This window comes from Pseudoduganella buxea (assembly GCF_009720835.1).
Lineage (GTDB): Bacteria > Pseudomonadota > Gammaproteobacteria > Burkholderiales > Burkholderiaceae_D > Rugamonas > Rugamonas buxea.
Window position 1 is genome coordinate 115,343 of the sequence record NZ_WNKZ01000001.1, and the last position, 57,230, is coordinate 172,572.

Consider the following 57,230-nt stretch of genomic DNA (forward strand, 5'->3'; position numbering starts at 1 on the left):
GATATGGATCAGTCCGCCAACGACGCTTTCAGGGCGTCGAGGAAAGCGGCGTTTTCTTCCGGCGTGCTGACGGTGATACGCAGGCAGTTCGTCAGCACACTGTGCATTTTACTCAAATTTTTAATCAAAATTTTATGGGCCAGCAGTTTCGTATGGGTAGTGTCGGCATCCGCCACACGGATCAGGATGAAATTGGCGGCCGACGGGTACACCGTGACCCCCGGCAGCGCGGCCAGCGCCTGGCTCAGCTCGGTGCGCTGCTGCCGCAGCAGCGCGGCCTGCTCGTTCAGGATGTCGAGATGGTCGAGCGCGAACTCGGCCGCCGCCTGCGTCATCACGTTGACGTTGTAGGGCGGCCGCACCTTGTCGAACTCGGCCAGCAGCGCGGGCGCGGCCGACATATAGCCGAGCCGGATACCGGCCAGGCCCAGCTTCGACAAGGTGCGCATGACGATCAGGTTGTCGAACTCGGGCAGGCGCGGCATGAAGCTCTGCTGTGCGAACGGCTCGTAGGCCTCGTCCAGCACGGCCAGGCCCGTGTCGCCCAGGGCGGCCAGGATCTGTTCGACCGCGGCCGTGTCGAACAGGTTCCCCGTCGGGTTGTTCGGGTAGGCCAGGAACACCAGGGCCGGCTTGTGCTCGGCAATGGCGGCCAGCATGGCGGGCAGGTCCAGCGAAAAATCGTCGTTCAGCGGCACGCCGACGAAGTCCATGCCGGCGAACTGGGCCGAGCGCTGGAACATGACGAAGGCGGGCACGGGCGCCAGCAGCACGGCGCGGCGGTCCTGGCGGGCGCAGGCGGTGGCCATGATGGAGATGAGCTCGTCGGAACCATTGCCCAACAACACGTCGTAGCCGGCCGGCACGCCCAGGCTGGCGGCAATGCGCCGCCTCAGGCCGTCGTACGACGGCGGATAGCGGTTGATCGCCACGTCGGCCAGGCGCTGGCCCAGTTCCTGGCGCAGTGCCTGGTGCAGGTGGTAGGGGTTTTCCATGGCGTCGAGCTTGATGTAGCCGCTCGGGTCCTGCACATGGTAGCTCTTGACCTCGCGGACGTCGGGTCGGATGGTGTTGCCAATCAGGCTTTCCAGGGACATTCTTTACTCCAGGATAGTTTCGGTGGTGTCGGCTTTGCGGGCTTTGACTTTGCTTGCGGCCTTGGTCTTCGGCTTGGGCTCCGGCACGACACCGTGCGCCAGCGCCGCCAGCCGCTCGGCCGTCACGCGGCAGTACTCCGCATTGAGCTCGAAGCCGACGAAATGCCGGCCGCTGCGCCGCGCCGCCACGGCGGTGGTGCCGCTGCCCATGAACAGGTCCAGCACCACGCCGTCGGGCGGGCAGGACGCCTTGATCATGCGCTCGATGATTTCCAGGGGCTTCTGGGTCGGGTGATCGACCCGCTCGGAATGCTCCTTGTGCAGGCGCGATACGCTCCACAGATCCTTCGGGTTGTAACCCATTTCCAGCCACTTGGCGCCGACGAAGATCGAGCGCGAACGGGCCTTCTTGGTCGCGGCGTCGTACGGGATGCGCACGGCGTCGAGGTCGAAATAGTAGTCCTTGCGGCGCACGAAAAAACCGATCGTGTCGTGCACCGACGAGAAGCTGCGCACGCTGCCGCCCATCGACGGTACGCGGCGGTCCCAGATAATCTCGTTCATCATCGTCATGCGCTTTTTCAGCATCACGAAGATCTCCGGCGAGAAGCGCCACGTCAGGAAAATATACAGGCTGCCGTTGGCCTTGAGCTTGGGCAGCGCCGCATCGATCCACCGCTCGGTCCAGGCCAGGTACTCTTCCACCGACTGCTGGTCCGAAGCGTTGCCGTAATCCTTGCCCAGGTTGTAGGGCGGGTCCGTCAGGATCAGGTCGATGCTGCCATCCGGGATGCGGGACAGCCCCTGCAGGGCGTCTTCGCAGTGGACCTGGTCCAGCCAGGAGGCTGGACCGGCGGCGTCAGTCTTCATTCTTCAGCCGCAGCTCGGCGCTGCGCGCGTGCGCCTGCAGCCCCTCGCCATATGCCAGTTCGGCGGCGATCTTGCCCAGGGTCTGGGCCCCTGCTTCGCTGACCTGGATGATGGACGAGCGCTTCTGGAAGTCGTACACCCCCAGCGGCGACGAGAAGCGCGCCGTGCGCGACGTCGGCAGCACGTGGTTCGGGCCGCAGCAGTAGTCGCCCAGCGATTCGGACGAGAAGCGGCCCAGGAACATGGCGCCCGCGTGGCGGATCTGGTCGGCCCACTGCTGCGGGTTCTCCGCCGAGATTTCCAGGTGTTCGGCGGCGATGCTGTTGGCGATCGCGCAGGCCTCGGCCATGTCGCGTACCTTGATCAATGCGCCCCGGTCCGTCAGCGACGTCGTGATGGTTTCCTGGCGCGGCATCGTCGGCAGCAGCCTGGCGATCGATGCTTCCACCCGGGCGATATAGTCCGCGTCGGGGCACAGCAAGATGGCCTGGGCCAGTTCGTCGTGCTCGGCCTGCGAGAACAGGTCCATGGCGACCCAGTCCGGATCGGTGGTGCCGTCGCAGATGACGAGGATTTCCGACGGGCCGGCGATCATGTCGATGCCGACGGTGCCGAATACGCGGCGCTTGGCGGCGGCCACGTAGGCATTGCCGGGGCCGACGATCTTGTCGACAGGCTGGATCGTTTCGGTGCCGTAGGCCAGCGCCGCCACGGCCTGGGCGCCGCCGATGCCGATCACGCGGTCGACGCCGGCAATGGCGGCAGCGGCCAGCACCATCTGGTTGCGCACGCCGTCCGGCGTGGGCACGACCATGACGATCTCGCCGACGCCGGCCACCTTGGCCGGCACGGCGTTCATCAGCACCGACGACGGATATGCCGCCTTGCCGCCCGGGACGTAGATGCCGACCCGGTCCAGCGGCGTGATGCGCTGGCCCAGCACGGTGCCGTCAGCCTCGGTGTACGTGAAACCCTGCAGCTCCTGCTTCTGGCGCTCGTGGAAGACGCGGATGCGCTCGGCCGCCACCTGCAGGGCCGCGCGCCGCGCTTCGGGCAGCGCGGCCAGCGCCGCGTCCAGTTCCGCCTGGCCGATCTCGAAGGCCGCCATGTCCTGCGCGCCGCCGTTCGGGATGCGGTCGAACTTGTTCGTGTAGTCGAGCACCGCCTCGTCGCCCCGGCCGCGCACCTGCGCGATGATCTCCGTGACGGCGTGTTCGATGGCGGTATCGGTATCGGCTTCGAAGGCCAGCAGGTTGTCCAGCGTTTCCTGGAAATCGATGGCGGCGGAGTCGAGTTTGCGGATCTGGATCATGGTAATTGGTGATTTAGGCGGCTTGGGAGGCCCGTTCGAAGGCCTCGATAATCGGTTGCAGGCGGGCGCGCTTCAGTTTCAGCGCGGCCTGGTTGACGACGAGGCGCGACGAGATCTCCATGATCTCCTCGACCTCGACGAGGTTGTTGGCGCGCAGCGTGCTGCCGGTGCTGACCAGGTCGACAATGGCATCGGACAGGCCCACCAGCGGCGCCAGCTCCATCGAGCCGTACAGCTTGATCAGGTCGACGTGCACGCCCTTCTTGGCGAAGTGCTGGCGGGCCATCTCGGTGAACTTGGTGGCCACGCGCAGGCGCGCACCCTGGCGCACGGCCGTTTCGTAGTCGAAGCCGGCCTTGACCGCCACCGACATGCGGCACTTGGCGATGTTCAGGTCGACCGGCTGGTACAGCCCCTCGCCGCCATGCTCGAACAGCACGTCCTTGCCGGCGACGCCGAAGTCCGCCGCGCCGTACTGCACATAGGTCGGCACGTCGGTGGCGCGCACGATCAGCACGCGCACGTGCGGGTCGTTGGTGGGCAGGATCAGCTTGCGCGAGGTTTCCGGGTTTTCCGTGACGGTGATGCCGGCCGCGGCCAGCAGCGGCAAGGTGTCGTCGAAGATCCGGCCCTTCGACAGGGCCAGGATCAGCTGGGAAGAATCGGTGGCGGTGATGGGATTCATGGGGCGTTTACTTGATGCGGGTGATGTTGGCGCCGACGGCGGACAGTTTCACTTCCATGCGGTCGTAGCCGCGATCGAGGTGATAGATGCGGTCGATCAGCGTTTCGCCCTTGGCCGCCAGGCCGGCGATCACCAGCGAGGCCGAGGCGCGCAGGTCGGTGGCCATCACGGGCGCGCCGATCAGCTGCTGCACGCCGCGGATGGTGGCCGTATTGCCGTCGGTCTGGATGGCCGCGCCCAGGCGGTTCATCTCCTGCACGTGCATGAAGCGGTTCTCGAAGATGGTTTCCTGCACCGTGCTGCTGCCGTCGGCGATGGTGTTGACGGCCATGAACTGCGCCTGCATGTCGGTCGGGAAGCCTGGGTATTCGGTGGTGCTGAAGCTCACCGGCGTCGGGCGCGCATCCATCTGGGCGCGAATCCACGTGTCGCCCACGGTCAGGCGCAGGCCCATCTCGCGCAGCTTTTCCAGCGCCGCGTCCATGATGTCCACGCGCGTATTGCGGATCGTGATGTCGCCGCCGGCGGCCGCCACGGCGCACAGGAAGGTGGCTGCCTCGATGCGGTCGGAAATCACGGTATGGGCCGCGCCGTGCAGCGACGACACGCCCTGGATCACCAGGCGGTGGGTGCCGATGCCGTCGATCTTCGCGCCCATGGCCACCAGCAGGTTGGCCAGGTCCGTCACTTCCGGTTCGCAGGCGGCGTTGTCCAGCACCGTCTCGCCATCGGCCAGGGTGGCGGCCATCAGCAGGTTTTCCGTGCCGGTCACCGTGATCATGTCGGTGACGACGCGGGTGCCCTTCAGTTTTTTCGCCTTGGCGTAGATGTAGCCGGCGTCGATCGAGATGTCCGCACCCAGTGCCTGCAGGCCCTTGATGTGCTGGTCGACGGGGCGCGAGCCGATGGCGCAGCCGCCCGGCAGCGACACCTTCGCTTCGCCGAAGCGGGCCAGCAGGGGGCCCAGCACGAGGATCGACGCGCGCATCGTCTTGACCAGTTCATACGGCGCTTCCAGCTTGTTGATGGCCGAACCGTTCATGACGACCTTGTCGCCATTCTGTTCAATGGCCAGGCCGGTCTGGCGCAAGAGTTTCAACATCGTCGCCACGTCGTGCAGGTTCGGCACGTTCGACAGTTCCAGGTCGCCGGCCGTCAGCAGGCCAGCGCACAGGATCGGCAGCGCCGCGTTCTTGGCGCCGGAAATCTGGATGTCGCCGACCAGGCGCTTGCCGCCGGTAATGAGCAGTTTGTCCATGCAGGTCTCCTTAGCCTTGGTATTCTTCGGGGGTCAGCGTCTTCATCGACAGCGCGTGGATTTCCTCGCGCATGCGGTCGCCCAGGGCCGCGTACACCAGCTGGTGGCGCTGGATCGGGCGCTTGCCGGCAAACGCGGGCGAGACGATGATGGCCTGGAAGTGCTGGCCGTCGCCTTCCACTTGCAGGTGGGTGCATTCGAGGCCGGCGGCGATGTAGCCGTGGATTGCTTCTGGGGTCGTGGTCATGATGGTTCCTAGATTACTGGGTGCCTTAGTGGCGAAGACGATAGCCGCTGCGCAGCAGACGAATGGCCAGCAGCGCCAGTACCACCAGGAAGGCGGAGACGATGGCGAGGCTGGTCCAGGGATTGATGTCGGACTGGCCGAAGAAGCCGTAGCGGAAGCCGTCGATCATGTAGAAGAACGGGTTCAGGTGCGAGACGGTCAGCCAGAACGGTGGCAAGGAGTGAATCGAATAGAACACGCCGGACAGGAAGGTCAACGGCATGATCAGGAAGTTCTGGAAGGCGGCCAGCTGGTCGAATTTTTCGGCCCAGATGCCGGCGATCAGGCCCATGGTGCCGAGGATGGCGGCGCCCAGCAGCGCGAATGCGGCGATCCACAGGGGCCACTCGAAGCTCATGTTGGCGAACCACGCGGTGACGATGAACACGCCCGCGCCGACGGTGATGCCGCGTACCATGGCGGCGATCGTGTAGGCCGAGAAGATCTCCCAGTGCGACAGGGGCGTGAGCAGCACGAACACGAGGTTGCCCGTGATTTTCGACTGGATCAGCGATGAGCTGGAATTGGCGAAGGCATTTTGCAGCACGCTCATCATCACCAGGCCCGGAATCAGGAAGGCCGTGTAACTGACACCGGGATAAACCGTGACGCGCCCTTCCAGCACGTGGCCGAAGATCAGCAGGTACAGCATGGCCGTCAGGATGGGCGCGGCCACCGTCTGCGTCGCCACCTTGTAGAAGCGCAGCGTTTCCTTGTACACCAGGGTGCGAAAGCCCGTGGAACCGATCATCACAGTGCTCCCTTGTCCATGATTTGCAGGAAAATGTCTTCCAGGTCGGCCTGCTGCAGCTGCATCTCGTCGATGACGACGCCGGCCGCGCGCAGGCGCGCCAGGATCTGCTCCACCTCGGAATAATCGTTGATGCGCAGGCTGTACTTGCGGCCGGTCTCGGCGCTTTCCGGGTGCGTGACGAGGTGGCGCATGTCCTCCGGCAGGTCGCCCTGCTTCATGTGAACGATCAGCTGCGAGCCGGAGATGCGGCGGATCAGCGCGGACATCGTGTCCAGCGCGACCACCTTGCCCGACTTGAGCATGGCCACGCGCTTGCACATGGCCTGGGCTTCTTCCAGGTAGTGGGTGGTCAGCACCACCGTGTGGCCTTCGCAGTTCAGGCGCGAGATGAACTTCCACAAGGTCTGGCGCAGTTCGACGTCGACGCCGGCGGTGGGTTCGTCCAGCACGATCACGGGCGGCTTGTGCACCAGGGCCTGCGCCACCAGCACGCGGCGCTTCATGCCGCCGGACAGGGCGCGCATATTGGTGTCGGCCTTGTTGGTCAGGTCGAGGTTGTGCATCACCTCGTCGATCCACTTGTCGTTGTTGGGCAGCCCGAAGTAGCCCGATTGCAGGCGCAAGGTCTCGCGCACCGTGAAGAAGGGATCGAACACCAGCTCCTGCGGCACCACGCCCAGCTTCTTGCGGGCGGCGCGGAAGTCGCCCGTCACTTCGTGGCCGTGGATCTTCACCGTGCCGCTATCGGCCCGGATCAGGCCCGCGATGATGGAGATCAGGGTGGTCTTGCCGGCGCCGTTGGGCCCCAGCAGGCCGAAAAACTCGCCTTGCTCGATCGAGAGCGACACGCCGCCCAGTGCCTGGAGCGATTTGTAGCGCTTCTCGACATTGCTGATTTCGATTGCTGTCATGCCTGGTTTGTCTTTGATTGGACGGTCTGGATAGGACGTGGTTCGAACATGCGACCGTTGCCGTTGACGGCCAACAGGCCGGGGAAGCGGACACCGTGGCCCTGTTGGCAACGGTAACGGTCAATTATATTGGAATTTCGGTCAGACTATGACGGCCCCGGCAAAAGCACCGGCGCCGACGGGGGCGGGGGTTCAGGCGGGGGTCAATGATGGTGCAGTTCGGCCGGCGTCGAAACGTCGCGGGCCGTTTGGTCGCACAGCTCGGGCGAGACCAGTTCGCAGACACCATACAGCTTGGTGAGGCTGCGCAGCATCGCGGGCAGGTGCACCAGTTCCAGGCGGATGCCGGCGGCAGCAGCGGCGCGCTGCCAGGCCAGCATCACCGACACGGCTGCCGAATCGACCGCCACCACATTGCGCAGGTCGAACACGTTCTGGCCCGCGGCGATCGCGGCCAGGCCATGCTCCAGCGCGGCCGTGGCGTTATCCACGGTCAGTGCGGTCAGGGACAACATGTTGTTGGCGGAATCGGCCATGTCGGATCGGGGTTCGAAAAAACTTGGGCATGACAACAATGTCATGCCCCGAATTCTACAGCATTACGGAAATTACTTCTTGGCGGTGGCCAGCGGCTTGCTTGCCAGCTGCTTGTTCTTCGCGGCCAGGGTCTTGATCAGGCCATCGATGCCGCCCTTGCTGATTTCCGTGTTGAAGGTGCCCTTGTAGGTTTCCACCAGCCAGGCGCCCAGCACGTTGATGTCATAGATCTTCCAGCCGGCCGGAGTCTTGGCCACGCGGTAGTTCAGCAGCACCGGTTCGCCACGGGCCACGTTCACCTGCGAACGCACTTCCACTTCCGCATCGGCCGGATCGGCGCGCAGCGGCTTGAACTCGATGGTTTCGTTACGCACCTGCGACAGGGCGCCCGAGTACGTGAAGATGAGCAAGGTGCGGAATTCCGTCGACAGCTGGCGCTTCTGTTCCGGCGTCGCTTCGCGCCAGTAACGGCCGGCGGCCAGGGCCGTCATGCGTTCGAAATCGACGTACGGCAGGATCTTCGTCTCGACCAGGTCCATGACCTTCTTGGTGTTGCCGGCCTGGATATCCTTGTCGTTCTTGGCCGTGTCCAGCACTTCCGAGCTGATGCGCTTGACCAGGGCGTCCGGTGCCTCGTTGGCGGCCGGTGCGGCAATGGCGCTCGTGGCGAAGGCCACGGCGGCGACGGCGATGATTTGCTTGATGAATTTCATGTGTCGGTTTTACCTATCAATGGGGTTGGCGATGGGGTGCGATGCCGCTTACTGCTTGCCCGGCTCGTTGCCGGCCCCGGCAGGATTGACGGCCGGCTGGTCCGGCACGTTTTCTTCCTTGTCGGTCTGGCGCGGCACGTCGCCGTCGTAGACCTGGCTTTGGCGGCGCTGCAGGTAGCCGTCGCGGATGAATTCGTAGCGGTCCAGGGCGGCGTCTTCCAGCAGCGACGACGCATCCAGCAGCGCAGCACGCTGATCCACTACGCGGGTAACGGAACCGATGTTGCGCACGTTGACAGGATCTTTGTAACGCCATATGTCAGCCGACATGTCCAGCGGCAGGCCGACCGTGTCGCGCAGGGTCGACGGGCCCAGCAGCGGCAGCATCACGTAGGGGCCCGATTGCACGCCCCACTTGCCCATCGTCTGGCCGAAGTCTTCCTTGTGCTTGGGCAGGCCCGCTTCGGAAGCGATGTCCAGCACGCCCAACAGGCCGAACGTGGAGTTCAGCGCCACGCGCATGACGTCCGACATGCCTTCCGCACCCTTGCCTTGCAGCAGGTTGTTGGCGGCGGTCCAGACATCGCCCAGGTTACCGAAGAAGTTCGACACGCCCGTCTGCACGAAGCTCGGGGTGACGTTCTTGTAGCCGGTGGCGACCGGTTTCAATGCATATTGGTCGACGGTGTCGTTGAACTTGAACACGCCGCGGTTCCACGTTTCCATGGGGTCGCGTTTATCGGGACCGACGGCACAGCCGGACAGGGCGGCAGCGGCGGCCAGCGCCAGCAGAACGGAGGTATTGCGGCTCATCAGTTGGAGTCCTTTCCTTCAGCGGCTTTGCTGTAAATAAATTGGTTGATCAGGTCTTCCAGCACGGCGGCGGACTGGGTGCGGGCGATCTTGTCGCCGGCCACCAGGTTCTTCTCGTCGCCACCGGCTTCGATACCGATGTACTGCTCGCCCAGCAAGCCCGAGGTGAGGATCTTGGCCGAGCTATCTTTGGGAAACTTGTATGTCTCGTCCATCTCCAAGGTCACGGCAGCCTTGTACGATTTGTCGTCAAAGGCAATTTTCGCCACCCGGCCAACGACGACGCCGGAGGCCTTGACTGCCGCCTGCGGCCGCAGGCTGCCGACGTTGTCGAACTTCGCCGTCACTTCGTACGTCTTGGCCAGCGAGAACGAACTGCTGTTACCAGCCTTTAAAGCAAGGAACATCAGCGCGGCGACACCAATTACGATGAACAGACCGACCCAGACATCCAGAGATTTGCGTTGCATAAAACTTATCCTATAGGTTTTTACCGAACCGCGCTGAGCGGTAGCGCACACACTTATTGTATTTTTGAATGATTTTTCAGCGGCTGAACATTAGTGCCGTCAACATGAAGTCGAGCCACCAGATCATCAGCGAGGACACCACCACCGTGCGGGTGGTGGCGCCGGCTACGTCTTCCGGTGTCGGCCGCGCTTCATATCCCTGGTACAGGGCGATGAACATGATGGCGATACCAAAGACGACGCTCTTGACGAAGCCGTTGAAGACATCCTTCCACAGGTCGACGCCGGCCTGCATCTGCGACCAGAAGGCACCGGCGTCGACGCCGATCAGCTTGACGCCCACCAGGTAGCCGCCGAAGATGCCGACGGCACTGAAGATCGATGCCAGCAGTGGTACGGCGACAACACCGGCCCAGAAACGGGGCGCCAGCACGCGCTGGATGGGGTTCACCGCCATCATTTCCATGGCCGACAGCTGCTCGCCCGCCTTCATCAGGCCGATCTCGGCCGTCAGCGACGTGCCGGCACGGCCGGCGAACAGCAGCGCCGTGATGACCGGCCCCAGTTCGCGCGTCAGGCCCAGGGCCACGAGCAGGCCGAGCGACTCGGAGGCGCCGTACTTGGTCAGCGTGTAATACCCCTGCAGGCCCAGCACCATGCCCACGAACAGGCCGGACAGGGTGATGATGAGCAGCGAGTAGTTGCCGATGAAGTGCAGTTGCTCGACGACAAGGCGGGGGCGGCGCCACAGGCCGCCCGACAGGCCGATCATCGTGAAGAAAACGCGGGTGGCGTAGCCCAGGCTTTCGACGTAGTCGCGTACGGTATTGCCGATATCGGCCAGCAGGCGGCGGCCGATCATGCGCGCGCTCCCAGGCCCAGGTCTTCGGCCAGCGACTTGCCGGGATAGTGGAACGGCACGGGGCCGTCAGCCTCGGCGTGCACGAACTGTTTTACATAGGGGTCGGTCGATACCATCATGTCCGCTGGGGTGCCGTGGGCAACGATCTTGCCTTGCGACAGGAAATACACATAGTCGGCGATCGTGAAGGATTCCTTCACATCGTGCGACACGAGGATGCTGGTCGAGCCGAGCGCATCGTTCAGGTTGCGGATCAGGTTGGCGGTGACACCCATCGAGATGGGGTCCAGGCCGGCGAAGGGCTCGTCATACATGATCAGTTGCGGGTCCAGGGCGATGGAGCGGGCCAGCGCGACCCGACGCGCCATGCCGCCGGAAATCTCGCCCGGCTTCATGCGCGCGGCATTGCGCAGGCCGACGGCATGCAATTTCATCAGCACGAGGTCGCGGATCAGCTCTTCCGGTAAATCCGTATGCTCACGCAAGGGGAAGGCGACATTCTCGAATACGGTCAGGTCGGTAAACAGGGCGCCGTGCTGGAACAGCATGCCCATTTTGCGGCGCAGCAGGTACAGGTCAGAGGTCTTGAGCTGGTGGACCACCTGCCCATCGACGCTGACCTGCCCCGTTTTCGGGCGGATCTGGCCGCCGATCAGGCGCAGCACGGTCGTCTTGCCGCTGCCGGAGCCGCCCATGACGGCCACCACTTTCCCTTTGGGGAAATCCATATGGAGCCCGGCCAGGATGGCCCGCTTCCCATATGAAAAGTGCAAATCACGGATCTCTACGAGGTTCGGCACGGCATAAACTCTTTATTTTTAATGCCATATTCTAATGCAGAAAAGCAAAAGTCTGCTGAGCAGCCCCCGGAAGAGGCAGAAATGGCCAACGTGAAGAGGCGAATGATACAGTATTAATAACTATTAAGTCAGCAATTTACATTTAGCAAATCTTGTTAATTTGCTGCAAGGCAGCATTGCCAAGAAAATGGGGACAGACCCCATTTTCCAGGAAATGTTTCCCGAAAAAGGGGGTCTGTCCCCATTTTTGAAGCAATGTTGCGGGCCGTTAGCGCGGCAGGACCGATTCGCCCATCAGGAACTCATCGACGGCGCGGGCGCACTGGCGGCCTTCGCGGATGGCCCAGACCACCAGCGACTGGCCGCGGCGGATGTCGCCCGCAGCAAAGACGCCTGGCTGGTTGGTGTGGTAGCAGCCGTCGCCGTCCGTCGTGGCGCGGGCGTTGCCGCGGCCGTCCTTGTCGACACCGAAGGCGTCCAGCACCTGCTGCACGGGCGAGACGAAGCCCATGGCCAGCAGCACCAGGTCGGCCTTCATCTCGAATTCCGAGTTCGGCACTTCCTGCATCTTGCCGTCTTTCCACTCGACGCGGCAGGCCACCAGCTTCTCGACCTTGCCGTTCTTGCCTTCCAGGCGCTTGGTGGCGACGGCCCAGTCGCGCTCGCAGCCTTCCTCGTGCGAGGACGACGTGCGCAGCTTGGTCGGCCAGTATGGCCACACCATCGGCTTGTTTTCCTGCTCCGGCGGCATCGGCATCAGTTCGAACTGCGTGATGCTGGCCGCGCCGTGGCGGTTCGACGTGCCGACGCAGTCCGAGCCCGTGTCGCCGCCGCCGATGACGACGACGTGCTTGCCGGTGGCCTTGATCTGGTCCTTCACCTTGTCACCAGCGTTGACCTTGTTCTGCAGCGGCAGGAAGTCCATCGCGAAATGCACGCCCTTCAGCTCGCGGCCCGGCACGGGCAGGTCGCGCGGCTGCTCGGCACCGCCGGCAATCACGACGGCATCGAATTCCTTCCGCAGGTCCTCGGGGAAGATGGTTTCCTTCGCCCAGTTGTTGACGGTGGCGGGGAAATCCTTGCCGACCAGGGTCGACAGGCGGAACTTGACGCCTTCCGCTTCCATCTGCTCGATGCGGCGGTCGATATGGAACTTCTCCAGCTTGAAGTCGGGAATGCCGTAGCGCAGCAGGCCGCCGGCGCGGTCCGATTTCTCGAACACCGTCACGTCGTGGCCGGCACGGGCCAGCTGTTGCGCGGCCGCCAGGCCGGCAGGACCGGAGCCAACCACGGCCACGCTCTTGCCCGTCTTGCGTTCCGGCAGCTGCGGCTTGACCCAGCCGTGTTCCCAGCCTTCGTCGATGATCTTGTGCTCGATCGACTTGATGCCCACCGGCGCATCGCCGATGCCCAGGGTACAGGCGCTTTCGCACGGGGCCGGGCAGATGCGGCCCGTGAACTCGGGGAAGTTGTTGGTCGAATGCAGCACGTCCAGGGCGGCCCGGTAGTGCTGGCGGTAGACCAGGTCATTCCAGTCCGGAATGATGTTATTGACGGGGCAGCCCGTGTTGCAGAACGGGATGCCGCAGTCCATGCAGCGCGCGCCCTGGATCTTGGCCTGCTCGTCCGTCAGCTTCAGGACGAATTCCTTGTAATTCTTGACGCGGGACTCCGCTGGCAGGTAGCTCTCTTCCTGACGCTGGAATTCCATGAAACCGGTGATCTTGCCCATTATCTTTATCCTTCCTTACGCGGCGATGGCCTGGGTTTCCGCTTCGATGGCGGCGTTGTCGGCCAGTTCCACCAGTGCGCGCTTGTATTCGTTCGGGAACACCTTGACGAACTTGCCACGGCTCTCTCCCCACGTGTCCAGCAACAGGCGGGCGCGGGTGCTGCCCGTGTGCTTGAAGTGACGCTCGATCAGGCGCTTCAGGATCGCTTCGTCCGCTTCCGGCGTGCCGTTGCGGTGCTGGGCGTGCCAGGTCGACTTGTCGACATGCTGTTCGGCCGCCGGCAGCACTTCTTCCAGGCTGACCATCGACAGGTTGCAGCGCTTTTCGAAGTCGCCGTCCGGGTCGTACACGTAGGCGATGCCGCCCGACATGCCCGCCGCGAAGTTGCGGCCGGTGGCGCCCAGCACGACGACGGTGCCGCCCGTCATGTATTCGCAGCCATGGTCGCCCAGGCCTTCGACGACGGCCGTGGCGCCGGAGTTACGCACGGCGAAACGCTCGCCGGCCACGCCGTTGAAGAAGGCTTCGCCGGCAATCGCGCCGTACAGCACGGTGTTGCCGATAATGATGTTGTTGACGGCCCAGCCACGGAACTCCGTGTTCGGCCGCACGATGATGCGGCCACCGGACAGGCCCTTGCCGACGTAGTCGTTGCCTTCGCCGACCAGGTCGATCGTGATGCCGTGTGCCAGGAAGGCGCAGGCGGACTGGCCGGCCGTGCCCTGCAGCTGGATGTGGATGGTGTCGTCCGGCAGGCCGGCGTGACCGTAGCGCTTGGCCACTTCACCGGACAGCATGGCGCCCACGGTGCGGTTCAGGTTCTTCACCGGCGAGATGAACGACACGCGTTCGCCCTTCTCCAGCGCGGCCTTGGCCTGCGCGATCAGCTTGTGATCGAGCGCCTTTTCCAGGCCGTGTTCCTGTTCCTCGTTGTGGTACATGCACAGGCCTTCGTTGACCTTCGGCTGGTAGAAGATGGCCGAGAAGTCCAGGCCCTGCGCCTTCCAGTGCGTGACAGCCTTCGACTTGTCCAGCAGGTCGGCGCGGCCGATCAGCTCGTCGTACGTGCGGATGCCCAGCTGCGCCATCAGCTGGCGCGCTTCCTCGGCGACGAAGAAGAAGTAGTTGACGACATGTTCCGGCTTGCCCTGGAACTTGGCGCGCAGTTCCGGGTCCTGCGTGGCCACGCCCACCGGGCAGGTGTTCAGGTGGCACTTACGCATCATGATGCAGCCTTCCACCACCAGCGGTGCCGTCGCGAAGCCGATCTCGTCGGCGCCCAGCATGGCGGCGATGACGACGTCGCGGCCCGTACGCATCTGGCCGTCGGCCTGGACACGAATCCGGTTGCGCAGGCCGTTCAGCACCAGCGTCTGCTGCGTCTCGGCCAGGCCCAGCTCCCACGGCGTGCCGGCGTGCTTCACCGACGACAGCGGCGAGGCGCCCGTGCCGCCGTCATGGCCGGCGACAACGACGTGGTCCGCTTTCGCCTTCGACACACCGGCGGCGACGGTGCCGATACCCACTTCGGACACCAGCTTCACGGAAATCGAGGCGCGCGGGTTGACGTTCTTCAGGTCGTGGATCAGCTGCGCCAGATCCTCGATCGAGTAGATGTCATGGTGCGGCGGCGGCGAGATCAGGCCGACTCCGGGCACGGCAAAGCGCAAGGTGGCGATGTAGCCGGACACCTTATGGCCCGGCAGCTGGCCGCCCTCGCCCGGCTTGGCGCCCTGCGCCATCTTGATCTGGATCTGGTCGGCCGAGTTCAGGTACTCCGCCGTCACGCCGAAGCGGCCGGACGCCACCTGCTTGATGCGCGAACGCAGCGAATCGCCTTCCTGCAAGGGGATGTCGACCACCACCTGGTCCTTGCCGATGACGGAGGCCATCGTCGCGCCCTGCTTGATGGGGATGCCCTTCAGTTCGTTGACGAAGCGGTTCGGATCTTCGCCGCCCTCGCCCGTGTTCGACTTGCCGCCGATGCGGTTCATCGCAATGGCCAGGGTCGCGTGCGCTTCCGTGGAGATGGAGCCCATCGACATGGCGCCCGTGGCGAAGCGCTTGACGATTTCCTTGGCCGGTTCCACTTCGTCCAGCGGGATGGCTTTCGTCGGGTCGATCTTGAACTCGAACAGGCCGCGCAGCGTCAGGTGACGGCGGCTCTGGTCGTTGATGATCTGCGCGTATTCCTTATAGGTGCTGAAGTTGTTGGCGCGGGTCGAGTGCTGCAGCTTCGCAATGGCGTCCGGCGTCCACAGGTGGTCTTCGCCGCGCACGCGGTAGGCGTATTCGCCACCGGCGTCCAGGCTTTCGGCCAGCACGGGGTCCTTGCCGAAGGCCAGGTTATGCAGGCGCATGGCTTCTTCCGCCACTTCAAAGAGGCCAATGCCTTCCACGTTCGACGCCGTGCCCTTGAAGTACTTGTCGACCACCGACTTGTTCAGGCCGATCGCCTCGAAGATCTGGGCGCCGCAGTAGGACATGTACGTCGAAATGCCCATCTTCGACATCACCTTCAGCAGGCCCTTGCCGATGGCCTTCGTGAAGTTGTAGATGGCCTGTTCCGGCGTGACGTTGTTCGGCAGCGCGTGGGCCAGCTCGGCCAGGGTTTCCATGGCCAGGTACGGGTGCACGGCTTCGGCGCCGTAGCCGGCGAGCAGCGCGAAGTGGTGCGTCTCGCGGGCCGAACCCGTTTCCACGACGAGGCCGGTGGAGGCGCGCAGGCCCTTGCTGACCAGGTGCTGGTGGATGGCCGACGTGGCCAGCAGCGCGGGGATGGCGACGCGGTCGGCGCAGACGGCGCGGTCGGACACGATCAGGATGTTGTGGCCGGACTTGATGGCATCGACCGCTTCCGCGCACAGCGAGGCCAGCGACGCTTCCACGCCTTCCTTGCCCCAGGCCAGCGGGTAGCAGATCGACAGCTCGTAGGACTTGAACTTGCCGCCCGTGTGGCCGCTGATGTGGCGCAGGCGCTCCATGTCGTCGAACGACAGCACCGGCTGCGACACTTCCAGGCGCATCGGCGGGTTGACGTTGTTCGTGTCCAGGAGGTTCGGCTTCGGACCGATGAACGACACCAGCGACATCACCATCGCTTCGCGGATCGGGTCGATCGGCGGGTTCGTCACCTGGGCGAACAGCTGCTTGAAGTAGTTGTACAGGGGTTTCAACTTGTTGGACATGACGGCCAGCGGCGAGTCATTGCCCATCGAGCCGATGGCTTCCTCGCCGGCCGTTGCCATGGGCGCCAGCAGGAAGCGCAGGTCTTCCTGGGTGTAGCCGAAGGCCTGCTGGCGGTCCAGCAGGGCGGCCGGCTGCTTCTCGCCCTGGGCCGTGCTGCCGTACTTGGCGACGTTGTGCTTCAGCTGGCTTTCCGACAGCTTCAGTGCGTTCAGCTTGATGCGCACGGCATTGATCCACGCCTTGTACGGCTTGGCGTTGGCGTAGGTGTCCTTCAGTTCCTTGTCGTCGATGATGCGGCCAGCTTCCAGGTCGATCAGGAACATCTTGCCCGGCTGCAGGCGCCATTTCTGGATGATCTTCGATTCCGGAATCGGCAGCACGCCCGATTCGGAGGCCATCACGACCAGGTCGTCGTCGGTGACGATGTAGCGCGCAGGCCGCAATCCATTCCTGTCCAGCGTGCCGCCGATATAGCGGCCGTCCGTGAAGGCCATGGCGGCCGGGCCGTCCCATGGTTCCATCATGGCCGCGTGATATTCGTAGAAGGCCTTGCGGTTGTCGTCCATCGTCGTGTGGTTTTCCCACGCTTCCGGAATCATCATCATCATCGCCTGGGCCAGCGGATAGCCCGCCATCAGCAGCAGTTCCAGCGCGTTGTCGAAGCAGGCCGTGTCGGACTGGCCTTCGTAGATCAGCGGGAACAGCTTTTGCAGGTCGTCGCCCAGCACGGCCGACTTCATCACGCCTTCGCGGGCGCGCATCCAGTTGAAGTTGCCCTTGACGGTGTTGATCTCGCCGTTGTGGGCGATCAGGCGGTATGGGTGGGCCAGTGGCCACTCGGGGAAGGTATTGGTCGAGAAACGCTGGTGCACCAGCGCCAGCGCGGACACGCAGCGGGCATCCTGCAGGTCTTTATAGTAGACGCCGACCTGGTCGGCCAGCAGCAGGCCCTTGTAGACGACGGTGCGGGCCGACATCGACGTGACGAAGAATTCCTTGCCGTGCAACAGCTTCAGCGCCTGGATGGCGTGGCCGGACGACTTGCGGATCACATACAGTTTGCGCTCGAGCGCATCGGTGACCATGATGTCCGGGCCGCGGCCGATGAAGATCTGGCGAATGACCGGTTCTTTCGCGCGCACCAACGGCGACATCGGCATCTCGCTGTCGGTCGGCACATTGCGCCAGCCCAGCACGACCTGGCCTTCGAGACGCACGGCGCGCTCGATTTCCTGTTCGCAGGCGATGCGCGATGCATGCTCCTTCGGCAGGAACACCATGCCCACGCCGTATTCGCCCGGTGGCGGCAGCTCGACGCCCTGGCGCGCCATTTCGTCGCGGTAGAACTGGTCCGGAATCTGGATCAGGATACCGGCACCGTCGCCCATCAGCTTGTCGGCGCCCACGGCGCCCCGGTGATCGAGGTTCTTCAGGATCAACAGACCCTGCTCGACGATGGAATGGCTCTTGTTGCCTTTGATGTGAGCGACGAAACCGACGCCGCACGCATCGTGCTCGTTGGCTGGGTTGTACAAACCTTGCGCGTTCATGGGACTCTCCGAAGCAGGGCTGCCGGACCAGGGTGCCGACATGCCAATTTTTGCAATGAAAAATCAGAGTAGTGCAACGCACAAAAAAACTCAACAGAAACAATTAGGGTCGGAGTCAAATTAAATTAAACTTTACTCGGCCAAATTTTAAATAGGGACAGAGTCATTTCGTTACCAAAAAAATGGGGACAGACCCCATTTTTCCGGAAACATTGCGCTCTGCTCGCATTAATGCCTGTCTGGCACGGGCTCTCAAGCAACCTTTGATTTGTACGGCCGGCCGCGCTTGGCAGGCAGGACCTGGCGCTGGGCGCGGCGTTCGAGGGCTTCCTTGTAGGGTTCACTACCCAGGGGCCAGCCCTTCAATACTGCCGCTTCGATGGCCTGCACTTGGCTGGACGATAGCGATTGTTCGGCAAGGGCGATGTAGGCTGCCTCGCGCTGGAAGGGCGTATTGCCGAGCGACCAGTAAACCGGGTGGTCCGTGATGACGCCGTCCGCTTTGGCGCCGACATGGTGGGCGCAGGACGACCACGGATAGTCCTGCGGCTGCGACACGAGACCGGCACGGACCGGGGCGGCTTCCATATAACGGCTGCACAGCATCAGGAATTTTTCCGCTTCGACCACGGATGTTTTGTATCTGCCATGCCACAAGGTGCCGGCGCGGCCGTATTTCTGGTTGTAGTACGGCACATAATTGCGCCCCAACCATTGCATCATCTGGCCGAGTCCGTCCTCGTCGGATGGGGTGACGAGCAGGTGCAGCTGGTCCGGCAGCAGCACATAGGCATGCACGGCCACTTTATAAGTACGGGCGGCGCTGCGCAACCAGCCGAGGAAGGCGGTGCAGTCGTCATCGTCCTGGAACAGGTGCATGCCATTCAGGCCGCGCTGGATCAGGTAATGGGGTTGCGAAGGAACGATCAGTCGAGGCAGGCGGGCCATGGGTGTGGTTGAGAAAGGCAACGCCTGCATGATAACGCGCGCCGCCCCACCCTGTCCCTATTTAATGCGGGTCGCCATGCAAATTTGCAAAGTGTGATTGCACGAATATCGCTTGCTATTAAATAGCGCGCTATCTATACTGGCTTCCATCGACACCCCACCCAAGGAGATCACCATGAAGAACCTGACCGCCATCGCTTTCGCCGCCGCCACCCTGCTGGGCACCGCCGCCACCTCATCGATTGCCGCCACCGCCGCGCCGTCCGCCGTGAAGCCCACCGTCGTCCTCGTGCACGGCGCCTTCGCCGACTCGTCCAGCTGGGACGGCGTCACCGCCAAGCTGCAGGCCGACGGCTACAAGGTCGTGGCCGCCGCCAATCCGCTGCGCAGCGTCAAGGGCGATGCCGACTCCGTTTCCGGCGTCATCAAGGGAATCGACGGCCCGGTCGTGCTGGTCGGTCACTCCTACGGCGGCGCCGTCATCACCACGGCCGCACAGGGCAACGCCAATGTGAAGGGCCTCGTGTACGTGGCGGCCTTTGCGCCGGAGGCGGGCGAAAACGCGCTGGAATTGTCGGGTCGCTTCCCCGGCGGCACCCTGGGTGGTGCACTGGCCGCGCCCGTGACCCTGCCCGACGGCGGCAAGGACCTGTACATCGACCAGGCCAAGTTCCATCAGCAGTTCGCCGCGGACGTGCCGAAAGCCAAGGCGCGCCTGATGGCGGCCGGCCAGCGCCCCATCGCGGAAGCGGCCTTGAAGGAAGCATCCGGCACGCCGGCGTGGAAGAGCGTGCCGTCGTACTTCATCTACGGCACGGCGGACAAGAATATTCCCGCCGCCGCGCTGAAGTTCATGGCCGACCGGGCCCAGTCGAAGAAAACCGTCGCCGTGGCCGGCGCGTCGCACGTCGTGATGACGTCGCACCCCGCCGAAGTGGCACGGCTGATCGAGGATGCGGCGAAGTAAGCGTCAGGAAAGGTTGAAGCTGGCCGACAGGCTGTAGCCTTCGCCATACGCGCTGCGCAGGGGCAGGTCCTGGCCCAGCCCGGACCGGGCCTTCTTGCGCAGCCGGTAGACCAGCATGTCGACGCGACGGCCCGCATCCGGGTCGTCGCCGCCGATGCCCGCCACGATGACCTGGCGCGGTACGGGCCGGGTGTTAATGGTCAGCAAGTGCAGGAAGTTGCACTCTTTTTCCGTCAACGTGATGGCCTGGCCCTGCAGCTCAAGCTGGCGGGCCGACAGGCGCAAGGTCCACTTGCTGGGAACGGGAATGTTTTCCTGCGGCCCCACGCGGCGGTCCAGCGCTTCCAGATGGGCGGCCAGTTCCGGGAATTTGATAGGCTTGGTCAAGTAATGGTCGGCGCCCAGGCGCAGGCCCATGATGCGGCTGTCGAAATTGACCCGGCCCGTCAGCACGATCAGGCCGATCTGCGGATACAGCTGGCGCATGCGGGGAATGACGTTGATACCGTCTTCGTCCGGTAAACCCAGGTCCAGCACGACGACACCGACATTGCCCTGACTCAGGGCAGACCACATTTCGCCTGCATTATTGGTAATGCTGACCTCGTGCCCTAGTTCCATCAAGAAATCCGCCATCTCTTCGGCGTATTCCAGGTTGTCTTCCACGATCAGTAGTTGCGTCATCGATGCGCCATTCTTACAGTTATTCCATTACGTAAAGGATTATCACGGGAGTAACGCTACTGTTGCAAGTTTATACGGCGATTGGCAGCCAAATCCGGAAGTTCTTGCCGCTTTCAAGCAAATTGCTGACTGTTAAGGTGCCGCCATGCACATCGACGATGGACCGGGCCATGTACAGGCCCAGGCCGGAACCGGGCACGCCGGCAGCCGCGCTGCCGCGAAAGCCCTTGTCGAAAATGCGGCCCAGCTCATCGGCGGGAATGGGCGCGCCCCCGTCCGCCACGCTGAATTCTATCCCGCCTGAGCTTGCCTTGCAGGCAACAATCTCGATGGTGGCGCCGGGTGGGCCGTATTTGATGGCGTTATCGAGCAGCACCTCCAGGCACAGCCGCATGCCAGGCGGGTCGCAGCGCAGTTTGGCGGGCACGTCCGTGGCCCGCACGGTCACCACGGCACCCCGCTCGCGGGCCTTCGTGGCCACCTCTTCCAGCAGCGTCGCGGGCTCGACGTGAGTGTCCTGGCGCGCGCGACCGATGTCGGCCAGGCGATCCGGCGACAGGTACTCGTCCAGCATGGCCAAGAGTCGGTCAACCGCCGTGGCAATCTTGCGATAGCGTTTTTTGGTGGCCTCGTCCGCATCCCGGTGCGTCATTTCGAGGCGCTGGATGGCGCCGTCGATGGTGGCCAGGGGCGTGCGGAATTCATGCGAGACCATCGACGCGAAACGCTTCTGCTGCAAGGCCGCATCGCGCCGGGCCGAGATATCGCGGATCACGCCGACCAGGCGCAGCCCACCCGCGCCTTCGACCAGGGTCGATTCGATTTCCACGGGCAAGGCGCCGTCGCGGCCCGCCAATTCCGTTTCGCGCCGCACCGTGCGCAGCGCTGCGTCGCCCGAAGCAAAGCGCGCCAGCCGGTCCGGCAGATCGGCCAGCCACGCGGTGGCCTCGGCGTCGATCCGGTCAGCCTCCCAGCCAAGCACGCGGCTGGCTGCCGGGCTGACGTACAGCAGCCGGCCGGTCGTGCAGTCGGCCATCCAGTGGATGTCGCTGCTCGCATCGAGCAGCAGGCGTAGGTCGCCGGCGTCCATGCCGTCAGTCCGCCAGCGGCGCGAAGATCTGTTGCAGGTCTTCCTGCGTCAAGGCCATCTTCTGCGACTCGCCTTCGGCCAGCACGGATTGGGCCAGGTCGGCCTTTTTCTGTTGCAGCAGCTGGATTTTTTCCTCCAGCGTGCCCTTGGCGATCAGCTTGTAGACGAACACGGGCTTGTCCTGGCCGATGCGCCAGGCCCGGTCCGTGGCCTGGTTTTCCGCCGCCGGATTCCACCACGGGTCGTAGTGAATGACGGTGTCGGCCGCCGTCAGGTTCAGGCCGACGCCGCCCGCCTTCAGGCTGATCAGGAACACGGGCACGGCGCCCTGCTGGAAGGCCGCCACCTGGGCGCCGCGGTCGCGCGTTTCGCCCGTCAGCAGCGCATACGGGATGTCGCGCGCCTCCAGTTCCTCCTCGATCAGTTCCAGCATCGACGTGAACTGGGAGAACACGAGAATCTTGCGGTCTTCTTCCAGCAAGTCTTCCAGCATCTGCATCAGGTCCGCCAGCTTGGCCGAGCCTGCCGCCTGCTGCTTGCGGGTCGACAAGGTTTTCACCAGGCGGGGATCGCAGCACACCTGCCGCAGTTTCAGCAGCGCTTCCAGGATGACGATCTGGCTGCGCGCCACGCCCTTGCGGTCGATTTCCTCGCGCACCTTCTGGTCCATCGCCAGGCGCACGGTTTCGTACAGGTCGCGCTGGCCGCCCGTCAGCTCCACCTTGCGCACCATTTCCGTCTTCGGCGGCAGCTCCTTGGCCACGCTGTCCTTGGTCCGGCGCAACAGGAAGGGCTTGATGCGGCGGTTCAGCAGGGTGCGGCGCAGCGGGTCGTCCTGCCGCTCGATCGGGTGGCGGAACTGGGAGTTGAACGATTTCTCGTCGCCCAGCAGGCCCGGCAGCAGGAAGTGGAACTGCGACCACAGCTCGCCCAGGTGATTTTCCAGCGGCGTGCCCGACAGGCACAGGCGGTGCTTGGCGCGCAGCAGGCCGGCGCTCTGGGCCGCTTTGGAGCGGGTGTTCTTGATGTAATGCGATTCGTCCAGGATGACCATGTGGAAATCGTGCTCGCGCAGTTTTTCCTCGTCGCGCGGCAGCAGCGCATACGTCGTCAGCACCAGGTCGGACTGGCCGATCTTGTCGAACTGTTCGGCGCGGTCCTTGCCTTGCAGCAGCAATACCTTCAGGCTGGGCGCGAAGCGGGCCGCCTCGTCCTGCCAGTTGCCCATCAGGCTGGTCGGCGCGATGACGAGGGTCGGGTGCGTCATGCGGCCCGATTCCTTTTCCACCAGGATGTGCGCCAGGGTCTGCACGGTCTTGCCCAGGCCCATGTCATCGGCCAGGATGCCGGCCAGGTTGTATTCGCGCAGGAACTGCATCCACGACAGGCCGTCCGTCTGGTAGTCGCGCAGGGTGGCCTGCAGGCCGGCCGGGGTCGGCACGCGCTTGACGGACGAGAACTGGTTCAGGCGGCGCCCCATGTCGCGCAGCTCTTCGCCGCCCGTCCACACGAATTCGCCGCTCTTGGCCAGCTCGTCCAGGCGGGCCGCATCCAGGGTGGCCATGCGCACGGCATGGCGGATCTTGTCGTTGAAATACAGCTCGCCCAGGGTGGTCAGGATGGGCTTGATGCGCTGCCACGGCAGGGCGACGCGCTTGCCGTTCGGCAAGGTTGCCAGCATCTGGTCCGTTTCGCCGTGCATGGCCAGCGCCTTCGGGCTGAAGTCGTGCGGCATATTGCGGATCATCTGCACCAGCACGGGCAGCAGCGGCACCCTTTCCTGGTCGACGGTAATGCCCAGTTCCAGCTCGAACCACGCATTGCCCGTGTCCGGGCCCTCTTCCTCCACTTCGGCGTACCAGTCGTCCACGCCCGTCATTTCGTAGCGGTACTTGCTGGTCTTTTCGACCTGCCAGCCTTCGGCCTGCAACTGTTCGATGCCGGATTCGGCGAAGCGGATCCAGTCGGCCTGGTTGGCCAGCAGCAAGCCACCGCGCACGCTGGACAGCGGCAAGGCCGTGGGCTTGCGGAAGCCCAGGTGGGTCAAGGTCTCCAGCGCGGCGGTCTCGGCGGCTTCGTCGCGCTGGATGATTTCCGTCACTTCGCCACGCTGGCGCACGACACGCTGCGACGGGTCGAAGGACACCCGTTCGCCGTCGTAGTCATAAGACAGCACGGCGTAGTCGTTCCACCGCTGGGCCGTGCCTTCGGCCAGCTGGGCCGAATCGAGCACGAGGATGGGGCGGGGCTTGACGTCGTCGCGCAACCGTTGCGGCAGCGGCTGCGGCAGCGGCATCAGTTGCTGCAGGCCGTGGGCCAGCAGCAGTTGCGACACGCGCATCTTGTCGTTCGGCATCAAAAGCGGCGCTTGCGCCACCAGTGCCTGCAAGTCCGCCAGGGGAATCTCGGCGCCGCCCTGGTTCAGGTGCAGCACGCCGCAGGACAGGTTGTCGATATACCACGGCGGTTCCGTCGGCAGCATGTAGTCGATCTGGTCCGCGCCGGCGTGGCGGGCGCCTTCGGGGGCCTCGACCTTCCAGCCCAGCCGCAAGCCCTTGCCTTCCTCGCGCCACGCCAGGTTGGCGGTGCGCTGGGGGCCGGCCTTCATCGGGTACACGAGGCCGTTGCCGACATCCGCCCAGGAATTGGCCCACAGCAATTTATCCTGTTCCGACAGCATTTGCAGCAAGGCCGCGCCGATCTTGCCGCGGGGCTCCGTCGCCGTGCCCGTCTGCGAATTCGGGCCCGTGCGCATGGCAACGAAGAACCGGATCAGGTCTTCGTCGCCCGGTTCCAGGAAGGCGGGCGGGGCCGACAGCAGCGAAAACACTTCGTTGACGGGGCTGGCCGCAGCCACGTCGCCGTTCGGCCGCAGCCGTGCCTTGTACAGGCACAGGGCCACGTGCCGGCCACCGGAGGTGGGGGCCAGCACGTAGATCAGCCGGTAACTGGTCTGTTTCGGGTCGGGGTCGGCCGGCACCAGCCGGGCTTTCGGGTGCGCGGCTGCATCCACGCGCTGGAGCCATGTGGCAACAGCGTACGGCAACTGGGTTGCCGGCGGGTTGGCCGGGGCAGTGGCGGGAGCAGCAGGAACTTCGCGGGTTTCGTCGCGGGTCAAATCCATTGGGCGCATTGTCGTATTGAGACGGTTCAAAAACAGCAACATGCAATATTATCCGCCAACAGGGTTTTTGTGTTTGTGAAAGTTCTAACTTAGTGCGTCGTGGCACAGCTCTTTGTGGGTGTCAAGACTGGCGCCACCACGCGGACGGCGTATGATTCCGGGCTTGTCTGCCTGGAAAACCATCAATGCTGCCTTCAATCGAACAACGCCTGGCCGTCGAACTGGCCGCCAAACCGGCCCAGGTGGCCGCCGCCGTCGCCCTGCTGGACGAAGGCGCCACCGTGCCCTTCATCGCCCGCTACCGCAAGGAAGCCACCGGCGGGCTGGACGATATCCAGCTGCGCCTGCTGGAAGAGCGCCTGCGCTACCTGCGCGAACTGGAAGATCGCCGCGCCACCATCATCGCGTCGATCACCGAACAGAACAAGATGACGCCCGAGTTGCTGGACGCCGTCATGCATGCCGAAGACAAGACCCGGCTGGAAGACTTGTATCTTCCTTACAAGCAAAAGCGCCGCACGAAGGCACAGATCGCCATCGAAGCGGGCCTGGCGCCGCTGGCCGAGAGCCTGCTGGCCGACCCCACCCTGAACCCGGAAACGGAAGCGGGCAAGTTCCTGCGCGAGCCTTTTACGACGCCGGACGGCAATAACGCCGGTGTGGCCGACACCAAGGCGGCCCTGGACGGCGCCCGCCAGATCCTGATGGAACGCTTCGCCGAGGACGCCAACCTGCTGCAGTCGCTGCGCGAATACGTGCAGGACCATGGCGTGGTGGAATCGAAAGTGGTGGAAGGCAAGCAGGACGAAGGTGAGAAATTCGCCGACTACTTCGATTATTCGGAACCGCTGGCCGCCGTGCCGTCGCACCGGGCCCTGGCCCTGTTGCGCGGACGCCGCGAAGGCATCCTCGACGTCACCTTGCGCCTGGACACGGAAGCGGAAAAACCGAAGTGGGATGCGCCGCACAATCCCTGCGAGAGCCGCATCGCGGCCCGTTTCGGCATCAAGGCGGGCGGCCGCCCGGCCGACAAATGGCTGACCGACACGGTGCGCTGGACGTGGCGCGTGAAAAGCTTCATGCATCTGGAAAGCGAACTGATGGGCGCGCTGCGGGAAAAGGCGGAACTGGATGCCATCAGCGTGTTTGCCACCAACCTGAAAGCCCTGCTGTTGGCCGCGCCGGCCGGCCCGAAGGCGACGATGGGCCTGGACCCGGGCCTGCGCACGGGCGTCAAGGTGGCCGTGGTCGATGCCACCGGCAAGGTTGTGGATACCGCCACCGTTTATCCACACCAGCCCCGCAACGACTGGGAAGGCACGCTGCACACGCTGGGCCAGCTGGCCGCCAAGCACAACGTGGCCCTGATCTCCATCGGCAACGGCACGGCGTCGCGCGAAACGGATAAATTGGCCCAGGACCTGATCAAGCAGCGCCCGGAACTGAAGCTGACGAAGATCGTCGTCTCCGAAGCGGGCGCGTCGGTGTATTCCGCGTCGGAATTCGCGTCGCGCGAGCTGCCGGACATGGACGTGTCGATCCGCGGTGCCGTCTCGATCGCCCGCCGCCTGCAGGACCCGCTGGCCGAGCTGGTCAAGATCGACCCGAAATCGATCGGCGTGGGCCAGTACCAGCACGACGTCAGCCAATCGCAGCTGGCGCGCACGCTGGACGCCGTCGTCGAGGATTGCGTCAATGCCGTGGGCGTGGACGTCAACACGGCATCGGCGCCGCTGCTGGCGCGCGTGTCCGGCCTGTCGGCCACGGTGGCGCAAAGCATCGTCACCTACCGCGACATGAAGGGGGCGTTCACTTCGCGCGCCGCGCTGAAAGCCGTGCCACGCCTGGGCGACAAGACTTTCGAGCAGGCCGCCGGCTTCCTGCGCGTGATGAACGGCGACAACCCGCTGGACGCGTCGGCCGTGCACCCGGAATCGTATCCGCTGGTGGAAAAGATCCTGGCCGACATCAAGAAGGACATCAAGGGCGTCATCGGCGCCGCCTCGCTGCTGAAAGGCCTGAATCCCGCCAAGTATGCGGACGATAAGTTCGGCGTGCCGACGGTAACGGATATCCTGAAGGAACTGGAAAAGCCGGGCCGCGATCCGCGGCCGGAATTCACGACGGCCACGTTCAAGGAAGGCGTGGAGGAAATCCGCGACCTGCGCCCGGACATGATCCTGGAAGGCGTCGTCACCAACGTGGCCGCCTTCGGCGCCTTTGTCGACATCGGCGTCCACCAGGACGGCCTGGTGCACATCTCGGCCCTGTCGACCAGCTTCGTCAAGGACCCGCACACGGTGGTGAAAGCGGGCCAGGTGGTCAAGGTAAAGGTGCTGGAAGTGGACGAGAAGCGCAAGCGCATCGCGCTGACGATGCGCCTGTCCGACAGCGCGCCGGCGCCGGGCACGAAGCCGGAACAGCGTGGCGACCGCAGCGACCGCCGCGCCATGGGCCAGCAGCAGAAATCGCAGGCGCGCGAACCGGCCGTGGGCGGTTCGATGGCGGCTGCGTTTGCGAAGTTGCGGGGCTGAAGAAGAACCTAGAGGGTCGGCGCCGCCGTCAGGGCACGGATGCGCCGGCCGATCTGGCGCAACGAGTAGGCATACGCGCACAGGGCCATTACCGACAGGGCCAGCGGTGCATGGCTGGCCCAGCCTTCACCGTGCAGCAGCGATTTCGCGTTGATCAGCACGGGAATGACCGTGAAGAAACCGGCGGCCAGCATCAGGCGCCGGGCCAGCCGGTACTTGGCGGCGCGCGACGGCCCGTCGGTGAACAGCTCCTGGTTGCCGCCGCCTTGCCGCGTGGCCCAGATCTGGCAGTTGCCGTAACCGGCCGCCAGCTCCCAGCCGGCATCGGCCAGCAGTTGCCGGTAGTCGGGGTCGTTCGCCACTTTGGGGGCCAGGTAATCGACGCGGTACACCAGCGCCTCGGCAGGTCCCTGGCGAAAGGTGTAGATGCCCGCGCTGTTGGCGCCCTGCAGAACCAGTCCCTGCGCCGCCAGGCCAGCGAGCCAGGCTTCGAGCCGGTCGTCGTTCCATACGGCCACCATCTTGAATTTGCGTACCAGCTTGCCCGTCATTGCGCCGCTCCCTTCGTGTTTGTCAGTACTGCCCGGCCATGGCCGACCATCGTCTCCAGCCGCGCCAGCTGGGCGGCCGCGACGGCCCGGCCCAGCGCCGTGATGCGGTAATACTTGCGCCGCTCTTCCTCGCCCGCCTTCTCGATCAGGCCCTGCCGCTCCAGGGTGGCGAAGGCCCCGTACAGCGTGCCGGCGCCGATGCGCACCTGGCCGCCGCTGGCCGCCTCCACCTGCTGCATCACCGCGTAGCCGTGGGCCGGCTGGTCCAGCGCCAGCAACAGGTAATAGCCGGCTTCGGACAGCGGCAAGAATTTGTGTATGTCCACGACGCTCCTTATAGCGATCTACGCTATATCGTGATTCGATATAGCGAGACGCATAGTAGCCCAGCCGGTCGCCGATGTAAATGCCCGGTTCGCGGAACGACCCGGCCCTGCAGCCGCGCGGCGATTGCCTGTAAAATGCGCCTATCCCAAATTTTTCTTTTCGAGGCAGCTATGAGCGATGTACAAAACTGGATCAAGGAAACCGTGACGACCGCCCCGGTGGTGCTGTTCATGAAGGGCACCGCCCAGTTCCCGCAGTGCGGCTTTTCCGGTCGCGCGATCCAGATCCTGAAGGCCTGCGGCGTCGAGAATATCGCCACCGTGAATGTGCTGGACGATCCGGAAGTGCGTCAGGGCATCAAGGAATACTCGAACTGGCCCACGATCCCGCAGCTGTACGTGCGCGGCGAATTCGTCGGCGGCTCCGACATCATGAGCGAGATGTACGAATCGGGTGAACTGAAGGCGCTGCTGCAAAACAATGGCTGACCGGCCGCGGCGGTTCGTCATCGCCATCACGGGCGCCACCGGCGCCGTGTATGGCGTGCGGCTGCTGCAAACCTTGCGGGCCCTGCGCGGTTCGCACGTCCCTCCGGGAATCGAAACCCACCTGGTGGTGTCCGACGCCGCCGTGCTCACCTTGCATGAGGAAACGGGCATGGCGCGCCGCGATGTCGAGGCGCTGGCCGACGTGGTGCACAAGGCCCACAACGTGGGCGCCACCATCGCCAGCGGTTCCTACCAGGCCGATGCCATGGTCATCGCGCCCTGCTCCATGAAAACCCTGGCCGCCGTCGCCCACGGCCTTTCGGACAACCTGATTGCCCGCGCTGCCGATGTGATGCTGAAGGAACGCCGCCGCCTGATCCTGATGGTGCGCGAAACGCCGTTCAATCTGGCGCACCTGCGCAATATGACGGCCGTGACGGAAATGGGCGGCATTATCTTCCCGCCCCTGCCCAGCTTCTACCACCAGCCCAAGACCATCGACGATATCGTCGATCACACGGTCGCGCGCGTGATCGACCTGCTCGGCATCGACTCCCACGCGGCGCCCCGCTGGAACGGCCTGAACGGCTGATTCGTCTGCGGCCCCGCCGGCCATTTCCTTAGAGCTGCCTTATTTCCGCCTTGAAGCACAGGCGGGACGACGACGCATGCCGTTTTGCGTGCTACCCTCAATTGGTATTTATTTGGTTTTAATATCAAGGAGACTGGTATGCGATTCGGTATTATTCGTACGGCCGTAGTCCTGCTGTTCACCTCCCTGCCGGCGCTCGCGACGCCGTTGCCGGGGCAACCGTGGCCGGTGGCCAGCGTGCTGCCCGGGCACGGCGACGACGAGGATCTACGACCATTTGCCGACGCCATCGGCCAGGCCCGGGTCGTGGCACTGGCCGAGCAAACCCATGGTGGCAGCGAGGAATTCCTGCTGAAGACGCGGCTGCTGCGGTATCTGCATGAGAAGATGGGCTTCGAGGTGTTGCTGCTGGAAAGCGGCTTCTATGAGATGGGCCGGCTGGCGGCCCGTGCCGAAGCGGGCGAGCGCTACGACGATATGGCACCCGGCAATGTGTTCTTCATGTATGCGAAGAGTGCCGAGGGCCGCGGCATGTTGCAGTACCTGGACCGGCAACGCGCGGCCGGCACGCCGATGCTGGTGGCCGGCATCGACAGCCAGCATACGGGCGAGCTCAGCAACAAGGAACTGCTGCCGCGCCTGCAAGCCTACCTGAGCAAGCGAGCGCCGGCCCTATCGCGGGGCAAGGCATGGCAGGCCTATGCGGCGGCGGCCGCGCCCCTGTTCGCCCAGCAGCGTATCCCGCCCGACGCTGCCGCCCAGGCGGCCTTTCGCCGCCACGGTGCCGCATTGCAGACAGTACTGTGCGGTGCAAGCGATGACGTGTTGGAGGGTAGCGGCTGGTGGTGCCGGGTCGTCCACAGCATCGCGGCGCAGGCAACCACCTACTGGAGCGGTGGCGCGAACTACCAGCGCGACAATGCCATGGGCGCAAATGCCGTGTGGCTGGCCGAGCGCATGTTCCCCGGCAAGAAAGTGGTGGTGTGGGCCCACACCATCCACGTGGCGCGGGGCTTCCAGCGGGCCGCAGACCAGCTGCAGGCCGGCGAAGTCATGCACCGGCACTGGGGCCCGGCGTACAAGGTGGTGCAGTTCACGGCCGCTGCGGGCGCGATCGTCGATTTCAACGACATGCAGGCCCTGCACCTGCCGGCGCCGACACCCGGTTCGCTGGAATGGCGCCTGAGCCAATACGCCGCGCCGCTGCTGGGCATGACGGCCACCGTACCGGTGATCTTGCCCCAGCACAGCTTCGACTATGGCCAGGGCATCGCGACGATGCCGGGACGGCTGGGCGAAAACTGGGACGTGCTGTTCTTTACGCGCACGATACGGCCGGTGCGGATGACGCGCTGAGCGAGCCGCGCCGTTGGAGAGACAATGGCGCGGCAGTAGTCCGGGCGCAAGATCGCAGCAAGATGCAGCGACCGGCCCTTATTTCTGGTAATTCACCCGCACCAGCATCCGGATGAACTCCCGCGCGATCTGGCGGTGGTGCTCGTCCAGCCGTTGCAGGTCCGCGATCAGCTTGACGTCGGCCGATTCGAACCGCGACAGGCCGTTGGCGCCTTCGGCGCTCGGCGCGGCCGCTTCCGGACCGCCGAAACGCAGCCACTCGGCAGGAACGCCCAGCCACTGGGCGATCATGCGCAGCTTTTCCTGGGTGGGAATGGCTTCGCCGACCAGCCATTTTCGCGCCGCGTGGACCGTGATGGGACGGCCATCGAACCGGATGTTGAATTCCCGTGCCAGCCGGGTCGGGCTGTCAGGAGAGTAGTGGGCGTTTTTCAGGGCCTGCTGCAGCCGCTGGCTGAAGCTTTCGCGTTCATTCGAAGAATTCATAGTTGCACTATTTCAGGTCACGACATGAAAGTCAGTCTCAAGCGTAGTCAGACCAATTGTGATAAATCGGAAGATTTAATAATTAACATTTTAACCTCCAATTACTCACAACTACCAGCCGGAACGTCACTTGCAAGCTGAAATAAACCCTTTTCGGCACATCCTGTTTCATTGGCACAACGGACACGACCGTTGCATAGTGGAAATATTATAGACGATGTGAAACTGGGGCGGTTACAAAACCCCTAGAGGCCGGCCTCGGAACGACAGTCAGGCAAGGGTACCGCTAATAGGTTATGGAACGGTACGAAAACGTATCATGCCGTCCGGGTTACTTTCACGTCGCACGATACCGTCACGCCACAGTTTATGGAGGTGCGCCAGGGCCTCGCCCAGGGCGAAGCTGAGCTGGTGGGCATCCAGCGGGCGGCGGAACATGATCGGCACGATGTCGGCCGCCGTGCGGGGTACATGGCAGGCGTCGACCACCTCTTCCAGCCGCGCCGCATGGTGCGCCTGCAGTTGGGCGATGCGTGTGTGCAGGCCCCGGAACGGGCGACCGTGCGACGGCAGCACGAGCACGTCCTCGGGCAGTCCATGAAATTTGTTCAAGGAGTCCAGGTACTGCTGCAGCGGATTGCCTTCCGGCTCGATGGCGAACACGGAAACATTCGTCGAGATTCTCGGCAGCACCATGTCGCCGGCGATCAGCACGTTCAGTGCCGCGCAGTACAGCGACGCATGCTCGGGCGAATGGCCGAAGCCGGTGATGACGCGCCAGTCATGCCCGCCAATGGCGACCAGCTGGCCGTCCTGCAGGCGCTCGTAGGCATGGGGTACGGAAGGCACCAGCGAGGGATAGTAATTCTTCCGGCTTTGCATCTTTTCCAGCATGTCCGGATCGTTCAGGCCGTGGCGCTGGAAATGCGGCAGCGCCGCCGTGCCGTCCACGCCGGGGAGGGCGGCGGCCATCATCCGCGCGAACGCGAACTCGCCCGTCGTCATCGCCAGCGGTGCCTGCCAGCGCTGGCACAGCCAGTCCGCCAGGCCCACATGATCCGGGTGGCAGTGCGTGACCAGCACGCGCCGCAGGGGCTTGCCGTGGAACTGCCGGGCCATCACCGTTTCCCAGCCCGCGCGGGAAGCGTCCGTGGCCGCGCCCGCGTCGACCACCGTGTAGCCGTGGGCATCGTCCAGCAGCCACAGGTTGATGTGATCCAACGCGAACGGCAGCGGCAGGCGCAGCCAGCGCACGCCGGGCACCACGTCCAGCGCCGCGCCCGGCTCGGGCACCTGCTCGGCCAGCGGATACTGCAGTTGGGATTCGAGGGCATTCATCGGCGTTCTTTCCTGGCGCGCGTGGGCTACAATGGAGTTGACGTTACGTAAACGGAAACCTGATTCCATTGTAAGCCATGCCGACCTATACCATCACCGAGCTCGCACGCGAGTTCGACATCACTCCCCGCGCCATCCGTTTCTACGAAGACCAGGGCTTGCTGAACCCGTCACGCGAGGGTGCGGGCGGCCGCAACCGCGTCTACCTGCCGCGCGACCGCACCCGCCTGAAGCTGACCCTGCGTGGCAAGCGGCTGGGCTTGTCGCTGTCCGAAATCAAGAGCCTGGTCGACATGTACGAGTCGCCCAAGGATACGGAAGCGCAGATGCACCGTTTCCTCACCGTGCTGGCCCAGCACCGGGAAACCCTGGAACAGCAGCGCGAGGATATCGAGATGTCGCTGTCGGAAATCACGGCGCACGAGGACGAGTGCCGGCGGCTGCTGGCCGAGCGGCAGGCGGCGAAGTGAAGGATGTGACTTGCCCGATCTGAGTTACGTTTACGTAAACGTCACATCGGCGTAAAATCAGCGCTCTATAACAATCCATCGAAGACGAGGAAGACATGCTCCATCTCCCAGGCCTGACTTTTGACCACGGCGAGGACATCGCCGCCCTGCGCGAAGCCGTGCAGCAGTTTGCCAGCGCGGAAATCGCGCCCCGCGCGGCCGAGATCGACCGCAGCGACCAGTTCCCGATGGATTTGTGGCGCAAGATGGGCGAGCTGGGCCTGCTGGGCATCACCGTCAGCGAGGAATACGGCGGCGCCAATATGGGCTACCTGGCCCATATCGTGGCGATGGAAGAGATTTCGCGCGCGTCCGCGTCGGTCGGCCTGTCCTACGGCGCCCATTCGAACCTGTGCGTCAACCAGATCAAGCGCAACGGCACGGAAGAACAGAAGCGCAAGTATCTGCCGAAGCTTATTTCCGGCGAACATATCGGCGCACTGGCGATGTCCGAGCCGAATGCCGGGTCGGACGTGGTCAGCATGAAGCTGCGCGCCGACTTCAAGGGCGACCGCTGGGTGCTGAACGGCACGAAAATGTGGATCACCAACGGCCCGGATGCCGATACCCTGGTCGTGTATGCCAAGAGCGATTTGGAAGCGGGCCCCCGTGGCATGACGGCCTTCCTGATCGAAAAAGGCTTCAAGGGCTTCTCGATCGCGCAGAAACTGGACAAGCTGGGCATGCGCGGCTCGCACACGGGCGAACTGGTGTTCCAGGATTGCGAAGTGCCGGTGGAAAACGTGCTGGGCGGCGAAGGCAAGGGCGTCAATGTGCTGATGTCCGGCCTGGACTTCGAGCGCACCGTGCTGTCCGGTGGCCCGCTGGGCATCATGCAGGCCTGCATGGACGTGGTCGTCCCTTACGTGCACGACCGCAAGCAGTTCGGCCAGCCGATCGGCGAATTCCAGCTGATGCAGGGCAAATTGGCCGATATGTACTCGACCATGATGGCCTGCAAGGCCTACGTCTACGCCGTCGGCCAGGCCTGCGACCGCGCTACGTCGCCAGAGCAGGTGCGCGCGCTGCGCAAGGATGCCGCCGGCGCCATCCTGTACAGCGCGGAAAAGGCCACGTGGATGGCGGGCGAAGCGATCCAGGCCCTGGGCGGCAACGGCTATATCAATGAGTACCCGGTCGGTCGCCTGTGGCGCGACGCCAAACTGTACGAAATCGGCGCCGGCACCAGCGAAATCCGCCGCATGCTGATCGGCCGCGAGCTGTTCGCCGAAACCAAGTAAGGCTGTATAGCCGAGTCCGTGTCTACGGTGGGGTCAGACCCCGACATAGACACGGACTCGGCTGCGTCATTGTTGAGCTTGTGTCCTTGTCGGGGTCTGACCCCACGGTGTGAAAAGTGGACACGAACTCGGCAGTCACCTTCGCGAGAACGCTGATGAGCCAGGCTGTTTTTCCCAAACTGCTGTCGTCCCAGATTGCCTTCGATATCGCCGGCACCATCCGCGACGGTTTCGACAAGCACTATCGGCTATTCCGCCAGGCCAGCCAGGATGCCAAGCGGTATTTCGAGAAGGGCCTGTGGAACGAGGCGCAGGCGGCGGCGCGCTCGCGCATCGGTTTTTACGACCACCGCGTGCAGGAATGCGTGCAGCTACTGGAAGACGAGTACGATCCGGCCGAGCTGACGGACGAAGTGTGGCGCGAGCTGAAGCTGCATTACATCGGCATGCTGGCCGGGCACAAGCGCCCGGAACTGGCCGAGACCTTCTTCAATTCCGTCTGCTGCAATATCCTGCACCGCAGTTACTTCAACAACGAGTTCATCTTCGTGCGCCCGGTCGTGTCGACGGAATATATCGAGACGGAAGAGCTGTCGCCCACCTACCGCGTGTACTACCCGGCGGTGGACGGCATGACGTTCACGTTGAAGCGCATCGTCACCAATTTCCAGCTCGAGACACGCTTTGCCAACCTGTCGCGCGACGTGGCCCAGGTGCAGGAGCGGCTGCAGTATTTCTTCGGCGACGAACTGGCGCCGAACGCCCAGTTCCAGGTGCTGTCGAGCCTGTTCTTCCGCAACAAGGGCGCGTATATCGTCGGCAAGGCCATCAACGGCGACCGCGAGCTGCCCTTCGTGCTGCCCATCCTGCACAACCGCAACGGCGAGCTGGTGCTCGACACAGTGCTGCTGGAACGGGAGCAGATCGTCATCCTGTTTTCGTTTACGCGCGCCTACTTCCTGGTGGACATGGAAGTGCCGTCGGCCTATGTGCAGTTCCTGCGCAGCCTGCTGCCGCGCAAGCCGCGCAGCGAGATCTACACCATCCTCGGCCTGCAAAAGCAGGGCAAGACGCTGTTCTACCGCGACTACCTGCAGCACTTGAAACACTCGTCCGACCTGTTCGAGTCGGCGCCCGGCATCCGCGGTCTCGTCATGCTCGTGTTCGCGCTGCCGTCCTTCCCGTATGTGTTCAAGGTCATCAAGGATTTCTATCCGGCGCCGAAGGAAACCACACGGGCCCAGATCAAGGAGAAATACCTGCTGGTCAAGCACCACGACCGGGTCGGGCGCATGGCCGATACCCTGGAATACTCGAACGTGGCCTTCCCACGCCACCGCTTCGCCGAGGAGCTGATCGCCGAGCTGAAGCATCACGCGCCATCGCTGCTGGAGGAAGAAGGCGATCAATTGATCATCCGTCACCTGTATATCGAGCGCCGCATGGTGCCGCTGAATATGTGGCTGACCAACGCGGAAGCGGCCGGCAACGACCTGGACATGGAACACGGCATCGTCGAGTACGGCAATGCCATCAAGGACCTGGTGGCCGCGAATATCTTCCCCGGCGATATGCTGTACAAGAACTTCGGCGTCACACGCCACAAGCGCGTCGTATTCTATGACTACGACGAAATCGAATACATCACGGACTGCGTATTCCGCAAGATTCCCGAGCCCCGCAACGAGGAGGATGAGATGGCCTCCGAACCGTGGTATCCGATCGGCCGGCACGACGTGTTCCCCGAACAGTTCGGCAAATTCCTGTTGGGGAACGCGAAGATCCGCAAATTTTTCATGAAGCACCACGCCGACCTGCTGACCCAGGAATGGTGGCAGGCGCGCAAGCAACGCATCCTGGACGGTTTTATCGAAGACGTTTTCCCGTATCCGCAATCGATACGGTTCTGTAATCAATTACCAGCACCCCCGGCGCCGGCCCCGGCCGAACCGCCCCTTTTTTCGGAGACTATTGAAAATGAATGATCCTATCGTTATCGTCGGCGCCGCTCGTACCCCGATGGGCGCCTTCCAGGGCGACTTTTCCAGCCTGAGCGCGAACGACCTGGGCGCCGTCGCCATCAAGGCGGCCGTCGAGCGTGCCGGCATCGCGCCGGAACTGGTCGAACACGTCTACTTCGGCAACTGCCTGATGGCCGGCCAGGGCCAGGCTCCGGCACGCCAGGCGCTGCTGAAGGCGGGCTTGCCGACCTCCACCGGCGCCGTCACCCTGTCGAAAATGTGCGGTTCGGCCATGCAGGCCGCCATCTTCGCCCATGACCAGCTGGTGGCCGGCAGCGCTGACGTCGTCATCGCCGGCGGCATGGAATCGATGACCAACGCGCCCTACCTGATCCCGAAGGCGCGCGGCGGCTACCGCATCGGCCACGGCATGATGTTCGACCACATGATGCTCGACGGCCTGGAAGACGCCTACAGCAAGGATGAAAAATCCGGCGGCGGCCGTTCGATGGGCACGTTCGCCGAGGAATGCGCCACCAAGTTCAGCTTCACGCGCGAGGCGCAGGACGCCTTCGCCATCGAATCCGTCAAGCGCGCGCAGGCCGCGGCCACGGGCGGCAAGTTCGCCTGGGAAATCGCACCCGTCACCGTTTCCGGCCGCGGCGGCGACACCGTCATCGACAAGGACGAAGGCCCCGTCAAGGCCAAGCTGGACAAGATCCCGTCGCTGAAACCGGCCTTCAAGAAGGACGGCACCATCACGGCCGCTTCGTCCTCGTCGATCAACGATGGCGCCGCGGCCCTGGTGATGATGCGCGAATCGACGGCGCAGAAGCTGGGCGCCACCGTCATCGCCCGCGTGGTCGGCCATGCCACCAACGCGCTGGCGCCGAATGAATTCACGACGGCTCCCGTGGGCGCCATCCAGAAGCTGCTGGCGAAGAACGGCTGGAAAGTGGGTGACGTCGACCTGTTCGAAATCAACGAGGCGTTTGCGGCCGTGCCGATGGCGGCCATGCACGAGCTGGACATCCCGCACGACAAAGTCAACGTGCACGGCGGCGCCTGCGCGCTGGGCCACCCGATCGGTGCCTCCGGCGCCCGCATCATTGTCACCCTGCTGGGCGCGCTGAAGGACCGCGGCGGCAAGCGTGGCGTGGCGGCGCTGTGCATCGGCGGTGGCGAAGCGACGGCCGTCGGCATCGAGCTGGCCTGAGATGCCGACCGCACTCATCATCGGCGCCTCGCGCGGCATCGGCCTGGAACTGGTGCGCCAGTACCGGGCCGCCGGCTGGCGCGTGATCGCCACGGCACGCCAGGAGGCCGATTGCGAAACGCTGGGCGCGCTGGGTGCGGAACCGCATCGGCTGGACGTCAACGATGTCGACGCCGTGGCCGGCATGGGCTGGAAGCTGGACGACGAGCAGCTCGACGTCGCCATCCTGAACGCGGGCGTGTACGGCCCGCGCCATGACGGCTTCCCCGTCCAGGCCGACTTCGACAACGTGATGCACACCAATGTGCTGGCGGCGATGCGCCTGCTGCCGATGCTGGCGCCGCTGGTCGCGTCCCGGCGCGGCAAGCTGGCCGTGCTGTCCTCGCGCATGGGTTCGCTCAGCGAGCGCCACAGCGCGGTCGGTTCGTTGTACCGCGCCAGCAAGGCGGCGCTGAACTCGGTGCTGATCGACACGGCCCTGACCTTCGGTGGCCACGGCGTCACGTGCGTCGCCTTCCACCCGGGCTGGGTCCGCACGGACATGGGCGGTGCCACGGCCGACATCACCCCGGAAGAGAGCGCCGCCGGCATCCGCGACACGCTGGCCACCTTGCCGGCATCGGACAAGGCCACCTACATCACCTACGACGGCAAGGCGATTGGGTGGTAAGGCACTGCCAGCACGGCTGACCCCGTGTCCACCTTGGGGTCAGACCCCGACAAAGACACGAGCTCAGCTTACAGACAGCTGAGGCCGTGTCGAGGTGGGTCTAAAGGGCCTTGGCTTGCATGCCAGTGCCCGCTTCGCAGCGCGAAGCGATGCTTCTCAAGATCGCTGCTATGCCCCCAGCGTGGACACAAGCTGAACAATAAGAGAGACAGGAAGAGACCATGGTATTGAGCGAAGAACACCGGATGATCCGCGATGCCTTGCGCAGCTTTGCGCAGGAGCGGCTGGCGCCGCAGGCGGCGAAGTGGGACAGGGAGCATTACTTTCCCCAGGCGGAGCTGAAGGAGCTGGCGGCGCTGGGCGCCTTTGGCGTGGCCGTGCCGGAGGAACTGGGCGGGGCCGGGCTGGATTATGTGTCGCTGGCGCTGGTGCTGGAGGAAATCGCCGCCGGCGATGGCGGCACGTCGACCATCATCTCCGTCAACAACTGCCCCGTGTGCAGCATCGCGATGATGTATGCCAACGCGCGCCAGAAGGAGCAGTGGCTGCGCCCGCTGGCCCAGGGCGACATGCTGGGCGCGTTCTGCCTGACGGAACCGCATACGGGCAGCGATGCGGCGGCCCTGCGCACGACGGCCACGCGCGACGGCGACGACTATGTGATCAACGGCGTCAAGCAGTTCATCACGTCGGGCAAGTATGCCGACGTGGCCATCGTCATGGCCGTGACGGACAAGGCGGCCGGCAAGAAGGGCATCAGCGCCTTCTGGGTGCCGACGTCGGCCCCGGGCTATATCGTCGCCGGGCTGGAGCAGAAGATGGGCCAGCATTCTTCCGACACGGCCCAGATCCTGTTCGAGAACTGCCGCATTCCGGCGGAGAACCTGATCGGCGAGGAAGGCATGGGCTACAAGATCGCCCTGTCCGGCCTGGAAGGCGGGCGCATCGGCATCGCCTCGCAGTCGGTCGGCATGGCGCGCGCAGCCTTCGAGGCGGCATTGAGCTATGCGCGCGAACGGGAAACCTTCGGCCAGCCCATCTTCAACCACCAGTCCGTGCAGTTCAAGCTGTCCGAGATGGCAACGCAGATCGAGGCAGCGCGCCAGCTGATCCTGCACGCGGCATCGATGAAGGATGCAGGCCTGCCGTGCCTGAAGGAGGCAGCGATGGCCAAGCTGTTCGCGTCCGAGATGGCCGAACGGGTCTGCTCGGATGCGATCCAGGTGCACGGTGGCTACGGCTACGTGTCCGACTTCCCCGTCGAACGCATCTACCGCGACGTGCGCGTGTGCCAGATCTACGAAGGCACCAGCGATATCCAGAAGCTGTTGATCGCCCGCGCCCTGTAGCCACGCTCCTTGCGCAACATTGAAGCAGCCCCGGCGGTACTCAGAAATCGTCTCGTTTATGTATCAGATTGTCATAATATGAGGAGGATTTTCCGCTGGGGCGCAGCGCTCTTATAAAATGTTGCATGAAGGAGAATTGCTATGTATCGAGTGATGCTGGTGGAAGACGATGCCCGCCTGGCCGATCTGGTCACGGAGTACCTGGCGGGCTATGAGTTCAATGTGGACGTGGTCAGCCGCGGCGACGAAGCCGTGGCCCGCTTCAAGGCGGCACCGCCCGATATCGTCGTACTGGACCTGATGCTGCCCGGCCTGGACGGCATGCTGGTGTGCCGCCAGTTGCGCGACCTGACCAAGATTCCCATCCTGATCATGACGGCGCGCGAGGATTCCTACGATGAAGTGTCGCTGCTGGAGCAGGGTGCGGACGACTTCATCAACAAGCCGGTCCAGCCGCGCGTGCTGCTGGCGCGCCTGCGTGCCCTGTTGCGCCGGGCCCAGAGCAAGCAGCCGAGCGACATGCTGACCTTCGGCGCCCTGTCGATCGCCACGAGCGACCGCACGGTGACGTGGCGCGGCGAGCCGTGCGTGCTCAGCAATACGGAATACAAGCTGCTGCTGGTGCTGGCCGAGTCGGCCGGCACGGTGCTGTCGCGCGATGCACTGCTGAAGAAGATGCGGGGCATCGAGTTCGACGGCCTGGACCGCAGCATCGACAACAGCATTTCGAAGCTGCGCCGCAAGTTCGACGATTCCGATTCGGAAAAGATCAAGACCGTCTGGGGCGAAGGCTACCTGTTCTCGCCGTCGGCCTGGGCGTAGTCGTTCGTCGTCATTCGATCACCGGGGCGATGGCCACCGGTGCATTCTGGCTGATGACGTGGATGCGCTCGGCCCAGTCGGCAAAGCGGTAGGTCATCACGCGAAAGCCGGCATTGGCCTCGCCGTCGAAGGCGGGGCCCAGCTCCGGCACCAACGTCACCTCGCGTTCCGGGTCGCGGATACGCACGGCCGCGTCGCTTTTCGGCACGAAGGCAAAGCGCACTCCCTTGCACTGGCGGCTGGCGTAGCCGGGGTCCGTGTAGCGCATGTATTGCAGGGCCTGGTCGCAGGCCATGCGCAAGTCCTGTCCCTCATAGATGCCGTCCACCCGCGGCACGATCGACAGCCGCGGCTGGAACGTAAACAGGCTGGCATTGCGGTTCAACACCAGCATGGCATTCTCGTCGTAGGCGGCCTTCAGCAGCGGCAGGACGGTGCGGCCGGTAGGGTCCAGCGGCAGGTTCAGCTGCGTCGTGCGGCCCGTCAACGTGAGCCGCACGCCCTCCAGCGACTGGCCGGGGTCTTTCGGCGTCACCTGGTAATGATTCTGCAGGAAATTCTTTGCCTTGCCGTACTTGGCGAATGTCACCATGGCCCGGTAGGCCTCGCGGTAGCTGATCCAGCCGGCCTCCTGCGGCTGTGCGGCGCCGGTGCGCGCCACGGCGCACAAGGTCAACAGCAACAGCAGGGAGCGGATGGGCGCCATGGTCAGCACTGCACACTCGGTTTTCCGAGAGATCGCGTCTCTCCCGTTGTAATGGGCCTGTTTTTCAATCGTTGAGTTATGTAAACAAATCATGCCGGATGCCATCGCAAGGCCATCCGGGAGACGCGGACAGCATCCTGCCGCCGGCGGAAACAGGCATTGCCATCGTATACAGGAGTGATAGCGCAATCCGCCCCAATCTGTCCTGCTTTTGTCATAAATGTGTGACCGTGGTTTTACAGGTCTTGTTTCTTATACAATGGCAACATGAACCGCCTGTTCTTCCGATTCTTCACCCTCGTGATGCTGTCGATCAGCGTGGCGGCATTGATCGTGTACTTCGCCATCAACCGCATGTTCGGCGACCCGCTGGAAAGCATCGCCCGCAACCAGGCGGCGGCGCAGATCTTCCTGCTGGAGCAATATGTCGACCAGGCCCCGGCGGACGGATGGCTCGACCGGCTGAACAAGGTGCGCGAAGTGTCGGATGTGCGCTTCGAGCTGATTCCCCTCAGCACGGCGCGGGCCCAGTTGCCCAGCCGCGAGCGCGAGGCCTTCGACCGGGGCGAGGTGGTTATCGATATCGGCAGCAAGGCGCTGTACCGCCGCGTCGACCTGACGGGCGACAAATATATCGGCAGCAATGAAGAAGCCATCCACGCGCAGAACCTGCCGATCGACATCAAGGTGGCCCTGCAGATGGAGGCGGTGCGCTACATCATCGTGGCGCTGGCGCTGCTGGTACCCATCGGCGTGTGGTCGCGCTCGCACTGGCGCGGCCTGCAGGCCCTGATGAAGGTGGCGGACCGTTTCGGCGCCGGCCAGCTGAAGGTGCGCGCGCAGATGAAGCCGGACGACAGCATCTATCCGCTGGCCGAACGCATCAACCACATGGCGGACCGCATCGAAACCCTGCTGGAATCGCAGCGGGGCCTGTTGAACTCCGTGTCCCACGAAATCCGCACGCCGATTGCCCGCCTCGAATTCGCGCTGGAGCTGCTGCATGACACGGTGGGCGACACGGTGCTGGAAAAGCGCATCGGCAGCATGCAGGGCGACCTGACGGAGCTGAAGTCGCTCGTCAGCGAACTGCTGGGCATGGCGCGCCTGGACAGCGAGCAGCCGCTGCGCTACGAGACCTTCAACGTGACGGACGCGCTGCGCAGTTGCGCCAATACGCTGCCGCCGTCGACGGTGTCGCTGGACGTGTCCGTGCCCGATGGCCTGGGCACCTATTACGGTGACTGCCGCCTGCTGATGCGCGCCACCGGCAACCTGTTGAGGAATGCCCAGAAATATGCCAACGGCCGGGTGGCGCTGTCGGCCGCTCGCAAGGTCGACGGCGTTATCATCGTCGTCGACGACGACGGACCCGGCATTCCGGAAGACGAGCGGGAGCGGGTGTTCGAGCCCTTCTACCGGCTCGACCGCAGCCGCGACCGCAACACGGGCGGCTTCGGCCTGGGCCTGTCGATCGCCAGCAAGGCCGTGTCGCTGCACGGTGGCGCCCTGCGCATCGAGACGTCGCCACTGGGCGGGGCCCGCTTCGTCATCATGCTGCCGCCGGCGTAGGGCCGCTCAGGCCGGCGTGCGCAGCGGCGGCGTCGGCGTCACGTCGCCCCGCGCCACCTTCTCGTATTCGGCGATCACCTGGGCCCCGAACAGCAGCAGGGTGGCGCCGATCTCCAGGCTGAACATGACGACGATGGCCGTTGTCATCGAGCCGTACACGACATTCACCTGCGACAAGGTGGAGAAATACCACACCAGCACGTGCCGGGCGATTTCCCACAGCACGGTGGCCGTGACGCCGCCGATCAGCGCGTGCTGCCACGACAGCCGGCCCACCGGCATCACCATATAGATCGACGACAGCAGCAGCACCTCGCCGGACAGGCCCAGCAGGTACAGCAGGGCGCCGGACAGGCCGTGCAGCGACCATTCGTAGCCGAACAGGCGCACATTCTCCGCGCCGATTACCTGCAGGCTGCCCGCCACCAGGGTGACGACGAGCGCGCCCACGCCCAGGCACAGGATGTAGCAGTAGGGCAGCACGGCGGAAATGGCGTAATGACGCCGCCGCACGGCCACGCGGTGGATGAAGATGACGCACATGGCGTTTTCCAGCACGGTGAATGCGAGCGAGCTGAAAAACAGCATCGTCAGGCCCAGGAACCAGCCGACCAGGTCGCGGTGGTCGAGGAAGTGGGCCACCTCGGCCACGATGGCGCCGGACTGCCCCGGCACCAGCCATTCCAGGTAATGCCCGATGGTTTCCAGCAGTTCCTTCGGATCGATGATGTGCGACAGCGCCACCACCACCAGCATCACCAGCGGCACGATCGACAGCAGCGAATAGTAGGCGACAGCACCTGCCAGCAGCAGGCCCTGGTTGGCCCGGAAGCCGGCCAGGCACTGCAGCGCGAAACGCAATGGATGGCCGAGCACGTAGGCAGTGGCATTGCGGTTGAGTATTGTCATGACGCCAATTCTACCGGGGCGAGCGGGGCGGCGACGTTCGGCTGGTCGGTGGCGCCAAGGCCTTGGCGAAACGAAATATTGACATTGGTGTACGATATTGCGGCCAGGAGCAGCGCCAGACTCGCCCAAGGCACCGCCTCAACCGATTCATGACAAACGCAGCAGGAGACAAGATGAGCACCGAAAGCAGCCAGGAAGACAGCCGCGACACCCAATTGCGCGCCGACGCGCTGGAATATCACCGCAGCCCCGTGCGCGGCAAGATCGAAGTGGTGGCCACCAAGCCGCTGTCGAACCAGCGCGACCTGTCGCTGGCCTATTCCCCCGGCGTGGCCTACGCCTGCGAGGAAATCGCCGCCGACCCGGCCATGGCGGCCGAATACACCTCGCGCGGCAACCTGGTGGCCGTCATCAGCAACGGCACGGCCGTGCTGGGCCTGGGCAATATCGGGCCGCTGGCCTCGAAGCCCGTGATGGAGGGCAAGGGCTGCCTGTTCAAGAAATTCGCCGGCATCGACGTGTTCGACCTGGAGCTGGACGAACTCGATCCGGACAAGCTGGTCGACGCCATCGCCATGCTCGAACCCACCGTGGGCGGCATCAACCTGGAAGACATCAAGGCGCCCGAGTGCTTCTACATCGAGAAGAAGCTGCGCGAGCGGATGAACATCCCCGTCTTCCACGACGACCAGCACGGCACCGCCATCATCTCCAGCGCGGCCCTGCTGAACGCGCTGAAGGTGGTGGGCAAGGAACTGGGCGACGTCAAGCTGGCCGCCTCCGGCGCCGGCGCGGCCGCCATCGCCTGCCTGGACATGATGGTCAGCCTGGGCGTGCGGCGCGAGAACATCTTCGTGGCCGATTCGAAAGGCGTGATCCACGTCGGCCGCGAAGCGAACATGGAAGCGAACAAGGCCCGCTATGCGCAGGACACGAGCGCGCGCACCCTGGCCGACATCGTGCGCGATGCCGACGTGTTCCTGGGCTGCTCCACCGCCGGCGTCTTGAGCGCCGACATGGTGAAAACCATGGCACGCAGCCCCGTGATCCTGGCCCTGGCCAATCCGGAGCCGGAAATCCGCCCGGAAGTGGCCCGCGCCGCACGGCCGGACTGCATCATCGCCACCGGCCGGTCGGACTACCCGAACCAGGTCAACAACGTGCTGTGCTTCCCCTACATCTTCCGCGGTGCGCTCGACTGCGGCGCCACCCGCATCACCGACGAGATGAAGCTGGCCTGCGTGACGGCCATTGCCGAACTGGCCGAAGCGGAAGCGAATGACGCCGTGGCCGCCGCCTATGCGGGGCAGGACCTGACCTTCGGCCCCGACTACATCATTCCCAAGCCGTTCGACCCGCGCCTGATCGCGGCAATCGCCCCGGCCGTCGCCGCCGCCGCCGAAGCCTCCGGCGTGGCCACCCGCCCCATCGAGGACATGGCGGCCTACCGCGACAAGCTGGCCGAGATGATCTACCACACCGGCTTCTTCATGAAACCCGTGTTCGCCCAGGCCAAGGCCAAGCCGGGCCGTGTGGCCTACGCCGAAGGCGCCGACCAGCGCGTGCTGCGCGCGGCCCAGACCGTGGTCGACCAGGGCCTGGCCAAGCCGGTGCTGATCGGCGACGCCAAGGAAGTGGAGCAGGCCATCCGCAAGGCCGGCCTGCGCCTGCGCCGCGACGTCGACTACACGCTGGTGGACGCCGACGGCGACACGACGAAGCAGGGCTGCCGCCTGCTGGCGCGCGGTGACGTCGATGCGCTGATCTGCGGCATGAAGGACGGCTACGACAGCCACCTGGCGCACGTGAAGAACGAGATCGGCATGGCGCCGGGCGTGAACGTGCTGGCGGCGATGAACGCGCTGGTGCTGGACAAGCTGACCCTGTTCATCACGGACACCTACGTCAACGACAGCCCGAACGCCGAGGAACTGGCGGCCATCACGCGCCTGGCGGCGGCCGAGCTGCGCCAGTTCGGCCTGGAACCGAAGGCGGCGCTCTTGTCGCATTCGATCTTCGGCTCGTCCGAGCGACCGTCCGCCCGCAAGATGCGCGACGCGCGCGACCTGCTGGCCGCGAGCGATCCGGAACTGCCGGTGCTGGGCGAACTGCACGGCGACGCCGCGCTGTCCGAGGACATCCGCCGCCTGTACCAGCCCGAAGGCGGCTACAGCGGCAGCGCCAACCTCCTGGTGATGCCGTCGCTGGACGCTGCCAACATCACCTTCAATATCCTGAAGGTGGCGGCAGGCAAGGGCGTCACGGTCGGCCCGATCCTGCTGGGCGCAGCCAAATCGGTGCACATCCTCAGCCCGAGCGCGACGGTGCGCCGCATCGTCAACATGACGGCACTGGCCGTCGCCGGCGTGCGCTAGGAGGAGCGGCCGGCGTCAGCTGACGCCGGCCTCCAGCAACGTCAGGGTCTGCGTCCCCGTATCGAGCCGGGCGCGCAGGCCCATCGGCAGGGTGAACTGGTCGCGGATATGGCCGAAGGAGTAGCCCGTCACGGCGGGAATCCTCAAGGGCCGCAGGTGCTGGTCCGTCGTCTCATCCAGGGTCAGCGCGCTTTCGCCCGGCGCCGGCCCGCAGCCTTCGAACACGCCCAGCATCACGCCGGCCGCCTGGCCGAAGGGCTGGTTCATCTGCAGCTGCATCAGCATGCGGTCGATCCGGTAGGGCTCCTCGTTGACGTCTTCCAGGAACAGGATGCTGTCGCGGATATCGGCCGCGTACGGCGTGCCGGCCAGCGCCGCCACCAGCGACAGGTTCCCGCCCGTCAGCCGCCCTTCGGCCACGCCCGCCACGACGGTACGGCGCGTGAACTGCGGCGCCAGCAGCGCGCGGCGGTCGTTTTCCGCCGACATGGGAATCACATATTCTTCCTGCGGGTCCATCAACAGGTTCATCAGGTGCGTCGTCGCATAGTCCGACGGCGTCGACATGGCCAGCGGACCGTGGAACGTCACGAGGCCGGCGTGGCGCCGCAGCGCCAGGTGCAGGGCCGTGATGTCGGAATAGCCGACGAAGATCTTCGGGTTGGCGCGCACCATCTGGTAATCGATGTGCGGCAGCAGTTGCAGCGCGCCCGAGCCGCCCCGGATGGCCCAGATGGCCTTCACGTCCGGGTCGCGGAACATGGCGTTGAAGTCGATCATGCGCTGGGCCCACAGCCCGGCGTAATTGCCATGCACGGCCGTCAGGTGCGCCCCCAGCCTGACGCGAAAGCCCAGCGCCTCGACGCGGGCGACGGACTTGTCGACCAGGGCCTGGGAGATGACGCCGGCCGGCGCGATCAGGCCGACGGTATTGCCCGGCGCCAGCCGGGGTGGTTTGATCAGCGGGGGATGCGGCATGGTATGCCTACGCGGTTGCGGTGGAGTGTATGACGTGAGTTTCGGTGCCGTCAAATTCGGTGACGCGAGCTTCGGTGACGCGGCCCGCGCCGCCGGCAGGCCGGCGGCGAGTCGGGCAATGACGCCGGCCGCCAGCAGGCGGCCCAGGTTGCGCCGGGTGGTCAATCAGAAGAACTTGTACTTCAGATTGAACGACAGCGCCCGGCCCCGTGGATCGGCCACGCGCGGGTCCCAGCCGGCACCCACCACTTCATCCACGTTGTGCGCCGTGAACGGCGGGTCGGTGTCGAACAGGTTCTGGATGCCCACCGTGATGGTGGTCTTCGGGAAGCCCGTATAGGTCAGCGACACGTCGTGCTTCGTGTAGTGCTTCACGCGCGGGTCGAAGCCGGCCGGCGGCGTGCCCTTGCCGCCGTTGGGCAGCTGGTCGTTGTAGCCCGACGCGTAACGCTGCATCAGCAGGGCACTCCAGTTGCCCTTGCCGACCGTCAGGCTGGCCGTGTGCTTCCAGCGCAGGTAGATGTCGCGCGTGCTGAACTGGCTGACCTGCTCCTTGTACGGCTGGCCTTCGAACTCGGCGAACTTGAAGCTGTCCAGGTAGGTCCCGTCCAGCACGGCCGCGTAGGTGTAGCCATCGACCTTGCCGTCGTAGCGCAGGCCGATGTCGATGCCACGCGTCTTCAGGCCGGCCGCGTTGATCCAGCCCGCTTCCACGTGATCGATGGTGCCGTCTGGGGCGCGCACGATGTACTGCGGCAGGTACTGGTAATTGTTCAGCACCACCTGGGGCGTGCGGTTCAGGATGCGGTCCTTGATATTGATGGCCCACCAGTCCAGCGATACGCTGAAGTTGCGGAAGGGTTCAGCCACGATGCCCAGGGTGCCTTGCTTCGACGTTTCGGGCCGCAGCGACGGATTGCCGCCGGTGTTGTAGTCCAGCCGTTCGATGGCGCAGTAAGCCGGGTTGCCGGGGTTGGCGGCGCAGCCTTGCTGGTCGATGATCCCGTTCGGCAGTTCCTGCGACAGGCGGCCCGCATACAGCTGGTTGAAGCTGGGCGCCAGGAAGCCCTTGCCGGCCGAGCCCCGGAACAGCAGCGTTTGCAGCGGCTGGTAGCGGAAGGCCACCTTCGGATTGGTGGTGGCGCCGATCAGGCTGTAGTTGTCGCGGCGGATCGCCAGCTGCACTTCCAGGTCCTTCAGCACGGGCACCAGGGCCTCGGCATACACGGCGCGCACGTAGCGCGTGGCCTGGTCCAGGTTGGCGTTCCCCGGCGAGAGCAGGATCTTCGTTGCATCGACATCCTGGCCGAAGGAATACGTCTCCTTGCGCAGGTCGAAGCCGGCCGCCATCGACACGGCGCCGGCGGGCAGGTTGAACACTTCCCCTGAAACCGAGCCGTCCAGCTGCGTCATCGTCGTGCGGCCGTGCTGGAACGCGCCCCGGTACTTGGTCGATTCGATCAGGTCCATGGCCTGCTGGGTCTGGGCCTGGCCCGGCGCCGCCCACGGGTTGACGATGCCGCTGGCCAGGGCCGCGTAGATCTTGTCCGTGTAGCCGTAGCCGTCCACCAGGTCCGTCTGCGTCGTGCTGATGGAGCGCGACAGGCCTACCTTGTAGTCGTACTTGCCGGCCAGCGTGCCTTCGGCCGCCAGCAGGCCCCGGTAGCTCTCGGCCTCGTTGTACTGGGTGCGATTGCCCCATGGCGTGGTGCGCCATTTGTAGATGATCGGCTTGCTGCGGTCGTAGCTGGGGATATAGGCCGACAGGTCCTGGTAGTACGGCCCGTTGACAGGATAGGCATTGCCGTTGGCCAGGCTGGTCGAAATCTGCAGCGGCGTCAGTTCGGCCGTCGCCTCCGTGCGCGATCCGAGGAACTCGGCGAACACGCGGTGGTTGTCGTCGATCTTGAAGGTGCCGCGCGAAACGGCCGTGGTGCGCTCGACGGGGAAGCCGATCACGTAGTCGCCGCCGTAGTCGTAGGCGCAGGAATAGCGGGTGCGCGTGGGCGACGTGACGTCCTTCCACAGGTCGGTCTGGTATTGCGACATGCCGGGCACGCTGTCGCACTTGCCCTGGAGGCTCAGCAGGCCGGCCTGCAGGTAGGTGGTGGCGTCGCCCGGCATCTTGAAGCCCGTGCCCAGGGCCGTGCCGGCGCCGGTCAGGATGTTCGCGTAGGGCGTGCCGGTGGTGTCCGGCGACAGGCCCCGTTCGGGCTGGAAGCCGTTGGCGAAGCGGCGCTGGCGCGATTCGAGCTTGTCGTTGACGTCGTGCGTCACGCTGGCCATCACGTTCCAGCCGTCCGCCTGCAGGTCGCCCAGGCCGCCCAGCAGCGAGTAGCTGCGCTCCATGCCGCCGCCCGCCTCGGTGGCGTTCAGGGTGGTGGATGCTTCCAGGCCCTTGTAGTCGGTGCGCAGGATGAAGTTGACGACGCCGCCGATGGCATCGGTGCCGTAGATGGCGGAGGCACCGTCCTTGAGGATCTCGACGCGGGCGACGGCGCCCAGCGGGATCGCGTTCAGGTCGACGGCCTTGCCGCTGCCGCCGTGGTTGCCCAGCCGGCGGCCGTTCAGCAGCACCAGGGTGGCGTTCGGGCCCAGGCCGCGCAGCGACGCGAACGAGGCGCCGCCGGAGACGCGGTCGGCGTCGGCGCCGAAGACGTTGTTCCCCGACGTCATATTGTCGGCACCCGTGCCGTTGGCGGAGATCAGCCGCATCAGCTGCGCCGTGTCCGTGATGCCGGCCTTGCGGATCGTGTCGAAGGTAATGGTCTGCACGGGCAGCGCGCCTTCCTTGGCGATGCGCTTGATGCTGCTGCCGGTGATTTCGACACGCTGCATCTGCGGTGCCGGTGCTTCCTGCGCGATGGCGGGACCGGCAACGCCGATCAGCGCAAGCAGCTGCGCCAGTTTGTTCAGTTTCACGGTTCTCTCCCAAAAGTTGGGGACTCCACCGTGGCGGGAGTCCCAATAATGCGCCGATGATGCGGTTGCCGGCGGCGGCGTCATTGCGCTGCCCGTTGTCGGTATCTGGTCCGGCGGTCCAGGGTAGCGTGGCGCGTTTGGCGCCACCTAATGAAAATTGCTGACGCTGCCATAACCTGATGGAATGCATTCATGCCAATTGTCAGGGCGTCATTTTAGCGGCGCGCTCGCGGGCAGGCAGGTCGATATCCAGATATCGCCAGTTTGTGAATTCGACCGGATGGCGCTTGTAGTTTTTTAGCCACGGTTGCCGGATATCGGCGGAGATCGGGTGCGTCAGCAGCACCCACGGGTTGTAGGCGTGGATCAGCTGCGCCAGTTCGCGGTACAGGGCCTGCCGCTCAGGTCCATCGGCCAGCTGGCGCGCCTTTTCGTAGCGCTCGTTGTACGCCGGCAGGTTGAAGCGCGCGTAGTTGGCGCGGCCCGCATTGGGGCCGTACAACAGCTGGTAGAAGTTGTCGCCATCGGGGAAGTCGGCCACCCAGTTCGTCTCGAACATCATCACCTTGCCCAGGCGCGAAGCCTTGATGATTTCCGTCTTCTTGTCCGTGATGAAATGCACGCGCAGGCCCAGGGCCGTCAGGTTCTTGCGCCACAGCTCATCGCGCAGGCGCCCCACCATCGACGGTTCGCTGTGCATGCGCAGGGTGAGCGGCCGCCCGTCGGGCAGGGTGCGGTAGCCGTCCGCACCCTTGCGGTAGCCGTGGCGATCCAGCAGCTTGCGGGCCAGCGCCGGGTCGTAGGCGATGGGGCTGCGATAGGCCGGGTCGTAGCCCAGCACATTCGGCGGCAGCGGCGACTGGGCCGGCAACGCCAGGCCTTTCTTCAGCAGCGCCACGTCTTCATCGCTGTTGTAGCCCAGCGCGATGGCGCGGCGCAGCGCCACCTTGGCCGGCGAGTAGCCGCCGATGACGGGGTCCTCCATGTTCATCCACATGTAGTAGGTCTGCAGCACGGGGAAGGGTTCCAGCACCATGCCGCGCCGCGCCAGTTCCGACTTGAGCACGGGCGCGCTCGATGCCGGGTCCAGCACCAGGTCGCGCATCGATTCCGGCACCTGCTCGATGTAGTCGAATTCGCCATTCAGGTATCCCAGCACGCGCGACTGGTATTCCTCCATGATCTTCACGTCGACCCGGTCCACCAGCGGCAGGCGCTTGCCGCCCAGCGTTGCGTGGTAATCCGGGTTGGCCAGCAAGGTGATACGGTCGCTGTGCTTCCATGTGCCCATCATGAACGGCCCGCTGCCGATGGGGTGGTTGCCCAGCTGGCTGCCGTAGCGCTCGGCCGCCTCGCGCGCCACGACCCCGGTGGCGGGCAACGCCAGGTAGAACAGCAGGCTGGGATCCGGCGTGTTCAGGCGCATTTGCAGGGTGTACCTGTCGAGGGCGCGCAGGCCGGGAATGGCAGTGGCGTAGCTGAAGCGCTCGCGCCAGGCGGCGTCGCCCAGCAGCTTGCCTTCGAACAGGAACAGCCAGGGCGACTTCAGGGCCGGGTCGTACAGCCGCTGCAGGCTGTAGACGTAATCCTGGGCCGTCACTTCGCGGCGCGCGCCGCCGAAGGCCGGATCGGGCGCGAAGTGCATGCCGGGCTTCAGGCGGAAGGTCCACGTCGTGCCGGCGGCGTCCACCGTGGGCATGGTCACCAGCGTGTTGGCCTGCAGCCTGACGGGCCGCGCCAGGTAATCGTAGCGCAGCATCGGGTCGAACAGGTTCTCCAGCAGCGACAGGCTGGCCAGGTCGGAGGCGACGGCAGGGTCCAGGCCCGTTTCGCCGGTGGACAGCAGGGCGTGCAGCACCTTGGGCGGCTTGCCGGCAGCGGTGGGCGCCGTGGCAGCGCCAGTGGCAAAAGCGGCCGTGCAGGCACACAGCAGCGCGGCGGCGAATTGGCGGAATGTCTTCATGGCGATCGTCCAGGCGTAAGGCGCCAGCATAATGCAGCGGCACCATTCCATAAGCTTTTTGCATACCCGGCCCGCATTCTTTCATCGCGCGCGCCGGGGCGTCCTCTATACTTTGCCTGGATTATTGCTTACTACTGACGCTTCCATGTCCCTGAATTACATCTGGTCCGGCTTCTTCCTGGTGGGCTTCGCGGCCGCCTTTGCCCAATGGCTCTTCCTGGGCGATACGGAAATCTTCAAGAAAGTCATCGACGGCACCTTCGACGCCGCGCGCATGGGCGTGATGGACATCGCCCTGCCGCTGGCAGGCGTGATGACGCTGTGGCTGGGCATCATGAACATCGGCGAAAAGGCCGGCGCCATCGGCTGGCTGGCCAAGGTCATCGCGCCCTTCTTCTCGCGCATCTTCCCCGGCGTGCCGAAGGACCACCCGGCCACGGGCCATATGGTGATGAACTTCTCGGCCAACCTGCTGGGCCTGGACAATGCCGCCACCCCATTCGGTCTGAAGGCGATGGAGAGCCTGCAAACCCTGAACCCGAACAAGGACGAAGCGAGCAACGCCCAGATCATGTTCCTCGTGCTGCACACGTCCGGGCTGACCCTGATTCCGCTGGCGATCATGGCGCAGCGCGCGATCCTGGGCGCAGCCGACCCGTCCGACATCTTCATTCCCTGCATGATCGCGACCTATGTCGCCACGCTGGCCGGCATCATCGCCGTGTCGATCCGCCAGCGCATCAACCTGTTCGACCGGGTCGTGCTGGCCTGGCTGGGCGGCATGACGGCGGCCATCGTCGCGCTGATCTGGTACTTCACGCAGTTCCTGTCGAAGGGCGAGATCGAAACCGTGTCGAAGGTGGTCAGCAACCTGATCCTGATGAGCGTTATCGCCGTCTTCCTGATCGGTGCGCTGCGCAAGGGCGTGAACGTCTACGAAGCCTTCATCGAAGGGGCCAAGGGCGGCATCCAGACGTCGCTGACGGTGATTCCCTACCTGGTCGGCATGCTGGTGGCCATCAGCGTGTTCCGTAACGCGGGCGTGTTCGGCTTCATCGTCGGCGGCTTCGAATGGGTGTTCTCCAGCCTGGGCCTGCGCACCGACTTCGTGCCGGCCCTGCCGACGGCGCTGATGAAGCCCCTGTCCGGCAGCGGCTCGAAGGCGATGATGATCGACGCCATGACGACCTATGGACCCGACTCCTTCGTCGGCCGCCTGGCCTGCATCTTCCAGGGCTCGGCCGACACGACCTTCTATATCGTCGCCCTGTATTTCGGCTCGGTGGGCATCCGCAAGACGCGCTATGCGATCTCCTGCGGCCTGATCGCCGACCTGGCCGGCGTCATCACGGCGATCTTCGTCGCTTACCTGTTCTTCGGTTAAGGAGCTGCCATGACCCTGCGCCGTTCCGTACTTGCGCTGCTGCTGGCATGCGCGTATTCCTTCACCCATGCCGCACTGCCCGAACCGGTGGCGAAACTGGCCGCCGCCGGCGGCATTCCCGAGGAAGCCATCGGCGCCGTCGTGCTGCGCGGCGACACCATCCTCGTGTCGAACGAAGCGGACAAGGCGATGAATCCCGGCTCGACCATCAAGCTGGTGACGACCTTGGTCGGCCTGGAAGAATTGGGCCCGATCTTCCGCGGCCGCACCGAGATGCGCAGCAGCGGCACCATCGCCAACGGCGTGCTGCACGGCGATCTGATCCTGCGCGGCGGCGCCGACATCGACTTCACGGCCGATGCGCTGACCCATATGCTGGAACGGCTGCGCACCCTGGGCATCTACAAGATCGCCGGCGACCTGGTGCTGGACCGGCAGCTGTTCCACCCGGCCCGGCCTGATGCCAACCAGCCGCCCTTCGACGAGGCGCCCGAGGCGTACTACAACGTCATCCCCGATGCGCTGCTGCTGAACATGAACATGCTGCAGGTGGAAATGGTGTCGGATGCACGTGGCATGACGGTCTCGATGCTGCCGGAACTGGACCGGGTCGACGTCAAGTCGAGCATGACGCTGGTCGACGGCGACTGCGCCAAGTGGGAGCAAGGCTGGCAGCCGCCGACCGTCGTGAAGCACGGTACGCGCCTGACGGTGCAGTTGCACGGCACTTTCCCGCGCAACTGCCGCAAGGGCTACAACATCAACGTGCTGGATCGGGACGACTATGCCGACCGCCTGGTGCGCGCCACGTGGCAGCGCCTGGGCGGTACGATCACCGGCGCCACCCGCACCTTCGACCTGGCCGCCCACACGTCGCGCCTGGCCGCTGCGGCCGTTGCGCAAGGTGCGTTGGCCAGCGAGGGCACTGCGACGGCCGTGCCGGCCGCGGGCGCCGATGCGGACGGCACGACGCTGCTGGCCGAACACGTGTCGCGCGCGCTGCCGGAACTGGTGCGCGATACGCTGAAAAGTTCGGACAACACCTTTGCCCGCATGCTGTTCCTCAGCCTGGGCAGCCTGCAGGCCGACCCGCTGCTGGGCAGCCGTCCGCTACCGGCCGCTGAGCGCCTGGCGATGCTCATGGCGGCCCATGGCGGCACCGGCGCGCCCGCCACGACGGCGGCGAGGGCCGAGCAGGTGATCCGCAACTGGTTCAAGGAGCAAAAGCTCGACACGGACGGCATGGTGTTCGAAAACGGCTCCGGCCTGTCGCGCAAGGAACGCGCCCGCCCCGTCCAGCTGGCGGCCGTGCTGCGCGCCGGCCAGACCTCGCCGTGGCTGCCGGAGTTCCAGGCCAGCCTGCCCATCGTCGGCCTGGACGGCACCATGCGCCGCCGCCTGAAGGACAGCCCCGCCGCCTCGCGCGCCCGCATCAAGACGGGCACGCTGAGCGGCGTGGTGGCCGTTGCCGGCTACGTGCCGGACGCAGACGGCAAAGAGTGCATCGTCGTCGCCATCGTCAACCACGAAAAGGCCGGCAACGGCATCGGGCGCGGCATCGTCGATGCGCTGATCGACTGGACGGCGAAAAGCAGTGCGGGCAGTGCGATGTAGTTTGCGCGGCGGTCCCGCCGCACTCGATGACAAAACCGTCATTCACCCGGCCCACGCCCCATGCAACAATCCAGGTCTCATCGAACGGACCAGGATCATCATGTACAAGACCACCACGCTGCTGCTGGCGGCATTGACGGCGCTGCCGGCAGCGGCGCAACTGCGGCAAACCTCCGAACTGACTTTGCAGGCCGCCAACCGGCTGGCCGGCAGTGCCATCGACGCGTGCGCCCGCCAGGGCCGCAGCATCGTCGTCTCGATCGTGGACCGTGGCGGCAACCTGGTGGCGCTGCAGCGCGCCGACGGGGTCGGGCCGCACAATACGGAAGCGAGCCGCCGCAAGGCCTACACGGCCCTGTCGACCCGCACCGCGACCCTGGAGCTGGCGCGCGGGGCGCAAGCCAATCCGGATGCGCGCAACCTGGCGAATTTGCCGGAGCTCTTGCTGCTGGGTGGCGGGGTGCCGCTGCTGGCGGGCGGGCAGCCTGTCGGTGCCATCGGCGTGGCCGGTGGCGGCGGCGCCGTCAACGATCACGCCTGTGCGCTTGCCGCCATCGCGGCCGTGCCGGAACTGGATCAGGCCAAGCCATGACGGGCGGAAGGCGCGTTACAGCACGCGTGTGAACGTCGCGCGCACGACGGCGCGGTCGCCGCAATCGAAGTGCCACCACTCGCTGTTGATGCCGACAAACCCGGCCTGGAACATGGCGTCGCGCAGCAGCTGGCGGTTGGCGACCTGGCCCGGTGTCAGTGCGCCCCGCGCCAGCAGCTCGGCCTCCAGCGCCGGGTGGGATCGTTCGCTCATGTCGTCGAAACCCGTGCCCATGTCCAGTTCGCGCCCGGCGCCGTCGACGATCGTCACGTCCACCGCCATGCCATACGAGTGGATCGAGCCCCGCACGGGGTCGGCCAGGTACATGCGCAGTTCGGTGCCGGCCAGCGCGTCCCACAGCTGCTCCTGCACGCGGTGCGGGCGCAGCGCGTCGAGGATCAACAGCGTGTGATCGGGCCGGCGCGCAGCCAGCCAGGCGACAGTGCGTTCGATGGCCGCTGCCGCCTCGCGGTGCAGCCAGGCGCAATCCAGCGGCGAGTACAGATCGCGGCCGACGAAGTTGTCGCCGCTGGCATAGCGCAGGTCGACGCGGATGCCGGCGATCGTCGACAGGTGGCGGAAGTGGGGACTGTCCGGCACCTGCTCGGTGGCGATGGTGGGCGTCAAACCGCTCATGGCGCTCTCATTCGTCCAGGCAGGCGCGCGCGGCGGTACCGACGGCATCGGCCAGCAGGCGCGCCCCATGCGACAGCGGCGCGTGGCCGGCCGTCAGCAGGTAGAGCTGGATGGGGATCGACGGCGCCAGCGGCCGGCGCTGTACCCGTTCGAGCAAGGCCGACGCCGCCGTGAACGGATCGACGACGGCCATGCCGGCACCGGCTTCCACCAGCGAGCGGGCGATCTGGTAGGTCTGCACCACCGTGCGAAAGACGGGATGTACGTCCTGCGCTTCGCACGCGGCCACTACCAGTTCGCCCAGCGGGTCGTTGTCGGCATAGCCGATCAATTCGCCCTGCAGGCCGGCGGCCGACAGCGGCGCGGCCAGCTCGTCGGCGCGCCACGTGCCGGTCGGTGCAATCACCGTCATCACGCCTTGGGCCAGCGGCTCGGCGACGATACCGGGATGGCGCGGGTCCTGCAGCGACAGCGCCAGGTCGGCTTCGCCCAGGCGCAGCATGTTGACGATTTCGCTGGTGTGGTGCGTGGCCAGCTCGCAGCGCGTGACGGGAAAGTCGCGGCGCCAGCGCGTCATGGCCGGCGGCAGCACGCTGACGGCAACGGTGGGCGTGGCGACCAGCCGGATCGTCTCCACCGTGCGGCTTTTCAGGCTGGCGGCCAGGCGGCGGATGCCCTGCAAATCGCGGTGGAGCTTTTCCGTTTCGATGAACAGCCGGTGCGCTTCCGGTTTCGGATACAGTTTGCCGCGCACTCTCTCGAACAGGGGCATGCCCAGCTGCAGCTCGCAATGCTGCAGCACCTTCGTTACGGCCGGCTGCGAGATATGCAGCACCTGCGCGGCCCCGCTGATGGTACCGACCTGCATGATCGCGTGGAACACTTCGATATGGCGCAGGCGCATGGCGGCTTCCTTATTCCGTGGCTGCCACGGGCGCGGGCGTGGCGGCAGCAGCCGGCTGCGCCACCTTCGGCTTCGGTGCCGTCAGCACTTCCAGGATTGCCGCGCTTTCGGCATCGGGCACGCCGTCGTAGTTGGCCTGGCGGTACTTGGTCTGGAAGGCCACCAGCACGTTGTGCGTGGCCTGGTCCCACACGCCCGTGCGGGGCACGGCGTAGCCATGCTGCGCCAGGCGCTGCTGGAACCACGGCGCGTCGGGCACATTGTTCTCGTATTTCACACGCGCGCCGGCCACCAGGCTCGCTTCAGGCCACAGCACCAGCCCGGCGTCGGCCAGCTGCTTCCACGGGAACAGGGGGCCCGGGTCCTGCTTGCGCTGGGGGGCGATGTCGGAGTGGCCGAGGATGTTTTCCGGCGCCACGCCGTGGCGCGCGACGATATCCTTCAGCAGCGGGATCAGCTGGTCGATCTGCGCCTGCGGAAACGGGTAGTAGGTACGCTTGCCGTCCGGCGTCTCGGTGAAGCCCGGATTGACGATCTCGATGCCGATCGAGCTGTTGTTCAGGTTCGTGTAGTTCTTCCAGC

49 protein-coding genes (1 of these 49 cut by a window edge) are annotated in these 57,230 nt (G+C 64.9%); 17 read left to right on the forward strand and 32 right to left on the reverse strand.

All coding sequences use genetic code 11. From position 1 onward, the window contains the following. Window positions 1-8: 8 nt before the first annotated feature. The 17 genes from hisC to GM672_RS00565 all read right to left on the reverse strand — a co-directional run bounded on the left by hisC (window position 9) and on the right by GM672_RS00565 (window position 18,788). A complete protein-coding gene (gene hisC, locus GM672_RS00485; RefSeq protein WP_155468559.1) occupies window positions 9-1,097 on the reverse strand; it encodes a histidinol-phosphate transaminase in 1,089 nt (362 codons plus the stop codon). 3 nt (window positions 1,098-1,100) lie between these two features. Then, the gene (locus tag GM672_RS00490) at window positions 1,101-1,967 is read right to left on the reverse strand and encodes a DNA-methyltransferase (RefSeq protein WP_155468560.1); all 867 of its coding nucleotides are present in this window, start codon (window positions 1,965-1,967) and stop codon (window positions 1,101-1,103) included. Then, window positions 1,957-3,279 (reverse strand): histidinol dehydrogenase, encoded by a 1,323-nt coding sequence (hisD, locus tag GM672_RS00495; protein WP_155468561.1) that lies wholly within the window; start codon window positions 3,277-3,279, stop codon window positions 1,957-1,959. The genes GM672_RS00490 and hisD overlap by 11 nt, the downstream gene beginning before the upstream one ends. A 13-nt stretch (window positions 3,280-3,292) precedes the next feature. Further along, a complete protein-coding gene (gene hisG, locus GM672_RS00500; protein ID WP_155468562.1) occupies window positions 3,293-3,964 on the reverse strand; it encodes an ATP phosphoribosyltransferase in 672 nt (223 codons plus the stop codon). 7 nt (window positions 3,965-3,971) lie between these two features. After that, window positions 3,972-5,222 carry a UDP-N-acetylglucosamine 1-carboxyvinyltransferase gene (gene murA, locus GM672_RS00505; protein ID WP_155468563.1) on the reverse strand — a complete coding sequence of 417 codons (1,251 nt, stop codon included), beginning with the start codon at window positions 5,220-5,222 and terminating at the stop codon, window positions 3,972-3,974. Window positions 5,223-5,232: 10 nt separating this feature from the next. After that, window positions 5,233-5,469, reverse strand: coding sequence for a BolA family protein (locus GM672_RS00510; protein WP_155468564.1), 237 nt, complete (start codon window positions 5,467-5,469; stop codon window positions 5,233-5,235). A 25-nt stretch (window positions 5,470-5,494) separates the two neighbouring features. Further along, window positions 5,495-6,259 carry an ABC transporter permease gene (locus GM672_RS00515; RefSeq protein WP_155468565.1) on the reverse strand — a complete coding sequence of 255 codons (765 nt, stop codon included), beginning with the start codon at window positions 6,257-6,259 and terminating at the stop codon, window positions 5,495-5,497. Beyond that, on the reverse strand, window positions 6,259-7,173 hold the full coding sequence (locus GM672_RS00520) for an ABC transporter ATP-binding protein (RefSeq protein ID WP_155468566.1): 915 nt from the start codon (window positions 7,171-7,173) through the stop codon (window positions 6,259-6,261). Before GM672_RS00520 ends, GM672_RS00515 begins: the two co-directional genes overlap by 1 nt. A 203-nt stretch (window positions 7,174-7,376) precedes the next feature. Continuing rightward, window positions 7,377-7,709 carry an STAS domain-containing protein gene (locus GM672_RS00525; protein ID WP_155468567.1) on the reverse strand — a complete coding sequence of 111 codons (333 nt, stop codon included), beginning with the start codon at window positions 7,707-7,709 and terminating at the stop codon, window positions 7,377-7,379. A gap of 72 nt (window positions 7,710-7,781) precedes the next feature. Next, window positions 7,782-8,423: an MlaC/ttg2D family ABC transporter substrate-binding protein gene (locus GM672_RS00530; RefSeq protein WP_155468568.1), complete on the reverse strand. Its 642-nt coding sequence runs from the start codon at window positions 8,421-8,423 to the stop codon at window positions 7,782-7,784. A 48-nt stretch (window positions 8,424-8,471) separates the two neighbouring features. Then, complete coding sequence (locus GM672_RS00535; RefSeq protein ID WP_155468569.1) at window positions 8,472-9,236, reverse strand: MlaA family lipoprotein; 765 nt, start codon at window positions 9,234-9,236, stop codon at window positions 8,472-8,474. Further along, window positions 9,236-9,706, reverse strand: coding sequence for an outer membrane lipid asymmetry maintenance protein MlaD (mlaD, locus tag GM672_RS00540; protein ID WP_155468570.1), 471 nt, complete (start codon window positions 9,704-9,706; stop codon window positions 9,236-9,238). The genes GM672_RS00535 and mlaD overlap by 1 nt, the downstream gene beginning before the upstream one ends. A gap of 76 nt (window positions 9,707-9,782) precedes the next feature. Then, window positions 9,783-10,568, reverse strand: coding sequence for a lipid asymmetry maintenance ABC transporter permease subunit MlaE (gene mlaE / locus GM672_RS00545; protein ID WP_155468571.1), 786 nt, complete (start codon window positions 10,566-10,568; stop codon window positions 9,783-9,785). Then, window positions 10,565-11,368 (reverse strand): ABC transporter ATP-binding protein, encoded by an 804-nt coding sequence (locus GM672_RS00550; protein WP_170299877.1) that lies wholly within the window; start codon window positions 11,366-11,368, stop codon window positions 10,565-10,567. Before GM672_RS00550 ends, mlaE begins: the two co-directional genes overlap by 4 nt. A gap of 268 nt (window positions 11,369-11,636) precedes the next feature. Next, on the reverse strand, window positions 11,637-13,100 hold the full coding sequence (locus GM672_RS00555) for a glutamate synthase subunit beta (protein ID WP_155468572.1): 1,464 nt from the start codon (window positions 13,098-13,100) through the stop codon (window positions 11,637-11,639). A gap of 15 nt (window positions 13,101-13,115) precedes the next feature. After that, window positions 13,116-17,840: a glutamate synthase-related protein gene (locus GM672_RS00560; RefSeq protein WP_155468573.1), complete on the reverse strand. Its 4,725-nt coding sequence runs from the start codon at window positions 17,838-17,840 to the stop codon at window positions 13,116-13,118. Window positions 17,841-18,092: 252 nt separating this feature from the next. Beyond that, window positions 18,093-18,788 carry a transposase gene (locus tag GM672_RS00565; RefSeq protein WP_155468649.1) on the reverse strand — a complete coding sequence of 232 codons (696 nt, stop codon included), beginning with the start codon at window positions 18,786-18,788 and terminating at the stop codon, window positions 18,093-18,095. Between the two features lie 175 nt (window positions 18,789-18,963). Between GM672_RS00565 and GM672_RS00570 the strand changes: the two genes are divergently transcribed. After that, on the forward strand, window positions 18,964-19,755 hold the full coding sequence (locus tag GM672_RS00570; RefSeq protein ID WP_155468574.1) for an alpha/beta fold hydrolase: 792 nt from the start codon (window positions 18,964-18,966) through the stop codon (window positions 19,753-19,755). A gap of 3 nt (window positions 19,756-19,758) precedes the next feature. Here GM672_RS00570 and GM672_RS00575 read toward each other — a convergent pair whose 3' ends face one another. The 3 genes from GM672_RS00575 to GM672_RS00585 form a co-directional block, all read right to left on the reverse strand. After that, entirely contained in the window at window positions 19,759-20,439 is a 681-nt protein-coding gene (locus GM672_RS00575) for a response regulator transcription factor (RefSeq protein WP_155468575.1), read from the reverse strand. A gap of 70 nt (window positions 20,440-20,509) precedes the next feature. Then, the gene (locus GM672_RS00580; RefSeq protein ID WP_155468576.1) at window positions 20,510-21,529 is read right to left on the reverse strand and encodes a PAS domain-containing sensor histidine kinase; all 1,020 of its coding nucleotides are present in this window, start codon (window positions 21,527-21,529) and stop codon (window positions 20,510-20,512) included. A gap of 4 nt (window positions 21,530-21,533) precedes the next feature. Beyond that, window positions 21,534-24,653, reverse strand: coding sequence for a DEAD/DEAH box helicase (locus GM672_RS00585; RefSeq protein WP_155468577.1), 3,120 nt, complete (start codon window positions 24,651-24,653; stop codon window positions 21,534-21,536). A gap of 185 nt (window positions 24,654-24,838) precedes the next feature. On the opposite strand from GM672_RS00585, the gene GM672_RS00590 reads away from it, so the two are divergent. Further along, window positions 24,839-27,187, forward strand: coding sequence for a Tex family protein (locus GM672_RS00590; RefSeq protein ID WP_155468578.1), 2,349 nt, complete (start codon window positions 24,839-24,841; stop codon window positions 27,185-27,187). A gap of 8 nt (window positions 27,188-27,195) precedes the next feature. On the opposite strand, the gene GM672_RS00595 is transcribed toward GM672_RS00590, so the two are convergent. Together GM672_RS00595 and GM672_RS00600 are read right to left on the reverse strand one after the other, a co-directional pair. Further along, complete coding sequence (locus GM672_RS00595; protein WP_155468579.1) at window positions 27,196-27,738, reverse strand: DUF2812 domain-containing protein; 543 nt, start codon at window positions 27,736-27,738, stop codon at window positions 27,196-27,198. Next, window positions 27,735-28,064, reverse strand: a complete 330-nt coding sequence (locus GM672_RS00600) for a PadR family transcriptional regulator (RefSeq protein ID WP_229427695.1) — start codon at window positions 28,062-28,064, stop codon at window positions 27,735-27,737. Before GM672_RS00600 ends, GM672_RS00595 begins: the two co-directional genes overlap by 4 nt. Before the next feature lie 171 nt (window positions 28,065-28,235). Here GM672_RS00600 and grxD point away from each other — a divergent pair, with 171 nt between their 5' ends. The 3 genes from grxD (at window position 28,236) to GM672_RS00615 (ending at window position 30,501) form a co-directional block, all read left to right on the forward strand. Continuing rightward, on the forward strand, window positions 28,236-28,553 hold the full coding sequence (grxD, locus tag GM672_RS00605; RefSeq protein WP_134386117.1) for a Grx4 family monothiol glutaredoxin: 318 nt from the start codon (window positions 28,236-28,238) through the stop codon (window positions 28,551-28,553). Beyond that, window positions 28,546-29,145, forward strand: coding sequence for a UbiX family flavin prenyltransferase (locus tag GM672_RS00610; RefSeq protein WP_155468580.1), 600 nt, complete (start codon window positions 28,546-28,548; stop codon window positions 29,143-29,145). Before grxD ends, GM672_RS00610 begins: the two co-directional genes overlap by 8 nt. Before the next feature lie 138 nt (window positions 29,146-29,283). Continuing rightward, window positions 29,284-30,501: an erythromycin esterase family protein gene (locus GM672_RS00615; RefSeq protein ID WP_155468581.1), complete on the forward strand. Its 1,218-nt coding sequence runs from the start codon at window positions 29,284-29,286 to the stop codon at window positions 30,499-30,501. A 78-nt stretch (window positions 30,502-30,579) separates the two neighbouring features. Here GM672_RS00615 and GM672_RS00620 read toward each other — a convergent pair whose 3' ends face one another. Further along, window positions 30,580-30,987, reverse strand: coding sequence for a hypothetical protein (locus GM672_RS00620; protein WP_155468582.1), 408 nt, complete (start codon window positions 30,985-30,987; stop codon window positions 30,580-30,582). Between the two features lie 294 nt (window positions 30,988-31,281). Next, window positions 31,282-32,325 (reverse strand): MBL fold metallo-hydrolase, encoded by a 1,044-nt coding sequence (locus GM672_RS00625; RefSeq protein WP_155468583.1) that lies wholly within the window; start codon window positions 32,323-32,325, stop codon window positions 31,282-31,284. 77 nt (window positions 32,326-32,402) lie between these two features. Here GM672_RS00625 and GM672_RS00630 point away from each other — a divergent pair, with 77 nt between their 5' ends. The 7 genes from GM672_RS00630 to GM672_RS00660 all read left to right on the forward strand — a co-directional run bounded on the left by GM672_RS00630 (window position 32,403) and on the right by GM672_RS00660 (window position 40,093). Continuing rightward, complete coding sequence (locus tag GM672_RS00630) at window positions 32,403-32,795, forward strand: MerR family transcriptional regulator (protein ID WP_155468584.1); 393 nt, start codon at window positions 32,403-32,405, stop codon at window positions 32,793-32,795. Between the two features lie 95 nt (window positions 32,796-32,890). Beyond that, the gene (locus tag GM672_RS00635) at window positions 32,891-34,075 is read left to right on the forward strand and encodes an isovaleryl-CoA dehydrogenase (RefSeq protein ID WP_155468585.1); all 1,185 of its coding nucleotides are present in this window, start codon (window positions 32,891-32,893) and stop codon (window positions 34,073-34,075) included. A 155-nt stretch (window positions 34,076-34,230) separates the two neighbouring features. Beyond that, window positions 34,231-36,060, forward strand: coding sequence for a bifunctional isocitrate dehydrogenase kinase/phosphatase (gene aceK / locus GM672_RS00640; protein WP_155468586.1), 1,830 nt, complete (start codon window positions 34,231-34,233; stop codon window positions 36,058-36,060). After that, window positions 36,053-37,252: an acetyl-CoA C-acetyltransferase gene (locus tag GM672_RS00645; RefSeq protein WP_155468587.1), complete on the forward strand. Its 1,200-nt coding sequence runs from the start codon at window positions 36,053-36,055 to the stop codon at window positions 37,250-37,252. Before aceK ends, GM672_RS00645 begins: the two co-directional genes overlap by 8 nt. Before the next feature lies 1 nt (window position 37,253). Beyond that, entirely contained in the window at window positions 37,254-37,922 is a 669-nt protein-coding gene (locus GM672_RS00650; protein ID WP_155468588.1) for an SDR family oxidoreductase, read from the forward strand. A gap of 221 nt (window positions 37,923-38,143) precedes the next feature. Further along, complete coding sequence (locus GM672_RS00655; RefSeq protein WP_155468589.1) at window positions 38,144-39,271, forward strand: acyl-CoA dehydrogenase family protein; 1,128 nt, start codon at window positions 38,144-38,146, stop codon at window positions 39,269-39,271. Between the two features lie 141 nt (window positions 39,272-39,412). Beyond that, the gene (locus tag GM672_RS00660; protein ID WP_155468590.1) at window positions 39,413-40,093 is read left to right on the forward strand and encodes a response regulator; all 681 of its coding nucleotides are present in this window, start codon (window positions 39,413-39,415) and stop codon (window positions 40,091-40,093) included. Window positions 40,094-40,103: 10 nt separating this feature from the next. Here the strand turns inward: GM672_RS00660 and GM672_RS00665 are convergent, their stop codons facing one another. Further along, window positions 40,104-40,799, reverse strand: a complete 696-nt coding sequence (locus GM672_RS00665; protein WP_229417487.1) for a hypothetical protein — start codon at window positions 40,797-40,799, stop codon at window positions 40,104-40,106. A 267-nt stretch (window positions 40,800-41,066) separates the two neighbouring features. Between GM672_RS00665 and GM672_RS00670 the strand changes: the two genes are divergently transcribed. Beyond that, window positions 41,067-42,371: an ATP-binding protein gene (locus GM672_RS00670; RefSeq protein ID WP_155468591.1), complete on the forward strand. Its 1,305-nt coding sequence runs from the start codon at window positions 41,067-41,069 to the stop codon at window positions 42,369-42,371. A 6-nt stretch (window positions 42,372-42,377) separates the two neighbouring features. On the opposite strand, the gene GM672_RS00675 is transcribed toward GM672_RS00670, so the two are convergent. Beyond that, on the reverse strand, window positions 42,378-43,280 hold the full coding sequence (locus tag GM672_RS00675) for a YihY/virulence factor BrkB family protein (RefSeq protein WP_155468592.1): 903 nt from the start codon (window positions 43,278-43,280) through the stop codon (window positions 42,378-42,380). A 173-nt stretch (window positions 43,281-43,453) separates the two neighbouring features. Here GM672_RS00675 and GM672_RS00680 point away from each other — a divergent pair, with 173 nt between their 5' ends. Then, complete coding sequence (locus GM672_RS00680) at window positions 43,454-45,655, forward strand: NADP-dependent malic enzyme (RefSeq protein WP_155468593.1); 2,202 nt, start codon at window positions 43,454-43,456, stop codon at window positions 45,653-45,655. A gap of 15 nt (window positions 45,656-45,670) precedes the next feature. Here the strand turns inward: GM672_RS00680 and GM672_RS00685 are convergent, their stop codons facing one another. The 3 genes from GM672_RS00685 to GM672_RS00695 form a co-directional block, all read right to left on the reverse strand. Then, on the reverse strand, window positions 45,671-46,633 hold the full coding sequence (locus GM672_RS00685; RefSeq protein WP_155468594.1) for a S66 peptidase family protein: 963 nt from the start codon (window positions 46,631-46,633) through the stop codon (window positions 45,671-45,673). Window positions 46,634-46,798: 165 nt separating this feature from the next. After that, entirely contained in the window at window positions 46,799-49,555 is a 2,757-nt protein-coding gene (locus tag GM672_RS00690) for a TonB-dependent receptor domain-containing protein (protein WP_229427696.1), read from the reverse strand. A gap of 202 nt (window positions 49,556-49,757) precedes the next feature. Then, window positions 49,758-51,518: an ABC transporter substrate-binding protein gene (locus GM672_RS00695; protein WP_155468596.1), complete on the reverse strand. Its 1,761-nt coding sequence runs from the start codon at window positions 51,516-51,518 to the stop codon at window positions 49,758-49,760. A gap of 145 nt (window positions 51,519-51,663) precedes the next feature. On the opposite strand from GM672_RS00695, the gene GM672_RS00700 reads away from it, so the two are divergent. The 3 genes from GM672_RS00700 (at window position 51,664) to GM672_RS00710 (ending at window position 55,108) form a co-directional block, all read left to right on the forward strand. Then, window positions 51,664-52,902 (forward strand): spore maturation protein, encoded by a 1,239-nt coding sequence (locus tag GM672_RS00700; RefSeq protein WP_155468597.1) that lies wholly within the window; start codon window positions 51,664-51,666, stop codon window positions 52,900-52,902. Window positions 52,903-52,911: 9 nt separating this feature from the next. Continuing rightward, the gene (locus GM672_RS00705; protein WP_155468598.1) at window positions 52,912-54,516 is read left to right on the forward strand and encodes a D-alanyl-D-alanine carboxypeptidase/D-alanyl-D-alanine-endopeptidase; all 1,605 of its coding nucleotides are present in this window, start codon (window positions 52,912-52,914) and stop codon (window positions 54,514-54,516) included. Window positions 54,517-54,616: 100 nt separating this feature from the next. Beyond that, the gene (locus tag GM672_RS00710; protein WP_155468599.1) at window positions 54,617-55,108 is read left to right on the forward strand and encodes a GlcG/HbpS family heme-binding protein; all 492 of its coding nucleotides are present in this window, start codon (window positions 54,617-54,619) and stop codon (window positions 55,106-55,108) included. A 15-nt stretch (window positions 55,109-55,123) separates the two neighbouring features. On the opposite strand, the gene GM672_RS00715 is transcribed toward GM672_RS00710, so the two are convergent. The 3 genes in view from GM672_RS00715 to GM672_RS00725 are tightly spaced (at most 10 nt apart) and all read right to left on the reverse strand, a layout consistent with a single transcriptional unit that may run on beyond the window. Continuing rightward, window positions 55,124-55,744, reverse strand: coding sequence for a M15 family metallopeptidase (locus tag GM672_RS00715; protein WP_229417488.1), 621 nt, complete (start codon window positions 55,742-55,744; stop codon window positions 55,124-55,126). Between the two features lie 7 nt (window positions 55,745-55,751). After that, complete coding sequence (locus tag GM672_RS00720) at window positions 55,752-56,648, reverse strand: LysR family transcriptional regulator (protein ID WP_155468600.1); 897 nt, start codon at window positions 56,646-56,648, stop codon at window positions 55,752-55,754. Between the two features lie 10 nt (window positions 56,649-56,658). Next, on the reverse strand, window positions 56,659-57,230 hold the 3' portion of the coding sequence (locus tag GM672_RS00725; RefSeq protein ID WP_155468601.1) for an N-acetylmuramoyl-L-alanine amidase. Its footprint extends 292 nt past the window's final position; the window shows 572 of its 864 coding nt (coding positions 293-864); its start codon lies beyond the right edge, outside the window; the stop codon is at window positions 56,659-56,661.

Excerpts from the sequence above, each read along its gene's own strand:
- GM672_RS00665 (WP_229417487.1), bottom strand. The coding sequence starts at position 40,799 with ATGGCGCCCATCCGCTCCCTGCTGTTGCTGTTGACCTTGTGCGCCGTG.
- mlaD (WP_155468570.1), bottom strand. The coding sequence starts at position 9,706 with ATGCAACGCAAATCTCTGGATGTCTGGGTCGGTCTGTTCATCGTAATT.
- GM672_RS00580 (WP_155468576.1), bottom strand. The coding sequence starts at position 21,529 with ATGGACGCCGGCGACCTACGCCTGCTGCTCGATGCGAGCAGCGACATC.
- GM672_RS00625 (WP_155468583.1), bottom strand. The coding sequence starts at position 32,325 with ATGAATGCCCTCGAATCCCAACTGCAGTATCCGCTGGCCGAGCAGGTG.
- GM672_RS00560 (WP_155468573.1), bottom strand. The coding sequence starts at position 17,840 with ATGAACGCGCAAGGTTTGTACAACCCAGCCAACGAGCACGATGCGTGC.
- GM672_RS00720 (WP_155468600.1), bottom strand. The coding sequence starts at position 56,648 with ATGCGCCTGCGCCATATCGAAGTGTTCCACGCGATCATGCAGGTCGGT.
- hisD (WP_155468561.1), bottom strand. The coding sequence starts at position 3,279 with ATGATCCAGATCCGCAAACTCGACTCCGCCGCCATCGATTTCCAGGAA.
- GM672_RS00700 (WP_155468597.1), top strand. The coding sequence starts at position 51,664 with ATGTCCCTGAATTACATCTGGTCCGGCTTCTTCCTGGTGGGCTTCGCG.
- GM672_RS00610 (WP_155468580.1), top strand. The coding sequence starts at position 28,546 with ATGGCTGACCGGCCGCGGCGGTTCGTCATCGCCATCACGGGCGCCACC.
- hisG (WP_155468562.1), bottom strand. The coding sequence starts at position 3,964 with ATGAATCCCATCACCGCCACCGATTCTTCCCAGCTGATCCTGGCCCTG.
- GM672_RS00710 (WP_155468599.1), top strand. The coding sequence starts at position 54,617 with ATGTACAAGACCACCACGCTGCTGCTGGCGGCATTGACGGCGCTGCCG.
- GM672_RS00680 (WP_155468593.1), top strand. The coding sequence starts at position 43,454 with ATGAGCACCGAAAGCAGCCAGGAAGACAGCCGCGACACCCAATTGCGC.
- murA (WP_155468563.1), bottom strand. The coding sequence starts at position 5,222 with ATGGACAAACTGCTCATTACCGGCGGCAAGCGCCTGGTCGGCGACATC.
- GM672_RS00515 (WP_155468565.1), bottom strand. The coding sequence starts at position 6,259 with ATGATCGGTTCCACGGGCTTTCGCACCCTGGTGTACAAGGAAACGCTG.
- hisC (WP_155468559.1), bottom strand. The coding sequence starts at position 1,097 with ATGTCCCTGGAAAGCCTGATTGGCAACACCATCCGACCCGACGTCCGC.
- GM672_RS00575 (WP_155468575.1), bottom strand. The coding sequence starts at position 20,439 with ATGACGCAACTACTGATCGTGGAAGACAACCTGGAATACGCCGAAGAG.
- GM672_RS00595 (WP_155468579.1), bottom strand. The coding sequence starts at position 27,738 with ATGACGGGCAAGCTGGTACGCAAATTCAAGATGGTGGCCGTATGGAAC.
- GM672_RS00520 (WP_155468566.1), bottom strand. The coding sequence starts at position 7,173 with ATGACAGCAATCGAAATCAGCAATGTCGAGAAGCGCTACAAATCGCTC.
- GM672_RS00525 (WP_155468567.1), bottom strand. The coding sequence starts at position 7,709 with ATGGCCGATTCCGCCAACAACATGTTGTCCCTGACCGCACTGACCGTG.
- GM672_RS00535 (WP_155468569.1), bottom strand. The coding sequence starts at position 9,236 with ATGAGCCGCAATACCTCCGTTCTGCTGGCGCTGGCCGCCGCTGCCGCC.
- GM672_RS00585 (WP_155468577.1), bottom strand. The coding sequence starts at position 24,653 with ATGGATTTGACCCGCGACGAAACCCGCGAAGTTCCTGCTGCTCCCGCC.
- GM672_RS00490 (WP_155468560.1), bottom strand. The coding sequence starts at position 1,967 with ATGAAGACTGACGCCGCCGGTCCAGCCTCCTGGCTGGACCAGGTCCAC.
- mlaE (WP_155468571.1), bottom strand. The coding sequence starts at position 10,568 with ATGATCGGCCGCCGCCTGCTGGCCGATATCGGCAATACCGTACGCGAC.
- GM672_RS00650 (WP_155468588.1), top strand. The coding sequence starts at position 37,254 with ATGCCGACCGCACTCATCATCGGCGCCTCGCGCGGCATCGGCCTGGAA.
- GM672_RS00570 (WP_155468574.1), top strand. The coding sequence starts at position 18,964 with ATGAAGAACCTGACCGCCATCGCTTTCGCCGCCGCCACCCTGCTGGGC.
- GM672_RS00715 (WP_229417488.1), bottom strand. The coding sequence starts at position 55,744 with ATGAGCGGTTTGACGCCCACCATCGCCACCGAGCAGGTGCCGGACAGT.
- GM672_RS00590 (WP_155468578.1), top strand. The coding sequence starts at position 24,839 with ATGCTGCCTTCAATCGAACAACGCCTGGCCGTCGAACTGGCCGCCAAA.
- GM672_RS00685 (WP_155468594.1), bottom strand. The coding sequence starts at position 46,633 with ATGCCGCATCCCCCGCTGATCAAACCACCCCGGCTGGCGCCGGGCAAT.
- GM672_RS00655 (WP_155468589.1), top strand. The coding sequence starts at position 38,144 with ATGGTATTGAGCGAAGAACACCGGATGATCCGCGATGCCTTGCGCAGC.
- GM672_RS00510 (WP_155468564.1), bottom strand. The coding sequence starts at position 5,469 with ATGACCACGACCCCAGAAGCAATCCACGGCTACATCGCCGCCGGCCTC.
- GM672_RS00705 (WP_155468598.1), top strand. The coding sequence starts at position 52,912 with ATGACCCTGCGCCGTTCCGTACTTGCGCTGCTGCTGGCATGCGCGTAT.
- GM672_RS00660 (WP_155468590.1), top strand. The coding sequence starts at position 39,413 with ATGTATCGAGTGATGCTGGTGGAAGACGATGCCCGCCTGGCCGATCTG.
- GM672_RS00615 (WP_155468581.1), top strand. The coding sequence starts at position 29,284 with ATGCGATTCGGTATTATTCGTACGGCCGTAGTCCTGCTGTTCACCTCC.
- aceK (WP_155468586.1), top strand. The coding sequence starts at position 34,231 with ATGAGCCAGGCTGTTTTTCCCAAACTGCTGTCGTCCCAGATTGCCTTC.
- GM672_RS00620 (WP_155468582.1), bottom strand. The coding sequence starts at position 30,987 with ATGAATTCTTCGAATGAACGCGAAAGCTTCAGCCAGCGGCTGCAGCAG.
- GM672_RS00670 (WP_155468591.1), top strand. The coding sequence starts at position 41,067 with ATGAACCGCCTGTTCTTCCGATTCTTCACCCTCGTGATGCTGTCGATC.
- grxD (WP_134386117.1), top strand. The coding sequence starts at position 28,236 with ATGAGCGATGTACAAAACTGGATCAAGGAAACCGTGACGACCGCCCCG.
- GM672_RS00530 (WP_155468568.1), bottom strand. The coding sequence starts at position 8,423 with ATGAAATTCATCAAGCAAATCATCGCCGTCGCCGCCGTGGCCTTCGCC.
- GM672_RS00630 (WP_155468584.1), top strand. The coding sequence starts at position 32,403 with ATGCCGACCTATACCATCACCGAGCTCGCACGCGAGTTCGACATCACT.
- GM672_RS00675 (WP_155468592.1), bottom strand. The coding sequence starts at position 43,280 with ATGACAATACTCAACCGCAATGCCACTGCCTACGTGCTCGGCCATCCA.
- GM672_RS00645 (WP_155468587.1), top strand. The coding sequence starts at position 36,053 with ATGAATGATCCTATCGTTATCGTCGGCGCCGCTCGTACCCCGATGGGC.
- GM672_RS00695 (WP_155468596.1), bottom strand. The coding sequence starts at position 51,518 with ATGAAGACATTCCGCCAATTCGCCGCCGCGCTGCTGTGTGCCTGCACG.
- GM672_RS00635 (WP_155468585.1), top strand. The coding sequence starts at position 32,891 with ATGCTCCATCTCCCAGGCCTGACTTTTGACCACGGCGAGGACATCGCC.
- GM672_RS00565 (WP_155468649.1), bottom strand. The coding sequence starts at position 18,788 with ATGGCCCGCCTGCCTCGACTGATCGTTCCTTCGCAACCCCATTACCTG.
- GM672_RS00555 (WP_155468572.1), bottom strand. The coding sequence starts at position 13,100 with ATGGGCAAGATCACCGGTTTCATGGAATTCCAGCGTCAGGAAGAGAGC.